This window comes from Mannheimia massilioguelmaensis (genome assembly GCF_000940515.1).
GTDB lineage: Bacteria > Pseudomonadota > Gammaproteobacteria > Enterobacterales > Pasteurellaceae > Basfia > Basfia bettyae.
Genome location: NZ_CDQL01000008.1, coordinates 173015 through 230685, shown reverse-complemented (window position 1 = coordinate 230685; position 57671 = coordinate 173015). Strand labels below are relative to the sequence as shown.

General features: G+C 34.9%; 53 protein-coding genes, 1 other RNA gene and 1 pseudogene (1 of these 55 cut by a window edge). 22 read left to right on the top strand and 33 right to left on the bottom strand.

What is annotated here, in order from left to right; all coding sequences use genetic code 11:
• The first annotated feature begins 18 nt into the window (after positions 1-18).
• A complete protein-coding gene (gene nrdA / locus BN1226_RS09430; RefSeq protein ID WP_044470983.1) occupies positions 19-2289 on the top strand; it encodes a class 1a ribonucleoside-diphosphate reductase subunit alpha in 2271 nt (756 codons plus the stop codon).
• Positions 2290-2625: 336 nt separating this feature from the next.
• Here nrdA and cspE read toward each other — a convergent pair whose 3' ends face one another.
• From cspE to BN1226_RS09410, 4 genes are all read right to left on the bottom strand, one after another.
• Positions 2626-2835: a transcription antiterminator/RNA stability regulator CspE gene (gene cspE / locus BN1226_RS09425; RefSeq protein ID WP_005759256.1), complete on the bottom strand. Its 210-nt coding sequence runs from the start codon at positions 2833-2835 to the stop codon at positions 2626-2628.
• Positions 2836-3122: 287 nt separating this feature from the next.
• Positions 3123-3902: a TIGR01619 family protein gene (locus BN1226_RS09420; protein ID WP_044470982.1), complete on the bottom strand. Its 780-nt coding sequence runs from the start codon at positions 3900-3902 to the stop codon at positions 3123-3125.
• 18 nt (positions 3903-3920) lie between these two features.
• Positions 3921-4724: an exodeoxyribonuclease III gene (gene xthA / locus BN1226_RS09415; RefSeq protein ID WP_044470981.1), complete on the bottom strand. Its 804-nt coding sequence runs from the start codon at positions 4722-4724 to the stop codon at positions 3921-3923.
• Between the two features lie 88 nt (positions 4725-4812).
• Entirely contained in the window at positions 4813-5100 is a 288-nt protein-coding gene (locus BN1226_RS09410) for a YcgL domain-containing protein (protein WP_044470980.1), read from the bottom strand.
• A gap of 79 nt (positions 5101-5179) precedes the next feature.
• Here BN1226_RS09410 and minC point away from each other — a divergent pair, with 79 nt between their 5' ends.
• Positions 5180-5851 carry a septum site-determining protein MinC gene (gene minC, locus BN1226_RS09405; RefSeq protein WP_044470979.1) on the top strand — a complete coding sequence of 224 codons (672 nt, stop codon included), beginning with the start codon at positions 5180-5182 and terminating at the stop codon, positions 5849-5851.
• A gap of 12 nt (positions 5852-5863) precedes the next feature.
• Here minC and BN1226_RS09400 read toward each other — a convergent pair whose 3' ends face one another.
• The 3 genes from BN1226_RS09400 to dapD form a co-directional block, all read right to left on the bottom strand.
• Entirely contained in the window at positions 5864-6406 is a 543-nt protein-coding gene (locus BN1226_RS09400; protein ID WP_044470978.1) for a hypothetical protein, read from the bottom strand.
• Between the two features lie 320 nt (positions 6407-6726).
• Complete coding sequence (locus BN1226_RS09395) at positions 6727-7185, bottom strand: 2-thiouracil desulfurase family protein (protein WP_044470977.1); 459 nt, start codon at positions 7183-7185, stop codon at positions 6727-6729.
• Between the two features lie 71 nt (positions 7186-7256).
• Entirely contained in the window at positions 7257-8084 is an 828-nt protein-coding gene (gene dapD, locus BN1226_RS09390; protein WP_005759189.1) for a 2,3,4,5-tetrahydropyridine-2,6-dicarboxylate N-succinyltransferase, read from the bottom strand.
• A 155-nt stretch (positions 8085-8239) separates the two neighbouring features.
• On the opposite strand from dapD, the gene BN1226_RS09385 reads away from it, so the two are divergent.
• Entirely contained in the window at positions 8240-9436 is a 1197-nt protein-coding gene (locus BN1226_RS09385; protein WP_044470976.1) for an MFS transporter, read from the top strand.
• A gap of 26 nt (positions 9437-9462) precedes the next feature.
• On the top strand, positions 9463-10110 hold the full coding sequence (locus BN1226_RS09380; RefSeq protein WP_044470975.1) for a YchE family NAAT transporter: 648 nt from the start codon (positions 9463-9465) through the stop codon (positions 10108-10110).
• 63 nt (positions 10111-10173) lie between these two features.
• Here BN1226_RS09380 and pgi read toward each other — a convergent pair whose 3' ends face one another.
• The 3 genes from pgi to BN1226_RS09365 all read right to left on the bottom strand — a co-directional run bounded on the left by pgi (position 10174) and on the right by BN1226_RS09365 (position 14446).
• Positions 10174-11823, bottom strand: coding sequence for a glucose-6-phosphate isomerase (gene pgi, locus BN1226_RS09375; RefSeq protein WP_044470974.1), 1650 nt, complete (start codon positions 11821-11823; stop codon positions 10174-10176).
• A 116-nt stretch (positions 11824-11939) separates the two neighbouring features.
• Positions 11940-13013 carry an alanine racemase gene (alr, locus tag BN1226_RS09370; protein WP_044470973.1) on the bottom strand — a complete coding sequence of 358 codons (1074 nt, stop codon included), beginning with the start codon at positions 13011-13013 and terminating at the stop codon, positions 11940-11942.
• Positions 13014-13039: 26 nt separating this feature from the next.
• Complete coding sequence (locus BN1226_RS09365; RefSeq protein WP_044470972.1) at positions 13040-14446, bottom strand: replicative DNA helicase; 1407 nt, start codon at positions 14444-14446, stop codon at positions 13040-13042.
• A 585-nt stretch (positions 14447-15031) separates the two neighbouring features.
• Here BN1226_RS09365 and BN1226_RS10630 point away from each other — a divergent pair.
• The gene (locus tag BN1226_RS10630) at positions 15032-15424 is read left to right on the top strand and encodes an opioid growth factor receptor-related protein (RefSeq protein WP_082041927.1); all 393 of its coding nucleotides are present in this window, start codon (positions 15032-15034) and stop codon (positions 15422-15424) included.
• Positions 15425-15489: 65 nt separating this feature from the next.
• On the opposite strand, the gene aroG is transcribed toward BN1226_RS10630, so the two are convergent.
• The 17 genes and pseudogenes from aroG to BN1226_RS09275 form a co-directional block, all read right to left on the bottom strand.
• Positions 15490-16578 carry a 3-deoxy-7-phosphoheptulonate synthase AroG gene (aroG, locus tag BN1226_RS09355; RefSeq protein ID WP_044470971.1) on the bottom strand — a complete coding sequence of 363 codons (1089 nt, stop codon included), beginning with the start codon at positions 16576-16578 and terminating at the stop codon, positions 15490-15492.
• Between the two features lie 113 nt (positions 16579-16691).
• Complete coding sequence (lolE, locus tag BN1226_RS09350; protein WP_044470970.1) at positions 16692-17930, bottom strand: lipoprotein-releasing ABC transporter permease subunit LolE; 1239 nt, start codon at positions 17928-17930, stop codon at positions 16692-16694.
• Positions 17931-17942: 12 nt separating this feature from the next.
• Positions 17943-18629 (bottom strand): lipoprotein-releasing ABC transporter ATP-binding protein LolD, encoded by a 687-nt coding sequence (lolD, locus tag BN1226_RS09345; protein WP_044471154.1) that lies wholly within the window; start codon positions 18627-18629, stop codon positions 17943-17945.
• Positions 18630-18697: 68 nt separating this feature from the next.
• Positions 18698-19885, bottom strand: coding sequence for a lipoprotein-releasing ABC transporter permease subunit (locus BN1226_RS09340; protein ID WP_044470969.1), 1188 nt, complete (start codon positions 19883-19885; stop codon positions 18698-18700).
• Between the two features lie 126 nt (positions 19886-20011).
• Positions 20012-20953 (bottom strand): 2-hydroxyacid dehydrogenase, encoded by a 942-nt coding sequence (locus tag BN1226_RS09335; RefSeq protein WP_044470968.1) that lies wholly within the window; start codon positions 20951-20953, stop codon positions 20012-20014.
• A 32-nt stretch (positions 20954-20985) separates the two neighbouring features.
• Positions 20986-22167, bottom strand: coding sequence for a glutathionylspermidine synthase family protein (locus BN1226_RS09330; protein ID WP_044470967.1), 1182 nt, complete (start codon positions 22165-22167; stop codon positions 20986-20988).
• Complete coding sequence (locus BN1226_RS09325) at positions 22168-22671, bottom strand: DUF1190 domain-containing protein (RefSeq protein WP_420835361.1); 504 nt, start codon at positions 22669-22671, stop codon at positions 22168-22170.
• 146 nt (positions 22672-22817) lie between these two features.
• Positions 22818-24625 (bottom strand): annotated as a pseudogene (gene hutW / locus BN1226_RS09315) (heme anaerobic degradation radical SAM methyltransferase ChuW/HutW).
• Positions 24626-24690: 65 nt separating this feature from the next.
• On the bottom strand, positions 24691-26949 hold the full coding sequence (locus tag BN1226_RS10625) for a TonB-dependent receptor domain-containing protein (protein ID WP_077065006.1): 2259 nt from the start codon (positions 26947-26949) through the stop codon (positions 24691-24693).
• A 38-nt stretch (positions 26950-26987) separates the two neighbouring features.
• Positions 26988-27815, bottom strand: coding sequence for a ChaN family lipoprotein (locus tag BN1226_RS09305; RefSeq protein ID WP_044470963.1), 828 nt, complete (start codon positions 27813-27815; stop codon positions 26988-26990).
• A gap of 119 nt (positions 27816-27934) precedes the next feature.
• Entirely contained in the window at positions 27935-28789 is an 855-nt protein-coding gene (gene kdsA, locus BN1226_RS09300; protein WP_044470962.1) for a 3-deoxy-8-phosphooctulonate synthase, read from the bottom strand.
• A 12-nt stretch (positions 28790-28801) separates the two neighbouring features.
• Positions 28802-29596, bottom strand: coding sequence for a SirB1 family protein (locus BN1226_RS09295; protein WP_044470961.1), 795 nt, complete (start codon positions 29594-29596; stop codon positions 28802-28804).
• A complete protein-coding gene (gene prmC / locus BN1226_RS09290) occupies positions 29597-30499 on the bottom strand; it encodes a peptide chain release factor N(5)-glutamine methyltransferase (protein WP_044470960.1) in 903 nt (300 codons plus the stop codon).
• The gene (locus BN1226_RS10920; RefSeq protein ID WP_275425076.1) at positions 30499-30630 is read right to left on the bottom strand and encodes a hypothetical protein; all 132 of its coding nucleotides are present in this window, start codon (positions 30628-30630) and stop codon (positions 30499-30501) included. The genes prmC and BN1226_RS10920 overlap by 1 nt, the downstream gene beginning before the upstream one ends.
• Positions 30631-30678: 48 nt before the next feature.
• Positions 30679-31761 (bottom strand): peptide chain release factor 1, encoded by a 1083-nt coding sequence (prfA, locus tag BN1226_RS09285; protein ID WP_005761646.1) that lies wholly within the window; start codon positions 31759-31761, stop codon positions 30679-30681.
• 273 nt (positions 31762-32034) lie between these two features.
• The gene (gene fabA, locus BN1226_RS09280; RefSeq protein ID WP_005761671.1) at positions 32035-32568 is read right to left on the bottom strand and encodes a 3-hydroxyacyl-[acyl-carrier-protein] dehydratase FabA; all 534 of its coding nucleotides are present in this window, start codon (positions 32566-32568) and stop codon (positions 32035-32037) included.
• Between the two features lie 216 nt (positions 32569-32784).
• Positions 32785-34557 (bottom strand): AAA family ATPase, encoded by a 1773-nt coding sequence (locus tag BN1226_RS09275; protein WP_044470959.1) that lies wholly within the window; start codon positions 34555-34557, stop codon positions 32785-32787.
• Between the two features lie 163 nt (positions 34558-34720).
• Here BN1226_RS09275 and matP point away from each other — a divergent pair, with 163 nt between their 5' ends.
• Entirely contained in the window at positions 34721-35173 is a 453-nt protein-coding gene (gene matP / locus BN1226_RS09270; RefSeq protein ID WP_044470958.1) for a macrodomain Ter protein MatP, read from the top strand.
• 56 nt (positions 35174-35229) lie between these two features.
• On the opposite strand, the gene rnpB is transcribed toward matP, so the two are convergent.
• Positions 35230-35621: RNase P RNA component class A (gene rnpB / locus BN1226_RS10470), an RNA gene on the bottom strand.
• A 97-nt stretch (positions 35622-35718) separates the two neighbouring features.
• Between rnpB and BN1226_RS09265 the strand changes: the two genes are divergently transcribed.
• The gene (locus BN1226_RS09265) at positions 35719-36654 is read left to right on the top strand and encodes a KpsF/GutQ family sugar isomerase (RefSeq protein WP_040596586.1); all 936 of its coding nucleotides are present in this window, start codon (positions 35719-35721) and stop codon (positions 36652-36654) included.
• A gap of 13 nt (positions 36655-36667) precedes the next feature.
• Positions 36668-37213: a KdsC family phosphatase gene (locus tag BN1226_RS09260; protein ID WP_044470957.1), complete on the top strand. Its 546-nt coding sequence runs from the start codon at positions 36668-36670 to the stop codon at positions 37211-37213.
• A gap of 79 nt (positions 37214-37292) precedes the next feature.
• Here the strand turns inward: BN1226_RS09260 and BN1226_RS09255 are convergent, their stop codons facing one another.
• Both BN1226_RS09255 and rsmI read right to left on the bottom strand, forming a co-directional pair.
• Positions 37293-37745, bottom strand: coding sequence for a hypothetical protein (locus tag BN1226_RS09255; protein ID WP_044470956.1), 453 nt, complete (start codon positions 37743-37745; stop codon positions 37293-37295).
• A 30-nt stretch (positions 37746-37775) separates the two neighbouring features.
• Positions 37776-38624 carry a 16S rRNA (cytidine(1402)-2'-O)-methyltransferase gene (rsmI, locus tag BN1226_RS09250; protein ID WP_044470955.1) on the bottom strand — a complete coding sequence of 283 codons (849 nt, stop codon included), beginning with the start codon at positions 38622-38624 and terminating at the stop codon, positions 37776-37778.
• 76 nt (positions 38625-38700) lie between these two features.
• On the opposite strand from rsmI, the gene BN1226_RS09245 reads away from it, so the two are divergent.
• The 4 genes from BN1226_RS09245 (at position 38701) to dolP (ending at position 42027) form a co-directional block, all read left to right on the top strand.
• Positions 38701-40425 carry a penicillin-binding protein activator gene (locus tag BN1226_RS09245; RefSeq protein WP_044470954.1) on the top strand — a complete coding sequence of 575 codons (1725 nt, stop codon included), beginning with the start codon at positions 38701-38703 and terminating at the stop codon, positions 40423-40425.
• A gap of 10 nt (positions 40426-40435) precedes the next feature.
• Positions 40436-40795 carry a YraN family protein gene (locus tag BN1226_RS09240; RefSeq protein WP_044470953.1) on the top strand — a complete coding sequence of 120 codons (360 nt, stop codon included), beginning with the start codon at positions 40436-40438 and terminating at the stop codon, positions 40793-40795.
• Position 40796: 1 nt separating this feature from the next.
• The gene (locus BN1226_RS09235) at positions 40797-41384 is read left to right on the top strand and encodes a D-sedoheptulose-7-phosphate isomerase (protein ID WP_044470952.1); all 588 of its coding nucleotides are present in this window, start codon (positions 40797-40799) and stop codon (positions 41382-41384) included.
• A 61-nt stretch (positions 41385-41445) separates the two neighbouring features.
• Positions 41446-42027 (top strand): division/outer membrane stress-associated lipid-binding lipoprotein, encoded by a 582-nt coding sequence (dolP, locus tag BN1226_RS09230; RefSeq protein ID WP_005761645.1) that lies wholly within the window; start codon positions 41446-41448, stop codon positions 42025-42027.
• Positions 42028-42092: 65 nt separating this feature from the next.
• Here dolP and BN1226_RS09225 read toward each other — a convergent pair whose 3' ends face one another.
• Entirely contained in the window at positions 42093-42623 is a 531-nt protein-coding gene (locus BN1226_RS09225) for an inorganic diphosphatase (RefSeq protein WP_005761673.1), read from the bottom strand.
• Positions 42624-42727: 104 nt separating this feature from the next.
• Positions 42728-43438 carry a hydroxyacylglutathione hydrolase gene (gene gloB / locus BN1226_RS09220; protein WP_044470951.1) on the bottom strand — a complete coding sequence of 237 codons (711 nt, stop codon included), beginning with the start codon at positions 43436-43438 and terminating at the stop codon, positions 42728-42730.
• Positions 43439-43478: 40 nt separating this feature from the next.
• On the opposite strand from gloB, the gene BN1226_RS09215 reads away from it, so the two are divergent.
• The 3 genes from BN1226_RS09215 to BN1226_RS09205 all read left to right on the top strand — a co-directional run bounded on the left by BN1226_RS09215 (position 43479) and on the right by BN1226_RS09205 (position 46955).
• Complete coding sequence (locus tag BN1226_RS09215) at positions 43479-44192, top strand: class I SAM-dependent methyltransferase (protein WP_044470950.1); 714 nt, start codon at positions 43479-43481, stop codon at positions 44190-44192.
• 65 nt (positions 44193-44257) lie between these two features.
• Entirely contained in the window at positions 44258-46018 is a 1761-nt protein-coding gene (gene ycaO, locus BN1226_RS09210; protein WP_044470949.1) for a 30S ribosomal protein S12 methylthiotransferase accessory factor YcaO, read from the top strand.
• A 64-nt stretch (positions 46019-46082) separates the two neighbouring features.
• Entirely contained in the window at positions 46083-46955 is an 873-nt protein-coding gene (locus BN1226_RS09205; protein ID WP_044470948.1) for a DUF808 domain-containing protein, read from the top strand.
• Between the two features lie 96 nt (positions 46956-47051).
• On the opposite strand, the gene prlC is transcribed toward BN1226_RS09205, so the two are convergent.
• Positions 47052-49124 carry an oligopeptidase A gene (prlC, locus tag BN1226_RS09200; protein ID WP_044470947.1) on the bottom strand — a complete coding sequence of 691 codons (2073 nt, stop codon included), beginning with the start codon at positions 49122-49124 and terminating at the stop codon, positions 47052-47054.
• Between the two features lie 134 nt (positions 49125-49258).
• On the opposite strand from prlC, the gene BN1226_RS09195 reads away from it, so the two are divergent.
• The 7 genes from BN1226_RS09195 to BN1226_RS09165 form a co-directional block, all read left to right on the top strand.
• On the top strand, positions 49259-49621 hold the full coding sequence (locus BN1226_RS09195; protein WP_005761637.1) for a YbaN family protein: 363 nt from the start codon (positions 49259-49261) through the stop codon (positions 49619-49621).
• Positions 49622-49627: 6 nt separating this feature from the next.
• Positions 49628-51376 carry an ABC transporter ATP-binding protein/permease gene (locus tag BN1226_RS09190; protein ID WP_044470946.1) on the top strand — a complete coding sequence of 583 codons (1749 nt, stop codon included), beginning with the start codon at positions 49628-49630 and terminating at the stop codon, positions 51374-51376.
• Positions 51369-53027 carry an amino acid ABC transporter ATP-binding/permease protein gene (locus BN1226_RS09185; RefSeq protein ID WP_044470945.1) on the top strand — a complete coding sequence of 553 codons (1659 nt, stop codon included), beginning with the start codon at positions 51369-51371 and terminating at the stop codon, positions 53025-53027. The genes BN1226_RS09190 and BN1226_RS09185 overlap by 8 nt, the downstream gene beginning before the upstream one ends.
• Before the next feature lie 164 nt (positions 53028-53191).
• Positions 53192-53956, top strand: coding sequence for an ABC transporter ATP-binding protein (locus tag BN1226_RS09180; protein WP_044470944.1), 765 nt, complete (start codon positions 53192-53194; stop codon positions 53954-53956).
• Between the two features lie 62 nt (positions 53957-54018).
• Complete coding sequence (locus BN1226_RS09175; protein ID WP_044470943.1) at positions 54019-54855, top strand: iron-siderophore ABC transporter substrate-binding protein; 837 nt, start codon at positions 54019-54021, stop codon at positions 54853-54855.
• Complete coding sequence (gene fhuB / locus BN1226_RS09170; protein WP_082041926.1) at positions 54849-56828, top strand: Fe(3+)-hydroxamate ABC transporter permease FhuB; 1980 nt, start codon at positions 54849-54851, stop codon at positions 56826-56828. Before BN1226_RS09175 ends, fhuB begins: the two co-directional genes overlap by 7 nt.
• 17 nt (positions 56829-56845) lie before the next feature.
• Positions 56846-57671 carry the 5' portion of a multidrug ABC transporter permease/ATP-binding protein gene (locus tag BN1226_RS09165; RefSeq protein ID WP_044470942.1) on the top strand. It continues 836 nt past the right edge of the window, so 826 of the gene's 1662 nt are visible here — the first part of the coding sequence; its start codon is at positions 56846-56848; its stop codon lies off the right edge, out of view.

The window sequence follows — 57671 nt, the reverse complement described above, 5'->3', positions numbered from 1 at the left end:
TTACAGGTTGGACTTTTTATGAATAAAGCATTAATGGTCACGAAACGTGATGGACAAATAGAGCCTCTTGATTTAGATAAAATTCACCGCGTAATTACTTGGGCGGCAGAAGGTTTAGATAACGTTTCTGTATCACAAGTAGAATTACGCTCGCATATTCAGTTTTACGAAGGTATTCGTACCTCTGATATTCATGAAACAATTATCAAAGCAGCGGCAGACTTAATCAGTAAAGACTCTCCAGATTATCAATATCTTGCTGCACGTCTTGCAATCTTTCACTTGCGTAAAAAAGCATATGGTCATTTCGAGCCTCCTCGTTTATATGAACATGTAAAAAAACTAGTTCGTTTAGGAAAATACGATAATGATCTTCTGATTGATTTCAGCCGTGAAGAATGGGATGAAATGGATAATTTCTTAGATCATAGCCGAGATATGACATTTTCATATGCCGCAGTAAAACAATTAGAAGGTAAATACCTTGTACAAAACCGTGTTACTGGTGAAATCTATGAATCGGCACAGTTTCTTTATATTCTTGTTGCAGCAAGTTTATTTTCTAAATATCCTGCTGAAACTCGTTTAGATTATATTCGTCGTTTCTATGATGCTATTTCAACATTCAAAATCTCATTACCTACACCAATTATGGCTGGTGTTCGCACACCAACTCGCCAATTCAGTTCTTGTGTATTAATTGAATGTGCCGATAGCCTTGATTCAATCAATGCGACTTCATCAGCGATTATTAAATATGTTTCTCAACGTGCAGGCATTGGAATCAATACCGGTGCTATTCGTGCATTAGGCAGCCCAATTCGTAATGGCGAAGCCTTCCATACTGGATGTATACCTTTCTATAAACACTTCCAGACAGCAGTTAAATCTTGTTCACAAGGTGGTGTTCGAGGAGGCGCTGCAACAGTTTACTTCCCTATGTGGCATTTAGAAGTTGAAAGCCTGATGGTATTAAAAAATAACCGCGGGGTGGAAGAAAACCGAGCCCGTCATATGGACTACGGTGTTCAAATTAATAAAGCAATGTATCAACGTCTAATTAAAGGTGGTGATATTAGCTTATTCAGCCCTTCTGATGTTCCAGGATTATATGAAGCATTTTTTGCGGACCAAGATAAATTTGAAGAACTTTATACGAAATACGAACAAGATCCAAATATTCGTAAACGCACTGTAAAAGCGGTCGAGCTCTTCTCATTATTGATGCAAGAACGAGCATCAACAGGCCGTATTTATATTCAAAATGTTGATCACTGCAATACACATAGTCCATTTAACCCAGCGGTTGCACCTGTACGTCAATCTAACCTATGTTTAGAAATTGCTTTACCAACCAAACCATTAAATAATATTAATGATGAAAATGGAGAGATTGCACTGTGCACACTTTCAGCATTTAATCTAGGTAAAATTGAAAATCTTGATGAATTAGACAATCTTGCCGATCTTGCAGTACGTTCATTAGATGCCCTATTAGATTATCAAGACTACCCTGTCCCAGCAGCTCGCCGCAGCTCCTTAGCACGTCGTTCATTAGGGATTGGTGTAATCAATTATGCTTATTATTTAGCTAAAAATGGTGTTCGTTATTCTGATGGCAGCGCAAATGATTTAACGCACCGCACATTTGAAGCAATCCAATACTATCTATTAAAAGCCTCAATGAACCTTGCTAAAGAACAAGGTGCATGTGAATATTTCAATGAAACCACCTATTCTCAAGGTATTTTACCTATCGATACTTATAAAAAAGATGTCGATGCATTAACTCAAGAACCATTACATTATGATTGGGAACAATTACGTAAAAATATTATGGAATTCGGTTTACGTAATTCGACCTTAACAGCATTAATGCCATCAGAAACCTCATCACAAATATCTAACGCAACAAATGGTATTGAACCGCCTCGTGGACATATCAGTGTAAAAGCATCAAAAGATGGTATTTTAAAACAAGTTGTACCTGATTACGAAAACTTAAGTGATAGCTATGAATTACTGTGGGATATGCCAAGCATGGATGGCTATTTACACCTTGTTGGTATCATGCAAAAATTCGTAGATCAATCTATTTCTGCAAATACTAACTATGATCCAACTCGTTTTGAAGATGGTAAAGTACCCATGAAAGTCTTGTTAAAAGATTTATTAACGGCTTATAAATATGGTGTAAAAACCCTTTACTATCAAAATACACGTGATGGTGCAGATGATGCCCAAGAAGACATGGACGACGGCTGTGCAGGCGGTGCTTGCAAAATTTAATACATCTAAAACGGCTAAAAGCTTAATAGTTTTTAGCCGTTTTTTATAAATAAAAGCTTCGGGGGAATAATATGCAGAATACAAAAATCCACACCTACTACGCTCATTCTGCCAAAGATCAGCCTTATTCCAAATGTATGATCTTTAAAAAGTGTCCATAAATTAATAAAATTTATATATTTCTTATGCTATTATGCTTAGTATTAGAACTTGAAATGAATAGAATTCAATTTAAATAGAAAGGACTAAGTCCGATAAAATATCGAAATTAGTCCTCGAAATAATCTGCCTTTTATGGGAAATCCTAAAGGCAATTAAGTAGAAAAACTTTACTGATTAAAGAACAACAACATCAATAGCAGATGGACCACGTTGAGAATCTTGTACATTGTATTCTACTTTGTCGCCTTCATTTAATGTTTTAAATTTGTCGCTAACGATACCAGAAAAATGGACGAATACATCTTTACCACCAGCTGTTGGAGTAATGAAACCGAAACCTTTATCTGAGTTGAACCATTTTACTGTGCCTTGTAATTTAGACATGGTATTTCCTTTTTGTAAGAACTAAATTTGTATGCTTGAAAACAAGCGGTGACGCTAAGAACGATAATTGAAATTGGTATTAAGAAAAACCTAGAAACAAATTTAAAACTTGCAATGAGGAAGAACTATAATAACGAAATTTGATTAAAACTATACGCTTTATTAGCTTGGTTGGCATTAAAGCATGGAGAACAATGTAAAGCAAACACTTTCTTAAATTACATATCTATTATGTGATATACCCCACAATTATGACATTTTTATAGCCATGTATTAATAAAAGACAATTAATTTAATTGATTTTTAGTTTGTATAAGAGCTTCACATTCCCAACCAGCATATTCACCAAAATAGGTGTTAGCAAGTTGTTCAAACTTTTCAACTAACATATAAATTTCTTTCGTATTAAGTGCCAATTCCTGTTCCATTTTAACCATATAAAGCGATTCTTCTTCATTTACTTGAATGGGTTCATCAGTATACTGCAATATATTAAATGAAATATTGTCTAAACTCGCACTTTCAAGAAATTCAAATAGATTATCTTTATGTTCAAAATAGAATGTATGTTCTACAAGGAACGTATCTTCAAGATTACGTCCATGTTGGACTAATAAATCTAAAATTTCTTCTGTTGCATTTATTTTACTTTCTAAAGGTGAAGGTAACAGAAAATCAAAGTAAATATCCCAATTAGGATCATCCTGAATATCGATTTGGTTAGCATAACCAAGATCTTTTACCACGGAACAAAAAGCTTCTGTATTATTGGTATAAAAGTACAATTTAGCTTTACTTTCACTAACAATATGCCCAGCATAAAGCGTTTCAGATAATGCATTTAATGTACTTAACGCCTGCATAATATTTCTAAATAAAATTTGATGTTCTTCTGCTTGAGGTAACCCTTCATCATCTGCTGTATAAGGAATGGTAAACTGAACCACTTTTTTAAGTGATCCAGCTTCAGAGGCATATTGCTGAAAAATAGCAAGATTCACTGAAAAAATGGCAACTTTATCATTTACCAAAGTACGATAGGTTTGCCAATTTTGTTCCAACTCCATATTATTTCCTTATAAAATTTATTCAAATATTGCCCAAATTGGTGCGTGATCTGAAGGTTTTTCCATTGCTCTAATATCTAATGCAATACCAGTATCAACACAATGTTCTGCTAATTTACTATTCACTAAAATATGGTCAATACGTAAACCTCGATTTTCATCAAAACCCTTTGAACGATAATCAAACCATGAATATTTATCACTTACTGTTGGATTTAATTTACGAAAAGTATCAACTAAGCCTGCTTCATATAAGCGATTATACCATTCACGCTCTTCAGGTAAGAAAGAACATTTACCTGTTCTTAACCAACGTTTACGGCTATCTTCACCAATACCAATATCTAAATCAGTTGGACTAATATTCATATCTCCCATAACCAAAATATTGCTTTCTGGGTTATGTTCAGTTGTCACATAATTTAAAAGATCTGCATAAAATTTTTCTTTTGCAGGAAATTTAGTTTCATGATCACGACTTTCACCTTGTGGAAAATAACCATTAATCACAGTTAGCTCACCGAATGGTGTATCAAAATCTGCCATGATAATCCGTTTTTGAGCTTCTTCAGTATCCGTAGAAAAACCTCTACGTACGGCATTAGGTTCTTGTTTGCAAAGTAATGCTACACCGTAATGGCCTTTTTGACCATGGTGATAAATATGATAACCAAGATGCTCTACTAACTCATAAGGAAATACTTCATCTGCTACTTTGATTTCTTGTAAACCGATAATATCAGGTTGATATTGATTCACAATTTGCTCCAATTGATGTGGGCGAGCACGTAATCCATTAATATTAAAAGAAATAAATTTCATATTGTTCCTATAAATTTACTTTAATGTTTGAGAGTCATTATACTGTTTTTTGGTAATTTTATAAAATTTCCCTAAAATTTACCGCACTTTACTCTTCTATTTGTTGCGCTTTCTGTGCTTTTTTAAATTGTTCGTATAAATTTTCTTCTTGAGGTGGCATTTGTAGATAAAAACCATTTTCTTGAATTTTTTTCATCACCTCTTGTTTATCTGCATGAATTAATTTTTTTTCACCTGCAAGATTAAATAACATTACAAAAATAGGGGTGCCAAAGGCAGTTCTTAATTCACTTGGCACATCATTAAAATGATCTCGATTAGCAACATACAAATACATTCCTTCTTTTTTTTTGCTTTTATAAATTGCACATAACATTGTATTTTTCCTTTTAAAACTTTATATTGGTATTGAATGATATACTCATTCAACTTATTAATTGATTAAGGTGACTTTTATGGCTAATGATATTGTTGAACTTCGTACAGGACAATTTTCTGCTGTTTTTCTTACAATCAATAGTTCCAGCTTGAGCGTCATTAAAAGAGCACTTAATAAAAAATCAAAAAACTCACCTTCATTCTTCAAAAATATTGCTGTCGTTTTACAGTTTACCCCTCAGCTTGAGAAGTTAAATCTCCATACCTTAAAAGAACTCTTGAAAGAATTTAATATTCAAGTAATTGGTGTCGCTGACTGGCAGAATACCTTACAAAAAGAAGTTATTCTAACAGCTAATTTACCAATTTTGGGTAAAACTTCACAATTAGATGAGATTTTACCTGAACCTCGAATTCAACCCACAAAAATTATCGATGGAGATGTTCATACTCAACAAGTTATTTACGCAAAAAATTCTGATTTAATTATTCACGGTGATGTCGAAGAAGGTGCCGAAGTTGCCGCTGATGGAAATATCCATATTTATGGCAAATTGTTTGGTCGAGCCATGGCTGGAGTAAATAGTGGTTCAGGAGCAATTTACGTTCAACACCTAAGTGCTGAGTTTATTGCAGTCAATCATCGTTTTCTTTATAAAGAAAAAATCCCAACCGAATTTATCAATAAATCAGTTAGGATTTTTGCTGAAAAAGATAAATTAATCTTTAAACCATTTTTATCTTTATAAACTTTTTACTAATTATTTAGTTGCTTCAGATTTTTTCATCTCATCTGCTTTTTCAGAAACAGCTTCTTTAGCCGCTTCCATTTTTTGTGATGCAGCCTCTTTCATTTCAGCTGCTTTTTCAGAAACTGCTTCTTTAGTCGCTTCCACTTTTTGTGACGCAGAGTCTTTCATTTCAGCCGTTTTTTCAGAAACGGCTTCTTTTGTTGCTTCTGCTTTTTGTGATGCAGCAGCTTTCATTTCAGCTGTTTTTTCAGAAACAGCATCTTTAGCCGCTTCCATTTTTTGTGACGCAGCATCTTTCATTTCAGCTGCTTTTTCAGAAACCGCTTCTTTAGCAGCTTCAATTTTCTGAGCCGCAGCATCTTTCATTTCAGTTGCTTTTTCAGAAACTGTATTTTTTACTTCATTGGCTTTTTCAACTGTTGTATTTTTAGCATCTTTAGCTGCTTCAGTTACTGTTGCTTTCGCTTGTGAAGCTTGTTCTTTAGCTTGGTCACATGCAGTTAATGCTAAAGTTGCACCTAATACTAATGCTGCTAATGCGGATTTTTTCATTGTTTTGCTCCTAAATGGATAAGTAATTTAATTACATAAAATAACAAGACTCATAGTCTTGTTGTGGGTGGCAAGTTTAAGACAAAAAAACAATAAACATGATCTTGAGATCACTTTTGCTTTTTCTTTCCGTCTATTTTTTAAAACATTCAAAATGCTCACTTAACTCTTTGATTACAAAGATTAAAAGAAAGTTCATTAAAAATGATCATGTTATCGAATTATTTTTTTAATAAAACTGAATAAATTTAACTTATCTAGTTGATATTATTATAAAAATATAATTAATAAAGTGCGGTATATTTTATAAAAATTTTTATTCATTTGTTTATGAATTGAGCGATAGATTGATAATTCAGTTCAGAAAAAACATGAATATGATGCTGCTGCAAAAGTTGTGTTGTCATTCCATGTCCATCAATTAGTCGCCCCGAAAAGCTACCATCATAAATTTTTTGACTACCACATGAAGGACTTTTTTCTTTCAAAATTGCAAATTGTATATAATTATCTTGCGCAATTTTTAACGTTTTTTCTGCACCTAATTGAAATGCTTTTGATACATCATTTCCAGCTTGATCCACTACCTTGCCATAAATAATTTCAGCAGGAAGTCTTGGTGTGGATAATCCTCCCAATACTTCAGGACAGACAGGAAGTAGTTCAATCTCATTTTTTTCCAAAAAGTCAACCAATATCTGTGAAAGATTATTTCCACCTGAATACTTAACATTTTCACCTAATAAACAAGCACTAATTAAAATTTTTATTTTTGGCACCGCAGTTTCATCCTTTATCAAAAACAAAAAAGCCAAATATTAATATTTGGCTTTTAGATACTTATTTATAATTATTCTTCAATAGTACGAAGCAACTCATTAAGCCCCACTTTACCTAAAGTTTTCGCATCGACTTTTTTCACGATGACAGCACAATATAAACTGTGTGAACCATCTTTAGATGGGAGGCTTCCTGAAACAACTACAGAACCGGCTGGAACTCGTCCATAATGTACTTCGCCCGTTTCACGATCATAAATTTTAGTAGATTGTCCAATAAATACGCCCATTGAAATCACGCATCCATCTTCAACAATCACACCTTCAACAATTTCTGAACGAGCGCCAATAAAGCAATTATCACCAATAATTGTTGGATTAGCTTGTAACGGTTCTAATACACCACCGATACCTACACCACCAGATAAATGAACATTTTTACCAATTTGAGCACATGAACCTACAGTTACCCATGTATCAACCATCGTACCTTCATCGACAAATGCACCGATGTTTACATAAGATGGCATTAAAACAGTGTTTTTCGCAATATAGGCACCTTTACGTACTGTCGCAGACGGCACGACACGGAAACCTTCTTGTTGGAAACGTTCTTCAGTATAATCAGCAAATTTTAATGCTACTTTATCGTAATATTTAGTTTCAGCGCCATCAATAAGTTGATTTTCATGAATGCGAAATGATAACAATACGGCTTTCTTTAACCATTGATGAGTTACCCATTCGCCCTCAATTTTTTCAGCAACGCGATACTTACCACTGTCTAGACCTGCAACAACTTCTTCAATCGCTGATTTAGTTTCTGCATCAACAGTTTTTGGAGTAATTTCAGCGCGTTTTTCAAATGCGGCTTCAATGATAGATTGTAAGTTTGACATCTTTTTTCCTATATAAAATAAAATAGTGAGTAATTGCAATATTTTTACCATATTTTCACGAAAAACTCATCTGTTTTTCCTAAAATAGTCTAAAATAAACCTACTTCAAAATATTGCTAAGCTATTCTAGCCACAACATAAATTTGGTAATGAACATGATGACACCTAATAGCTCAACACAACGTCCTGTCAATGTTGTTGCATTTGCTTTTTTATTAATGGCTTTTCTAACGGGCATCGCTTCTTCATTCCAAATACCCACATTGAGCTTATTTCTCTCCCAAGAAATTCATGTATCTCCCTTTATGGTGGGGATGTTTTATACTTCCAATGCAGTAATGGGAATCCTTTTAAGTCAGATTTTAGCTCACTATTCAGATAAACAAGATGATCGTCGTAAACTAATCATTTTTTGCTGTTTAATTGCAATGCTAGGCTGCATCACTTTCGCTTATAATCGGAATTATTATGTTCTAATGTTCTTTGCCACATTCTTACTTGCCTTAGGATCTTCCGCCAATCCCCAATCTTTTGCATTAGCTCGTGAATATGCAGAACATTCAAAGCGAGAGGCGGTGATGTTTACTACGATTATGCGTACCCAAATTTCACTTGCCTGGATTGTTGGCCCGCCACTCTCTTTTTATATTGCTCTTGAATGGGGCTTTGAATATATGTATATGGTAGCCGCCACGGCATTTCTATTTTGTGCTATGATTACTAAAATATTATTGCCTTATATTCCATCTGTAACAGTTAACTCGATATCGCAAAAACAATATGCTTCAGAAAATCATTTATCTGAATCCAATCAGAAAAGCATTGCTTTATTATTTATTAGCTGTTTTCTCATTTGGTGTTGTAATGGCATGTACTTGGTCAGCATGCCACTTTACATCATCAATGAGCTACATTTATCCCAACGTTTGGCAGGAATTTTAATGGGAACGGCCGCTGGTTTGGAAATTCCAGTCATGCTGATTGCGGGTTATTTTACTAAATTTATTCATAAAAAATTGTTAATTTTGACCGCACTTTGTATGGGATTATTGTTCTATTTTGGTCTTTGGTTTGCTAAAGAAACTTGGCAATTTCTTTGTTTACAATGCTTAAATGCCATTTTTATTGGCATCATTGCAACCATTGGGATGGTCTATTTTCAAGATCTAATGCCTAGTAAAATGGGTTCTGCCACAACATTATTTACAAATGCAGCTAAAAGTAGTTGGATTCTAGCAGGACCGTTAGTTGGCATAATTGCTCAAATTTGGAATTATGGCGCAGTATTTTATATTGCCGTCGTTTTTATTGTTATATCTTTACTTACCATGAGTAAAGTAAAATCAGTTTAACTTTTATTACTTATTAAGAGAATCATATGGATTTTGTACAGAATTTACCTATTTATGCAAAATTTTTCTTAGGTTTAGTTGCCGTTATCAACCCATTTGGGGTGCTACCTGTTTTTGTTAATATGACAGATCATCTCACTAAAGCGGAGCGTAACCACACAAATTTTGTCACCTCTTTTTCTGTAGGGATTATTCTATTAGTCAGTTTATTATTTGGAAAAATGATCTTAAGCTTATTTAGTATATCCATTAATTCATTCCGTATTGCTGGTGGAATTTTAATTATCAGCATTGCCTTAACAATGATTAGCGGTAAACTTGCTGAAGAAAAACAAAATAAAGATGAAAAAAATACTGACTTTTCTAATATGAGTAGTATTGCTGTGGTACCACTTGCTATGCCTATTCTTGCTGGACCAGGTGCAATTAGTTCTACCATTGTTTGGGCATCACAATATAATCATTGGTTTGATTGGGTTGGTTTTAGTTTTGCCATTATCATTTTTGCACTACTTTGTTATGGGCTATTCCGCTCAGGCCCTTCTGTGGTCAAGTTTTTGGGAAAAACAGGAAGCAATGTTGTCACCCGTATTATGGGGGTAATCTTGATGTCTTTGGGGATTGAAAGTATTGTAGTAGGTATTAGTAATTTATTCCCAGGACTACTACATTAATGAAAAAAGTGCGGTAGAAATTTAAAAAAATCTATCGCACTTTTAGCTAAAGATCAAAGATCATTAACGCCATGTCTTAAATTGATTAATTAAACCATTTGTTGAACTATCATGGCTAGTGACTGGTTCACTATCACCTAATTCAGGAAGAATGCGGTTAGCAAGTTGTTTACCTAACTCAACGCCCCATTGATCAAAACTGAAAATATTAAAAATTACCCCTTGAACAAAAATCTTATGCTCGTACATAGCAATTAACGCACCTAAGCTAAACGGCGTAATTTCTTTTAACAAAATTGAATTTGTTGGTTTATTACCAGTAAATACTTTAAATGGTACAACATCTTTTACATCTGCTAACGCCTTTCCAGCTTTCACAAATTCTGCTTCAACTTCTTCTTTTGTTTTACCAAACGCTAAAGCTTCAGTTTGTGCAAAGAAATTAGACAGTAATTTATTATGATGATCTGCTAACGGATTATGTGTTTTTGCGGGCGCAATAAAATCACATGGAATTAATGTTGTGCCTTGGTGGATTAATTGATAGAAAGCATGTTGACCATTTGTACCAGGTTCACCCCAAATAATTGGACCCGTTTGATAATCGCTGATAACTTTACCATCACGTCCCACATATTTACCGTTTGATTCCATATTACCTTGTTGGAAATAAGCGGCAAAACGATGTAAATATTGATCATAAGGTAAGATTGCTTCAGTTTGAGCACCTTGGAAGTTAGTATTCCACAAACCAACTAATGCTAAAGTTACAGGAATATTTTTTTCAATTGGTGTGGTGCGGAAATGTTTATCCATTTCATATGCACCCGTCAATAATGCTTCGAAGTTATCAAATCCGATTGATAATGCAATTGAAAGACCAATTGCTGACCATAATGAATAACGGCCACCAACCCAGTCCCAAAAACCAAACATATTGTCAGTATCAATACCAAATTCTGCAACATCTTTTGCATTGGTTGAAAGTGCTGCAAAGTGTTTCGCTACATGTTTTTCATCTTTTGCTGATGCTAAGAACCAATCACGAGCTGATTTTGCATTAGTCATTGTTTCTTGCGTGGTAAAAGTTTTTGATGCAACTAAAAATAAAGTAGTTTCTGGATTTACTTTTTTAAACACTTCAGCAATATGTGTACCATCTACATTTGATACAAAGTGCATTGTTAAATGATTTTTATATGGACGTAATGCTTCTGTCACCATATAAGGTCCGAGATCTGAACCGCCGATCCCAATATTCACTACATCAGTAATCGCCTTACCTGTATAGCCTTTCCATTCACCAGAAATCACACGATTACTGAATGACTTCATTTTAGCTAATACTTCGTTCACTTCAGGCATTACATCTTTTCCATCCACTAAAACAGGAGTATTTGAACGGTTACGTAGGGCTGTATGCAATACGGCTCTATTTTCTGTACGGTTAATTTTTTCACCGCTGAACATCGCTTCAATAGCTTCATTTAAACCACATTCTTTTGTCAATTGATGTAATAAATCTAGAGTTTCCTTGGTGATTTTATTTTTGGAATAATCCACTAAGATTTCATTATTAAAGGTTAATGAATAATCAGTAAAACGATCTTGTTGTTGATTAAAAAGATCTTGAATAGTGACATTTGTCAATTTTGCTTTATGTGCTTCTAAAGCTTTCCACGCCATAGTACTCGTAGGATTAATGTTTTGCATTGTTTTTCCTTTTTATTGAATAAATTAGTTAAATTTCGTTAACATCAAGTGTATGACAAATACTAACACGTTATAGATTAAAACTAATTATTGTTTTAATTATGGAATTAATAGCTTTAATCTACATACTCCGTTAACACACGAGGTGTTAATTTAGTCATTAATTCATAACTGAGCAAACCTGTAATATCTGCAACTTCTTCAATTGGTAACTCTTTTCCCCAAAGAATAGCTTCATCCCCCACTTTATCTTGGCAATCAGGTCCTAAATCCACAGTCACCATATCCATAGACACACGTCCTACAATTGGCACTCGGCGACCATTTATATGAACAGGGGTTCCAGTTGGAACATTACGAGGATAACCATCACCATAACCAATAGCAATTACGCCAATTTTAGTATCTCGCTCGCTTATCCAAGTACCACCATAACCAACAGGTTCGCCTTTTTTATGATCTCGAACGGCAATTAATGAAGAAGTTAATGTCATTACAGGAATTAAATCATATTCACTACTTGGCGTACTTGTCGGTGACACGCCATACATAATAATACCTGGACGAATATATTCTAAATGAGAATCTTCCCAAAATAAGATACCTCCAGAGGCGGCAATAGTACGATCGCCTTGTTTATCTTTGGTCGCATTTAAAAAACGTGATAATTGAATTTGGGTATAATCACAGTCTATTTCATCGGCACGGCTAAAATGACTTACAAAACCGATCTCTGAAACATTTTTGCAATTTGTTAATGCATCATAAAAATCATCTACTTGCTCAAGACTAACACCTAAACGGTGCATGCCCGTATCAATTTTTAACCACACTTTAATAGGATTATCAAGATGAGCTTGTTTTATTGCATCAAGTTGTTCTTGGTTATGAATAACCGTTTGAATATTATTTACTGACAAGATAGGCAAATCATCAATAGAAAAAAAGCCTTCAAGTAAAAGAATCGGCTTAGTCACACCGTTTGAACGCAAACTTAATGCTTCTTCTAAACGAGCTACGCCAAATCCGTCAACTAAACGCTCTACCGCAGAAGAGACAAAAAGCACACCATGTCCATAAGCATTCGCTTTAACCACAGCAATAATTTTACTATAAGGTGCTTTTTTTCTAATGGTTTGAATATTATGTTTCAGTGCAACTGAACTAATTTTTACTGTTGCTGGTTTCATATAAACTTCTTAGTTATATTTTTATACTAATAATCGTCATCATTAAATTGATGCGAACCTGCATAATTATCAAAACGGGAATACTGCCCTTGGAAAGTTAAACGTACACGGCCAATTGGACCATTACGCTGCTTACCAATAATAATCTCTGCAACATTGTGATTTTCTTCAGTGGTTTCATGATACACTTCATCACGATAGATAAACATAATCAAGTCAGCATCTTGCTCAATAGAGCCTGATTCTCTTAAATCTGAGTTAACAGGACGTTTATCGGTACGATTTTCAAGTGTTCGGTTCAACTGTGAAAGTGCAACCACAGGCACTTCTAATTCTTTTGCTAGAGCTTTTAATGAACGTGAAATTTCTGCAATCTCTAAGGTACGATTATCAAAACCTGGGGCCCGCATAAGTTGTAAGTAATCAATCATAATTAAACTTAAACCACCATTTTCACGATAAATGCGTCTTGCTCTTGAACGCAATTCTGTTGGCGTTAACCCTGCTGAATCATCAATATACATATTTGGCTTATTGGTAAGCATTCCCATAGTACTAGAAATACGTGCCCATTCATCATCTTCTGTGATTTGTCCCGTACGAATTTTTGTTTGATCCACACGAGAAAGCGACGCTAATGAACGCATCATAATTTGATCTGCTGGCATTTCTAAGCTAAAAATAAGTACAGGTTTATCACTTGATAAAGCAGCATTTTCACAAAGATTCATAGCAAAGGTTGTTTTTCCCATTGATGGGCGAGCTGCCACAATAATGAGATCTGAAGGCTGTAACCCAGCGGTTTTCTTATCAAGATCTTTAAAGCCCGTTGTGACCCCTGTTACGCCACCAGCATTTTGGTTCTTAGATAAAAATTCAATCTTATCAATAGTACGTTCAAGGATATTGAGAATATTTTCAGGTCCTTCATTTTCAGAACTACGTTTTTCTGCGATTTTAAATACTTCACGTTCAGCTTCATCAAGAATTTCTTTAACATCACGACCTTTAGGTGCATAAGCACTTTGTGCAATAACATTACCTACACCAATTAATTCACGTAAAATCGCTTTTTCACGCACAATATCTGCATAAGCGATGATATTGGCGGCACTTGGTGTATTTTTAGATAATTCTGCTAAATAAGCAAAGCCACCGACATCTTCTACCACACCTTTATTTTTTAAAGCCTGATCTAGGGTGATTAAATCAATAGGATTATTTTGACGTGCAAGCTCTTCCATTTCTTTAAAAATAAAGCGATGAGCTACTGTATAAAAGTCTTCGGCAATCACATGTTCAATCACATTTTCCCAATGTGAATTGTTCAACATAATCCCACCTAGGACTGCTTGTTCAGCTTCAATAGAATGAGGTGGAACATTAACTTGTGCGGTTTGCTTATCACTAGATTGGGAAGGGGATCGTAGCATAAATATGACTCTCGATAATGACTGAAAAAACTGTTATATCATATACCAAATCACGATGATATTTAAGGGGCAATATAAAGTGCGGTGATAAAAATCAAAAATTTATTCTATTCTAGAAATTTAAAAAAATACCATTTTGAACAGGTAAAAGAAATCTAATTACTTCCATTCATGATTTGTTTCAGAATATTCTAGAACTTCAACGATTATTATTCCTAAAGTTATGCTGAAGAAGTGATACTAAAAATAAAAGAGTCATATTTGATATTGCCCAAGTAACCTATGTTTTTTCTATGGCAAGCTTTCAAAGCCAGTAAGTTTCACATTTAAATCGACTATGCTAATGCTTTTCGAATATTATTAGTGAAGGTTTTCCCTTTAAAGGTTCTATAAAGCTTAATACCGCTAATATGTGGAATTTTGGTTGTCAGACTTTATTCATTGTAGGAGGAATTTTTATTTATAGGTGAATATGATGAAAAACCTTAGCCCTTTACTAAATTTTTACCTGGTTCAAATTCCTGATACTCACGGGCGTTTTATTAGCGATATTTGGCAGTTTAGTATATTTAGGTTAGAAGTTATATTCAGTGGATTTTTCCGCTAGAAACCCCTTCTAGGTTTCATCCAGCCCCGACTTTAACCAAACAGGATTGCTTAGATTTGAGCAATTCTGAATTGCTCAAAGCCAATATGCAGAAATCTCTTGATGTAATGCTAAACTTTTGGGAATTAACTCGTGATGGGCTGGAAATCACAGCACAAAAATCACTCACTCAACATGAATATCCATGGCTCAAGCCAAGTAATCACAACCAATTACGCATTACCCGAACCATTCATTCCCTTGCAATTTTTCGGCAGATAGAGCTGGCGAAAGCCATGCAGCAAGCGGTAACTGTGGTTGCGAAAGAGTATGGCGATGTATCAGAAAATACGATTTCATTTTGGCAAAATGCCACTGAAGTGTTGGCGTAAGACAGTTTATATAAAACCGCACTTTAGTTGTCCAAAGTGCGGTCTATATTTTTAAAATTTTATCTTTATTTCTTTAGTTGACGACGAGCTTCTACGGCATCAGAAAGTTGTTGTAAGACAATTTCTGTATCATCCCAGCCAATACAAGCATCTGTGATACTTTGCCCATAAGTCAAAGCTTGACCAGCCACAAGATCTTGACGTCCTTCCACTAGATGACTTTCCACCATGGCCCCGAAGATTTGTGTTGAGCCACTAGCAACTTGTTTACAGACGTCAGTACATACGTCCATTTGTTTTTTAAATTGTTTACTGCTGTTAGCATGGCTAAAATCAACCATAACATGTGGAATACGTCCAGACTTTTCAATACTTTCACAAACTTTTGCGACACTCTCAATATCATAATTAGTCGCTTTATCACCACCACGTAAAATGATATGGCAATCAGGATTACCTTTAGTTGAAACAATCGCAGAATGACCAAATTTTGTAACTGATAAAAAATGATGAGAAGATTCCGCAGACCCCATCGCATCTAAAGCAATTTTAACACCGCCATTTGTTCCATTTTTAAAACCTACCGCACAAGATAAACCAGAGGCTAATTCACGATGCACCTGTGATTCAGTAGTACGGGCACCAATTGCCCCCCAACTCATAAAATCAGCAAGATACTGAGGAGTAATCATATCTAAAAACTCACCAGCGGTAGGTAAACCTAAATCATTAATATCTGACAATAATTTACGAGCCATCCGTAGGCCATCATTTAATGCATAAGTATCATTTAGATAAGGATCATTAATTAGCCCTTTCCAACCGACTGTAGTTCGTGGTTTTTCAAAATACACTCGCATAATAATTTCTAATGTTGCTTTGTATTTTTCACGCATTATTGCCATACGCTGAGCATATTCCATAGCAGCTTTAGGATCATGAATTGAACAAGGACCAATGATAATTAATAAACGATCATCTTCACCATGAATAATTTCATGAGCTTTTTTACGTGCATTTTTTACTGTTTTTATTGCAATATCACTTGCTGGATATTTTTCTAATAACGCAATAGGAGGAAGCAACTGTTCAATATTTGCAATTCTGGTATCGTCATTTGCAACATGAATGTCATTTTTATTTTTACTCGCCACTATAATCTACTCTCTGTATATAATATTTATTAAACTAAAAAACTTATAATGAATTATGTTTACTTACTCTAACATTAAATTTTGCATTGGTAAACTAGTACATTTATATTTTATTAATGACTACTTAAAACTTGTGCAGGTTGTAGTTTTGCAGCTCGATTAGCTGGGTATAAACTAGCAATTAAGCTAAGAATTAATGCAGCAACCAGCACTAATAGTACATCTTGCCAATGCAATTCGCTAGGTAAGAAATCTACAAAATAAATCCCATCAGACAAGAGTTTTTTTCCTATTAAAGATTCAATGCTTTTAATAATTGAAGTTAAATTTAAGGAAAGAACGACGCCTAACACAATCCCAATTAAGCAACCTTTCATGCCAGCTTGTAATCCATACCAAATAAAAATACGCTTAATAAAGCTGTTATTGGCACCAAGTGTACGCATGATAGCAATATCACCAGCTTTATCTTTCACTGCCATAATCAATGTCGACACAATATTAAAACAAGCTACGCCAATCACCAAGACCATAGCAATATACATAACCGTACGAATCAGCTGAATATCTCGATACATATAGCCAAATTTATTAATCCAAGTCTGTAAGTTAAGCATTTGTGGATAATCATTGAGGCTAGAAAAATTAATCGACTGAACCTTGAATGGATCGGCCACTTTCATTTCCACACCCGTCACTTCATCTTTGTTAAAGCTCATAAATTCTTGTGCTTGTGTAAGCGGCATTAATGCATAACTATGATCGAGCTGACCATCTAAACGTAAAATACCTGTCACTTGAAGGCGTTCACGTGTAGGTTGTGCCAATTGCTCACTGGAATTTGCTTCAGAAATTAATAAGGTCACCCAGTCTCCAGCCTTTACATCAAGCTCTTTGGCAATGCCTGAACCAAGCACTAATCCACCTTGTGAAGCAAATTGTTGCCATCCATCCTCAAGCACAAATTTTCCTAATGAACTCACTTGATCTTGTGACTTCTGTTCAACGCCATGTACTTGCACAACTTTTAATTTAGCACCATTTTCAACTAACGCGGTAAAACTCACATAAGGAGAAACTGCTTGAATATCAGGATTACTCATTAAACGCTTTTCTAAATTTTGCCAATGAGTAATACTAGAATGACTACCTGTAATATCAGCATGAGGTACAACGGCTAAAATACGATTATTCAATTCTCGTTCAAAGCCATTCATCGCACTTAAACCAAGGATCAAAACAGCCACTCCAAGGGCGATACCAATACTTGAGAATAAGGCTATCAGTGATACTAAATGATTTTTCTGCTTGGCTCGTTGATAGCGCCAGCTAATAAAAAATGGCGTATTCATACTCTTCCACCTTTATTCTTCTGGACGTAACACACCATCTTGCATCACATAACGACGAGATAATTTCTGTGCTAAATTCAAATCATGGGTGACTAACAAAAACGCGATGCCTTGTTCTTGATTCAATTGTTGAATCAATTCAAAAATACTTTCCGTGGTTTTATGATCAAGATTCCCCGTAGGCTCATCAGCTAATACTAAAGCAGGATTATTCACTAATGCACGGGCAATGGCGACACGTTGACGCTCCCCCCCTGAAAGTGCGGAAGGTTTATGAGAAATTCGATGAGATAAACCAACTGCATTTAACATTTTTTCTGCACGATGTTGAGCCTCAGTTTTATTTTGATGCCCAATCAACATAGGCATTAATACATTCTCTAACGCCGTAAAATCAGCCATTAAATGATGAAATTGATATACAAAGCCTAAATAACTATTACGTAATTTGGCTAACTCATCTGGAGAAGCTTTCTGCAAAGATTTTCCTTTAATAAACACTTCACCAGAAGTGGGTTGGTCAAGCCCACCTAAGGTATGTAACAATGTACTCTTCCCTGAGCCAGAGCTTCCTACTATTGCCACAAGCTCTTTATCATTTAATGAAAAAGTGACATCTTTGAGCACTTGAGTTTGTACTGAACCTTCAGTGTAATACTTGCTGATATTCTGACAATTTAATAAAATTTCGTTATTCATATTCATTTTGTTCTGTTAAGCAGGTAAGTTGACTTGCTAATAAAATTTTTTATTTTTCCACCGCACTTTTATTCATATCTTAAGGCTTCAGCTGGCTCTATTTTGGCTGCACGATATGCAGGATAAATGGTAGATAATAGCGATAATAATAATGATAATGTGATAATCGTAATAATCTGCACGGCGCTAATAGAAGTAGGTAGAAAAATGCCTCGTTGCCCGAGCAGTTGTACGATAGTCTCTAAATTCAAAGTGACTAAAATACCTAATATAGTGCCAATAATGGTGCCCACTAATCCTACTAAACAGCCTTGTAAAATAAAAATATGACGAACTTGGCGTTTGGTCAAACCTTGAGTTTGTAAAATGGCAATTTCTCCTTGTTTATCCACCACCATTAAACTAAGTGATGTGACAATATTAGAAATCGCCACAATAATAATTAAGCTAATCAATAATCCCATCATATTTTTTTCCATTCGTACTGCTTGGAAAAATTCCCCTTTTTGACTACGCCAATCAATAATTTGGTAGTTTTCTGAAAAATGCTTCGGTAATTCAGTAATTAAAAAAGGATCATTAAGGAATAACCGATAACCTTGTGCCTCACCTGGTTTGATTCTCATTAAACGACCAATATCGGCTAAATTAGAAAAAACTTCATAACCAGAAATATCATTATTATCAAAAAAATAAATCTCACTGACTGTAAATATACGTTGAGTTGGAACTCGACCAAAAGGTGTATATTGACTATTTTCAGTAATCATTAACCGCACTTTATCGCCAATATTTAAATTCAGATTTTGTGCAAGTTGCGAACCAATGATTAATTTAAATTGCCCTGGAGGCAAAAGACTATTAAATTGATTTTCATCTAAATAGCTAAGCAGAGAATCATCCTGAGGTGACTGAACGCCGATTACTTGGCCTGCACTAACACCTTTTGCCGTTTGGAAAATAACATTGGTGGTATTAATCGCAACAGCTTTTTGTACAAACGCAGGTAAGGGGGATAATGGCTGTTTGCTGTTTACATGCTGCTCAGCGACTAGTACTGCATGAGGTATATGAGCAAGCACTTGTTGCTTTTGATGCTTTTCTAAACCATTCATTACAGAAAGTACGATGATCAAGGCCATCACCCCTAGCACAATACCTGCACTGGCTAAATTAGTGACTAATCGACCAAAACGATCGGCACTTTTCGCTCGCCAATAACGAAGTGCAACATAAAAAGAAACAGGAAAATTCATATTACCTTGTGTCTAGCTTTAGCTAATTAAATAATGTTTAATAAAAAATAATGGAAGTCAAAGCCACAGCATTAGATAAATTCTAATCACTCGCACCTTATCCACAAATTAGCGCCGATTATACGTTTATTTGCCTGTTGCGACAAATTCTTCAATATTATCCCGCACTTTACTGATTAATGTTTGAATAGCGCTATCAGATGCCCAAGCAACATGTGGGGTAATAATTAAATTAGGCATTGTTTTCGCAGCTAAAACAAGTGGATTATCTTTTTCTGGTGGTTCTTTTTCTAATACATCTAATGCAGCACCTGCGAGTTGACCTGATTTTAAGGCATCTAATAATGCCTGTTCATCCACTAAAGGTCCTCGGCCTGTATTAATTAAAAAAGCTTCTTTTTTAAAGAGTGACAGGGTTTCTTTATTAATTATATTTTTTGTATTTTCAGTCAATGGGCAATGTAATGTGACAATATCTGCTTGTCTAAGAACCTCTTCAAATGGTGTATAACCTGCTCGACAAGTTGTAGCACCACGATGTTCAGCATAAAGCACTTTCATACCAACAGCTTCTGCTAAACGACCAACCTCAGAACCAATACAACCTTTACCTAAAATTCCCATAATAGAATTTTTAATATCTCGCATTGGATAATCAAAATAGCAGAATTGTTTGCTTTGCATCCATTTTCCTGCTAATTGATCTTTATACCATCCCATCAAACTATGCATAAAAGAAAAACTCAAACCAATAACATGTTCAGGAACTGTTGTCGCTGAATACCCTGTCACATTTTTAACTACGACACCTAACTCTTTTGCAGCATCTAAATCTATGTTATTTGTTCCTGTGGCTGTTACAGCAATCAATTTTAAATTAGGTAACTTTTCTAATACTTGACGAGAGAAAATAACTTTACTGGTTACCACAATGTCAGCATCTTTAGCTCGCTCAATAGTTTGGTCTGCTGAAGTATAAGGATAATCAACCCACTCATGCTCAAAACTTGGTCGAGGAATAGGATGATGAGGAGGAAGTGCGGTGCTATCTAAAAAAACAATTTTCATAGAATCTCCTTTGCGTAAGAATATGAATTTAATTATTCAACAAAATAGTGAGGGACAAAATGGCTATCATTACCAGTGACTGGAGTAAAATCTTCTCGTAACCCCATGCCACAAGCTTCATCTCCAACTATCCACGAACCTATCATTGGATACATTCCATCAAATGATGGCATATTAAATTTTTCTTGGTAGATATAGCCATGACGATTATAAAATTCTGAATGTTCGCTACCCTTTGCAGCAAATTCTAATTTATTTTCTAATTCACAATAAGAAATATTCGCCCCTTCTCTCCCAAGAATAGGCTTCTTCACCAGTATACGATGTGGCCTTGGATTATCTTCTGGTTTGAAATAGGCTGGCAATAATAAATCATGACGTTTATGTTTTTGCCATAATTTAGCTAATAAGATTTTATTGCTAAGTAATAATTTCCACATAGGTTCAAAAAATTTCGTATGGGAATGAGGAATATATTGAGCAAATTCGACATTAGTAAACCATTCTAAAGGGCAAAGTTTGAAAATCAACTCAATATTACGATTATTTAAATCAACAAACTCTTTATATTGTTCATCATAACCAATATCTTCTATTGCAAGCTGGTGAATATTCCAACCAGCTAAATAAGCCACATCACATAAATAGTCAATATTTCCCCAATCTTCACGTCCGGCTTCTTGCATACCTGAAAAATGAAAACTCGATTTCCCAGTGATTTGTTTAACATCCTGAAAACGTTTAACTAAAGCCTCATGAATCCAGTTAAATTGATCTCGATGTTGTAAATTCTCGACTTGCTCTAACCATTTCCACTGCACTACTGAAGCTTCTAATAATGAAGTCGGCGTATCCGCATTATATTCAAACATTTTAAGGCTTGAACCATCATAGCCAAAATCAAACCGCCCATAGAGTGACAAATCTTTGCGACTCCAAGATTGTTCAATAAGCTGTTTTTGTAAATCAGTGAATTGATAATGTTGATAATCACCTTTCATCACCTCATCAGCAACAAAATCCAAACACATAGCATGCAATTCATTAGTAGCATCTTCAATTCGATCTATTTCAGCCAAAGTAAACTCATAAGCCACATTATCTGACCAATAATTTGAACCATCTGTTGAAGGTAAATTATAGTAGTCAAACCCAACTTCTAATAATTGGGCTTGCATATCTACTCGCTGTGGAAAAGTTGCAATACGTTTCATCTAGCCACCAAAACTACTTGATTTACTTGCACTAGAATTACTTGAACTAAATCCACCACGTTTTACAGGACGGCTAAATGAATCTGCAACACTACCTTTCATCACAATGGGTTTTGCCGCAGAATGATTAGCTTGTGGACGAATGGTTTGTCCATTATTTGTTTGTACTGCGCGATTACCTTGAAAATAACTTGGGCCCATAAATGATGACATCATACGAGCTGCCATATAGCCTGCAACAAAGCCTGAACCTGAATGACTAGATTCACCATGATTAGCTGATTCATTGAATATGCTTTGAGGAGTTTCATTTCCCTTATTCAAGTCAGCCAGTGCTTTTGTATCTTGCTCACATAATTCTGGCGTTCCCCAGTCTGCGACACAATCTTCGAGTGATTTATATACATCACGTTGCACGTTTTCTTCTGAACAACCGCCTAATAAACCTACAATAGACAACGTCACTAAAGCTTTATTTTTCTTATTCAATATTATTTCCTTCATTTAAAATGAATTTTATAATCAATTTAGTTTATTAATACTAAAAGATTTCCCCCTAACAAGCGAGCTTTTTTATAAAAAAAGTGCGGTCAAAATTTCTAAAATTTCAACCGCACTTTCATTCGTAATTTAGCTGAATTAAAAAGCTATTAAGCTGTAAATAACGCTTTCATTTTATCTACTAATGATGCCTTTAATTCACCATTTTCTTCACGGCTAGCAAAGATCTTAAACATGGCATCGCCCTGTTTATTAATAAAATTAATTGCCACAGTACGTTTATTCATAAAATGGCGATCAACTAAATAAATCGTTTTACAATTTACATATCGATAATGTCCGTGCAATCCACCATTTTCATGATGTTCCATATTGTAATAACCTCTCGCAATTTCACCATGAGGCAATTTTCCAGTGACTTCAATCACTGCATCAGGCGTATGTGCAATAAACACAACCGCTTCATCCCAACTTGCAATTGTCTGCATAATTTCTACAAAACGTTCACCATCCATAGGTATTGCCATATTTTGCGGTAAACAGGATAAAATATCCTCATAAGAACAATCATATTTATGTGCTAGCATTTCTAATACATGATCATTTTTATTCGCTAATATAGAAGTTAATTCTGTTCGTTGTTGTTCTGTTAATGACATAAAAATCCTTATTGTGAGTCCGTTAATGAAAGCATTAAAGTGCGAATAATAGTCGGAGACCAATATTTCCCACTTGTTGTTAAATGAGCGATCCCTTGTGGATCAATAGAAAGCAAAGATTGATTTTGCCAGTTTTCTAAGAGTTTCGCTATCACTTGATTATTTGGAAATAATTTTGTATCAAGCCAACCAATTTCAGTAGAAAATTGTAGCTGACTAAATAAATCTTTTTTAGCACTATGATAACCTAAATAAGAAATATTTTTGTGATCTTTAGACGTTGCTAAATAGCTTTGTAAATCACCTTGAACTTGATAATTAAAGCCTGCAAAGCTTCCACCTGCACCAGAACCAAATGCTAGACAAGGCATATTAGATTTTACTTTACTATTATAATAATTACGTTCTCCTCGGTTAGGAAAAGCAAAGTGATTATTACTCACCTGTTTCCAACCTCGTTGCTGTAATTCTGTAACCGCATAAGCATAATGATAAGCTTGCATTTCTAATCCAACGGGAGGTGCAATGGTACCATGTTTAATCAATTTATTAATCGGTAAAAATGGATAGCAATTAAATGCATAAGTATCTAATCCCGATAGCGGCAAACTTGTGGCAATTTCAATATCCTTCTCCCAAATTTCATCAGTTTGCTCAGGCAAACCAAAAATTAAGTCGGCAACCACCGTGGCATCTAATTGGCATAATTGAGTTAAATATTCATAGGCTTGCTCACCACTATGACGACGCCCTAAACGTTTACGAATTGGTGAATTGAATGTTTGAATACCAATAGAAATACGATTAACACCAGCTTCAATACTTGCCTGTGCTTTTTCTAAATCAAAGTGGCTAATTCGTCCCTCTAAAGTAAACTCACAATCATCAGCTAAAGGCAAATATTGGTAACAAGCACGAATTAATCTCGTAAGATTAGCAGTATCTAAAGCTGTTGGTGTGCCACCACCAAAATAAACCGCTTTGATTTTTCCTTTATCTTGTCTAATCTCTGCCTCATAAGCTAATTCTTGAATCACTTTATCTACATATCTAGTCCCTTGATCTTCTTTCCACGCATTTCGGTAAAAACCACAAAATACACAATGGCTAATACAAAAAGGAATATGCACATAAGCTAATCCGTCTTGATTTAATGAATCAACAACAGCCTCTCGCCAAATGCTTTCCCATTGTTCTTCTGGTGCATCAATCCCACCCCAAATAGGCATTAATGCAGAACGTTGAGGAAAAGCAGAAGGTGCGACTAAATTTGCTCCCCACACTTTATTATGAATCATATAAAATTATCCTTTACAACAAAATGGAAACGAAAAAGTCGTTTCCAATAATATTTATCGTTTTCTTAGAAACGAATTTCTGCACCCACAGTATAAGTACGACCTCTAGCACTATTAGTGAAACGATAGGTGTCTGTTTCCGTATCATAATCTTCAGATGTTGAAGAATTATAAGCATTTAATGCATCTAAATAATTACGATTCATTAAATTTTGAATACCTGCTTTTAAGGTAATATTTTTATTAATTTTATAATTCGCATAAAGATCAATAATAACTGGGATATTTGGTAAATCATCAAACATTAAATTACCATCGTCATCCATATCAAGGCCTAAACGTTTTGCTTTTCCAGTATATTTAAAGATACTAGATAAGGTTAATTTTTTATCTAATAAATGTGTACCTAATTCTACGGTTGCATAATCTTTTGGTAATTGTGTATAAGACTCAGAACCAAAGCCATAATAAATCATAGCTGCTTTTGATGTTGGTGCGGTGCTTGCACTTCTAGTATAAGTCATATTACTAAAGAAATAATCTGACTCATAAGACATTTCCACTTCCCAGCCTTTATCTTTCACCATATTTGGTGAATTTAAATAAATTTGGGCATGAACACTATCCACGGAATCATTTACATTAGTACAAACTGAGCTACCACAGCCATAATAAGACATATTAAAAATATAATCTTTAATATGAGAATTGAAGTACACCACTTTCATACCAAATAAATCATTATCTAATAACAAATTATCTTTATTAATATTGAAACCAATTTCGTAAGTTTTCGCTGTTTCTGGTTTTAAATATGGGTTAACAGATAAACCATTACGGCTAGTATTAAACATTTCCTGAACATTAGGCGCACGAGCAGTTTCGCTATAACTTACGAAAGGTTGTAGCCAATCGGTCACTTGTAAAGATAATGTTACGGAAGGATTTACTTTAGTATATTTACGATCAACATTCATTGCTCCAGCAGGCATACAATACACTGCATCATCTGAATCACAAGCAGGCTTATAACCTTTTAAATTATAACGCGAGTAAGTAAGCCCAGCATTTAAGGTCAAGATGTCATAGTTAAATTCAGAATCTAAATATAATGAATTAATGTTTTGTTTACCCGCTGGTCCAAAAGCGGCATTAGCAATCGCACCAGAGTCATTATTTTTTTCAGGAATGCCCCGTTCATATTTATTACGATAGATATTACCACCATAGGTAACTGAACCATTAAAATCACCTAATTCAAAACGGCTTGTATTTTTTAAATCAAAGGTAACAAACTTATTTTGTGTAGTGGCATCTTCTAAGGTCCATAACTTAGCATTATCGGTATACACTTGTTCTGTCACTGTTTTAGCCGCTAAAAAAGACAAATCTACCCATTTTGAATCTGGGTTATATTTTGCTTCAAATGAATGAGTTTTACTATCAATATCTCGACCAACAATACTGTTGTTATAGCGACGACTAGAGAGCTTAAATTCTGTATCTTTATTAGGTTTGACTGCTAATTTTGCTAAATAAGATTCAGGATGTTGCTTTAATCCTTGCATATATCCAGAATCTGAAGCATGGCTACCATCACCTCGGCGATAATTTTGATCTAAAGAACTTTTACTACCAGCAACTAAAGCACTTATAGAACCCGATTCAAGTAAACCTGTTTTGCCAGCTAAAGCAATCATCCCATTTTTACCTAAATCGTTATTGCCATAATTTAAACGAGTTAATACGCCTACCTTATTAACATCTAAAATGACATCTTCCGCATCAATTGTTTTGAAATCAGCACTTCCCATTAATGAATTAATGCCAGCAGAACCATTGCCATGTCCTTTTGAAATATCTACTCGAGTAAGGAAGTTTTGATCAATTAATGCAGAAAATTGACTCATTGGCCCATTGCCTTCGCTATGGAATTTTCCACCACCATTAGCAGATGTTCCTAATTGTGTTTGCGGAACACCATCAATCATCGTATTTACCCTGCCAAGCCCTGTCATACTACGAATATTGACACTTACACCGCCTTGACCTGGATCCATTTGAGTATAGGCACCTGATGTTGAACGAACAATACTATCCAAATTTTGCATTGCATTCACATTAATTGCACGTGAAGTGACTGCTGAAGGTTTTGTATAAGAGTTAAAATTAGGATTTTTGCCACCTTCATCAGAGACAACAATAGTATCTAATTGTGTTGTGTTGTGTTGTGTTGTATTACTATCATCAGCTTGTGAATGAAGTGAAATCCCTGTCAATAACATGCCTAGTAATGTCTTTGTAATAAGATTGAGCTTAGTCATATATATCCTTAAGTTAATGCAAAATGACAATCAAAAAATTACTTGATCAGCCAAATATAATCGGCTTCAGTAGAGGTAATATTCTCTTGTTGACTCATAATCATTAACACTGAAATATTGTTGTTAATGCCATAATCAGCAAGGTGAATAGGAACGCCAATATCCTTTCTTACATGATGGTTACCAGCGATAAGTGCGGTTGGTTTTTGAGAAGTTTTAAACAATTTTTCAGCCATTCTGCGATCACGAAATTGCTGAACCATGATCATTTTATTAATATCAGAAAGGTTAGCATGGCTGACTGAATGCATTAATTGTGCAATTTTATCTTGCACCTCTTGTGAAATAGAGCGATTTCCCTTTAATGGTTCTGCACCATTTAATATGGTATTCACTTCAGATTGCGTTAAATTAGCAGCAATGACTTTGTTAGGTGACTTTAATCGATTAATAATTAAATCCTTATACATATTCCAATCCCATTTAGTCCATTGAATGGACTGTTTAATCTCTGATTCTGAAATAGATTTAGCATTTTTTAATTGGGATTGTGTTTGTGTAATGGATTGCTGCTGTGAAACATTTAACATTTCAAAAACAACTGAGTCTAACGGACGAGCATGATCTATTTGTTCTAAAATATATTGCTCTAATTGATGATGTACTTTTTGATCATGTTCTTCGCCAATCAAAATATAATCTTGGTGAGATAAACGAGAAATTAACTCAGACACACTAATTTCTTGATTATTTTTCAAATCAATAATTGTACCCAGTTGAGTAATTTTTTGTGAATCTAATAGTGGAGTTGAACAAGCTGCCAAGAAAAAAGAAAAAATAAAAACAAATAATTTATTAGAATACATAACTTATAATTAAAATTGATAATAATTTTTATTGCTGATTATATGCTTTATTAAGTATAAAGCAATAAAAAACGGCAAATTATTGCTAACTTGCCGTTTTCTTAATTGATGATGTTTTATTAAATGGAGGTATCTAATACAGGAAAAGATTTAACTAAATCATCTAATGCTTTCATTTGACTTACAAAACCTTCTAATACCGATAATGGCAATGCTGAAGGTCCATCACATTTTGCATGATTTGGATCGGGATGAGCCTCTAAGAATAAACCTGCGAGACCCACCGCTAAACCTGAACGTGCTAATTCCGTTACTTGATCACGACGACCACCAGAAGCTGCACCAAATGGATCACGGCATTGCAACGAATGAGTTACATCAAAAATAACAGGGCTTCCTTTGGATACTTTTTTCATAATACCAAAACCGAGCATATCCACGACTAAATTATCATAACCAAAGTTTGAACCTCGATCACATAAAATCACCTTGTCATTACCACATTCAGCAATTTTTTCCATGATATTACCCATTTGACCAGGGCTTAAGAATTGTGGTTTTTTCACATTAATCACCGCACCTGTACGTGCCATCGCTTCTACTAAATCCGTTTGACGTGCTAAAAAGGCTGGCAATTGAATGATATCAGCCACTTCGGCGACAGGTTTACATTGATAAATTTCATGTACATCAGTAATGACTTTTACACCAAACGTTGTTTTTAATTCTTGGAAGATTTTTAAACCTTCCTCCATACCTGGTCCTCGATAAGAATGAATTGAAGATCGGTTGGCTTTATCAAAGGAGGCTTTAAAAACATAAGGCACACCTAATTTATTTGTTACTTCAACATATTTTTCACAAACTTGCATCGCTAAATCACGACTTTCAAGTACATTCATACCGCCAAATAACACGAATGGTTTGTCATTTGCAATTTCAATATCACCTAGACGAATCATTTTATTTTGCATAGTTAAATTCCTTTAATGGATTTCATGATAATTTTGCTTTAATTCCGCCATTTGTGCAGTAAGCAAAAGTGTTGTGGGATCTTGTGGGCATTGATCAATAAAATATTGCAAATCCTCTGATGCTGCGTGATAACACCCCATTTGAGCAAGCACTAAACCACGATCTCGAATTTCATAAGGATCCTCTGGATTGTAACGTAACAACACATCGATAAATTTATAAGCTTGATCATTATGATTTTCACGAATCAGGGCATTTTTAGCTAACTGTCTAAAGCGATTTAGTAACTCTCTTGTTTCTGCTGGCGCCAATTCCTCTGCGCTTAATTCATAACCAAAGCCAAAGGCACCTTCATATAGTTTCTGTAAAAAGTCTTGTGATACATAATGTCCATTCCAAGGATCAATAAAAGCAACTTCATCACCGACTTCAGCTCTCAAAATCAGTTGAGTAGGAAAATTCACGGGATACAAAGGCAAATTTAAACTGTCTGCAAGGTAAAGCAAAATTGCTCCTAAACTAACAGGCATCCCTTTACGAGTTTCTAATACATCTAAAAGGTATAAATTGTCTGATTCGAAATAATGCTCAGGATCGCAATAAAATCCCCAATCGCCATAAAATAGCTGTAACAACTGATGAATACGAACTTTATCATCTCCTTCAGGTGAAATAGTCCGTCTTGCTTTACGTACTAAGCTCCCCATTAGTGAACGAATTCGACCTAATTCTTCCCCGTCATCATCAGAAGTAATTAGATAAAAAGAGGTCATTTCATCATATAAAGCTTTTTGATAATACTTCATTTATTTATTCCAACAAGCAATTGTTATTCTTTCATTGTCGCCATAATCTTTTATCGTTGCAATTGATTCCCAAGAGTTTTGTGACAATTCTGTAAAAATTGACCGCACTTTTTCACCCTGTTGCCAACCATGCTCCAGCATTAACCACCCTTGTGGTTTTAAATAAAGTGGTGCATTTTCAATAATATGACGTAAATCTGCATAGCCTTCTTGCTCCGCAACCAAAGCTGTCAGAGGTTCAAAACGCACATCCCCATTTTGTAAATGTTTATCTTGAGGAGCAATATAAGGCGGATTACTTACTATGATGTCAAATTGCTGATTTTCAAGTTGTTGAAACCAATTACTTTGTAAAAAATTGACATGAGCAATATGATTACGTTGTGCATTCCGTTGTGCTAATGCCACAGCATTCGCCATAATATCTGTACCAATAACCTCTAAGGCTAATTGATATTGTTCAACAATAGGAGTTAATTCCTTTGCTAATGCTAAAGCAATAGCTCCTGTCCCCGTTCCTAGATCTAGCACACGAAAATTTTTTAAACTTTTACCGCACTTTTGAATTTTTAACATAGCTAATTCAAAAGCTTTTTCCACTAAGATTTCGGTATCAGGGCGAGGGATTAAAGTATCCTCTGAAACCCATAATGGCATAGACCAAAATTCTTTTTCACCAAGAATATAAGCGATAGGTTCACCTTTCAGACGACGCTCTAAAAGTGCGGTCAGTTTTTCTAAAATTTCATCAGATAATATGGTTTCACCAAATGCCATAATGCTAGCTTTTGAGCGTTTTGTCACAAACTGCAATAACACTAAAGCATCAAGCTTTACATTTTCGGTAAGATTATACTGTTTTAATTGTTTCTGTGCGAAGCTTAACCATTGTTCATAATTCATTAGTTTATTTTCACCACAATCGTCTTCATAACAATATCAATTAATGAACAGCTTTTTTTATTGACAACAGCAAGTTGAGTATTTTGACTCAGAAGATTCTGATTATTTTTATTAGGATTTTCAACTAACATTCTATTTCCTTAAAAATTAGGACGCCATCAGGCGTCCATCTCTTTATATTAATTTTGTTCAGACAATGCTGCCAATTGATCTGCTTGATATTCAGTAATAATAGGTTGAATTAATTCATCAATTTTCCCATTCATCACTTCGTCTAAGCGATAAACGGTTAAATTAATACGATGATCCGTCACTCGACCTTGCGGATAATTATAGGTACGAATTTTATCTGAACGATCACCTGAACCTAATAAATTACGGCGTGTAGTTGCTTGCTCTGCTGCTAATTTATCTTGCTCTGCTTGTACTAAACGGGAAGCTAATACAGCCATTGCTTTCGCTTTATTCTTATGCTGTGAACGCTCATCCTGACATTCTACTACCATGCCTGTCGGAATATGGGTAATACGTACCGCTGAGTCAGTTTTATTGATATGCTGACCACCTGCACCTGATGCACGATAAGTATCAATACGTAAATCTGCTGGATTAATTTCGGGCATTTCGCTTTCTGGTAATTCAGGCATCACCGCAACAGTACAGGCTGAAGTATGAATACGACCTTGTGATTCGGTTTTAGGTACACGTTGTACTCGATGACCACCAGATTCAAATTTAAGTTGTCCATAAACTGTATCACCCGTGACTAAGGCAATAATTTCTTTATAGCCACCTTGTTCACTTTCATTTTCGCTTAATACTTCAACACGCCATCCTTTCATTTCTGCATAACGGCTGTACATACGAAATAAATCACCTGCAAAAATACCAGCCTCATCACCGCCTGTGCCTGCACGGATTTCTAAATAAGCATTGTATTCATCATTCGGATCACGAGGTAATAATAAGATTTGTAAATGTTGATCCACTTCTTCTAATTCAGTTTTTGACTCTTCAATTTCCATTTGAGCCATTTCTTTCATTTCAGGATCATCAAGCAGTAATTCAGCCTCTTCAATATTTGAATTTAATTGTTTCCAACGTGCAAAAGTTTTCACCACTTCTTCTAATTGAGAGTATTCTTTTGAGTATGCACGGAATTTATCTTGATCACTAATCGTTGCAGGATCACCTAATAATGCCTCTAATTCTTCATAGCGTTCATTTAAACTATCTAATTTTGTAATAATGCTGGGTTTCATTGATTAACCTTAAAAAATAAGCAATAAAAAATTGTTATATTTTAGCATAAAAAATTACAATTTGGGTGAAGTTTAGATGTTTTTAGCATCAATTGATAAAATTAGATTAATGAAGTATTAGCGCTGAAAAGTGCGGTAGAATTTGGAAAAATTTTATTACTATGTTCCAACTTCCTATTATTAAAAAATAGTGAATTTAGAACATAAAAATTGCCTATTAGATAACTCTAATAGGCGTAAATTTTAATGATAGATAATAAATAAGCGCTTAAATTAAAAGGCTGAGGTATCTTGGAATAATCCAACTTTTAAATCAGTAGCAGTGTAAATAACTCGTCCATCCACTTCGACTTCACCATCTGCTAATCCCATTACTAATTTACGATTGATGATTCGTTTAAAGTGAATACGATAAATCACTTTACTGGCTGTTGGTAAAATTTGTCCTGTAAATTTCACTTCACCTACACCAAGTGCACGACCTTTACCCTCACCACCAAGCCAGCCTAAATAAAAGCCAACTAACTGCCACATTGCATCTAAACCTAAGCAACCAGGCATCACAGGATCATTAATAAAGTGACAATCGAAGAAGAATAAATCAGGTTTAATATCCAATTCCGCTTCTATATAACCTTTATCAAAATTACCACCCGTTTCCTTTACTTCAACAATACGATTCATCATTAACATACTTGGTGCAGGGAGCTGAGGACCTTTCGGACCAAATAATTCACCACGGCCTGAAGCTAATAAATCCTCATAGCTATATGAATGTTTTTTAATTGGAGTACATGTGTTAGTCATTCAAAACTTCCTTTGATTACCGATTAATTTAAATAAGCCATATTAAGCTTATATTTTGGGAAATTATATCAATAGTAAAGAAACTTTAAAATAGCTAACAAGTGTTCGCTATACCTGGTTAAACCAGTTGATTTTTGAATGTTTAAAATGAACTTTTTAATACTAAAAAAGGCAAACAAGCATAATGCTCATTTGCCTTTGTGATCAATAAATTAGTTATTTTCGACCGAGTAAAAAACTTAATAATCCTCGGCTATGATGCTCTGCTCGCTGTTCAATACGTTGAGCAATTAAGCGTGATATAGGTAGATTTTGTTGGGTATAATTTTTATCTTCTTCTATTAAATCTCGATTAAATAAAATTTCACAAGCTTGATAAACATCTTCTACTACCCAAATAAAAAATTGTTTATTTTTAACAGCCGTCACAACCTCTTGTGAAAGGCTTAATTGATGTATCACTGCGGTAGGAATAATAACGCCTTGTTCTCCCGTTAACCCCCGCTTCTCACAGATAGCAAAGAAGCCTTCAATTTTATCATTAACACCACCTACTGCATGCACCAAACCAAGTTGGTCAATAGTCCCTGTAACCGCAATAGACTGAGGAAGTGGTAAATTAGATAATGCACTAGTTAATGCACAAAATGCTGCAAGTGATGCACTATCACCATCAATTTCCGAATAAGATTGCTCAAATACTAAGGAAGCTGAAAATGGTAATTGCGATGGAAGTTCTAAAATATTAGCTAAACAGCTTTCAACAATCATCATACCTTTGCCATGAATATTGCCAGCTAATTCACTTTTACGATCCACATCAATAATTTCACCATCACCATATTGCACAATACAACTAATACGAGAAGGCTCACCAAATGATGTCGGGGTGCCTTGATATTCTATGACAGAAAGCCCATTAATTTGCCCAACAGCTTCGCCATCTGTTGGAATATATACTTGCTCATGCCAAATATCATCGTAAGTTCTCTCACGTAAGAAACTTTGCTGCATTTGTTTTTGCTGGAAAATTTCTTCAAATTCCACCGCACTTAATGTCTCTGATTGTCGAAATAAAGTGGCTTGAGCTAATAATGTTTTGAGTTTTAGAGGAGAAATATTAATTAATGTTCGATCTTCACTGTCCCGCACTAAAAGCTGGTATAAGCGATTAAGCCCTTGTTCACTCAATAATGGGAAACCAGCTTGTTTAGCCATAGAATTAACATATTGAGCCCATTGAATCTGTTGGCTTTTCTCTTCCAGTGAAAAATAACTTTCTAACTCAGAATAATCAGATAATGAAAAAAGCTCTTCATCTAATTCTGAAAATGCCGCTAACTCATCACGAGAACCAAGTAATATCACTTTCAGATCAAGTGGATAACTTGGAATATCACAAGGCAAAGGTTTAAATGGATGGGTTGAATACCAATCAAAACGATGGCTAGTAAGAATTTGTTTTAAGCGTGGCCACAACTCAAATTGAGCTAATAACCCTCCTACTGATAAAATCAACACACCGCCATTTACTTGATGGATAAGCCCTTTATTCAACTGAATATCTTTTGAAATAGCATGAACTTGCAGAGAACCGAATAATTTATTTTCATCAAAATAAAGTGCTGAGGCTACTGCTTGTGTCGCCGCAAAATTATCATTAATAGACTGAGCTGGCTCCACAGAGATCCGTGCAAAAGAAAAGCTATCTGCTTGTTCAATAATATAATTAGCACCTATCACCTGTTCTCTTGCTGGCAATATACTTTCTATATATTGTGTCAGTAGCGGAGCATACTCTGACTGATCATCTGCCTTCAAAACTAATAAACTGCAGTATGAATTTTGTAAAAATTGTTGAATCGCAGTTTTGGCACGACATTGCAAATCAAAAAATGATACAGGTTGAGTAGTTAAATCGGTGAGATCTAATGTAGGGATTAAATCTTTCCAGTTTAAAATTTGTTCAGATGATAAAGATAAATTCACTGGTTCTCTCTTGCTTTCGTTATTAACGGATCGCCATTATTACATAATGGCAAAAATTTATCTTCATCAACTTTATTTTTTACAGAAATTTCGCTAGAAAAATCACTTTAAAACTCGTATATTATATTTCAGTTACATCGTCACTTATAAATGAGAAAATCCAATGAAATATCAAAAACTCGAAAATCAAGAAACCCATTGGAAATGGTTATATTTGACCAAGAAAAATCGTGAAGGGGAAAATATTACACGTTACGAAGAGCGAAGCTTACAAGAAAGCAAAGCATTAGATCTCGTTAATAGCCGAAATCATCCAGAGAAAATTGAAGAATGGATCGCAAATCATATGGCTCAATCGCTTATAATTAAACTAGATCAAGCGATTCGAGCAAGACGTAAACGTTTCTTCAATGCGGAAAAACAATCCACTAAGAAAAAATCTATTGATTTAGAATATGCGGTATGGTTGCGTTTATCTAAATATTCCAAAAAAATGAAAATGACATTATCCGAAACCATCACATATATGATTGACGAAAGAGAAAGTAAAGCCTCTTATGAATCTCAAATGTCAGCAATGAAAGCTGGCTTAAAAGATTTATTAGGGCATAAATAAGCCATTCTAATAAGATAAAAGTCGCCATATTTTACTCAATAAGGCGACTTTTTAATATGTTGAGTTAGTCGATAAGCCGAGTTCTGTCGTGGACAATCATTCCTCTAGACGTACATTCGCATGCACGTTCAAGCAACCTACCCGAACTCTGAGCGGGCACACCCATTGAGTTCCTATTTGGTCTTGCTACGAGTGGAGTTTACCATGCCGTGAAATGTTACCACTCACGCGGTGTGCTCTTACCACACCCTTTCACCCTTACCAACCTAAGCTGGCGGTCTGCTCTCTGTTGCACTAGTCGTAGACTCACGTCTCCCAGACGTTATCTGGCACTCTGCCCTATGTAGCTCGGACTTTCCTCTCGTTCACTTGTCCCACTTATCACCTTTTTAGGCATACCTTGCGGTCTTAAGGGCTTCAATAAACCAGCGATTGTCTAACTAACTCACCAGTAATTATACCTTAATTTACATAAATAATATAGAGATAAATATGAAGTTAGGCTACAATTGCCAGCAAAGTTAAACCGAAAAGGAAAAGATATGATGGATTATTTACAAGATGCTAGAAATACGCTGGAAACAGAAGAAAAGGCATTATCTGAGCTTAGACTTAGACTTGATAAATCATTCAATGATGTTGTTGACCTTATTTTAAATTGTGAAGGTCGTCTTGTTATTGGTGGTATCGGTAAGTCAGGGTTAATTGGTCGTAAAATGGTAGCAACCTTTGCTTCCACTGGTACTCCCAGCTTTTTCCTTCATCCCACAGAAGCCTTTCATGGTGATCTCGGGATGCTAAAGCCCATTGATATTGTGATGCTTATCTCTTATAGTGGAGAAAGCGATGATGTCAATAAATTAATCCCAAGCCTTAAAAACTTTGGTAATAAAATCATTGCATTAACAGGTAACCGCAATTCTACTTTAGCCAAACATGCTGATTACCTATTAGATATTTCAGTAAAACGTGAAGCTTGCCCAAATAACCTTGCCCCAACCACATCTACACTGGTAACCTTAGCTTTAGGTGATGCATTAGCAGTTGCCTTAATCAATGCTCGTCACTTCCAAGCAACTGATTTTGCTAAATTCCATCCGGGTGGTAGCCTTGGTCGTCGATTACTAACGAGAGTAAAAGATCAAATGCAAACTAAGCTCCCTATTATTGCGCCTAACACATCATTTACAGAATGTTTGACTGTGATGAATGAAGGTCGTATGGGGGTTGCATTAGTGATGGAAAATGAAACCTTAAAAGGTATTATTACTGATGGTGATATTCGTCGAGCATTAACCGCCAATGGTACAGAAACGTTAAATAAATCAGCTCAACAGTTAATGACTCTGAATCCAAAAACTATCAATGAAAATACATTTATTGGTCAAGCAGAAGACTTTATGAAACAAAATCGTATTCATTCATTAGTCGTATTAAACGACGATAATAAAGTCGTTGGTATAGTAGAATTCTCAAGTTAATTAAACAATACATATGAAAGAAAACTTTAAAAAGATCAAATTTGTTATTACGGATGTTGATGGTGTATTAACCGATGGTTTAATGCACTATGATGCAAATGGTGAAGCCATTAAAAGTTTTCATGTCCGAGATGGTCTAGGGATAAAAATGCTGATGGAAAATGGTATTAATGTAGCTGTTTTATCTGGTAGAGATTCTCCTATTTTACGTAAACGGATTTCAGATCTTGGTATTAAACTAGCCATTTTAGGTAAACTCGAAAAAGAAACAGCCTGCTATGAATTAATTAAACAAGCCGGTGTAACCGCCGAAGAAACGGCTTATATTGGTGATGATACCGTTGACCTACCTGCTTTTGCAATTTGTGGTCTATCATTTGCTGTTGGCGATGCAGAAAACTATATCAAAGATTGTGCGGATATAGTATTAACACATAACGGCGGGAAAGGGGCATTTCGTGAAGTTTCTGATATGATCCTAGCTGCACAAGGAAAATCAGAAGTTTTTAATTCTGCTCAAGGCTTTTTAAAAATAGTTTCAGATAAAATGAGCCAATAACACCTCCCTCTTAATAAAAAAATGCCAGATATCTTATATAAAGAGCTGGCATTTTATCTATGATAATTTCTAATAAAAACTAAATTTCATTACATTCTAACCAAGGAATTGTATTTTTATAATAAATTGAGCTACGTTCACCCGCACTTAAATTTACATAACCACCTTGGATTTGATGATAAGAGCGATAACGGACTTCAAATCGATTTCCTTCTGGATTCAAGGTAATATTTTCAAGATGATCGAAAGGCTCTACTTTGCCTCCATCCAATTGGAAATAAAAACCAAAATTATCTTTCATACGACTTTCCCTTGATAGTGGGAAATAAGTGATTAAAGAAGATGTTGAAGCTGTTTCAAAATTCTTACAAACATAATTATATCTTTTATAATTAGTTATATTGTTTAACTCTGCCTGGCTAATATTATCTTTCAAATATCCAACTTTTCCTGATTGATTATTTTGAGAACCAGTACAAGAAAATAATCCCACTAATGCCGATGTTAATAAAATAAGTTTAAGTTTGTTCATAATATAAAGTTCCAATTCTATTTGTTCTGTTTAATTAAAATTATCTAACCCATATTGGTATAACGTATTTTTTTTATAACCATATAGTTCAGAAACAATAGCAGCTGCTCTTTTAAGCGGTAATTCTTTAGAGATCAGTTCTAACGCTTTAATAGCTAAAGGCTCAATGTTATTTTGCTCTTCTATTTTAGCTTTACCTTCAATAATCAACACCATCTCACCTTTCGTTCTGTTAGCATCTTCAGATAACCATTGACGTAGATTAGTGACATTGCCCCCTGTAATTGTTTCCCAAGTTTTAGTAATTTCTCTAGCAAGCACAATATAACGCTCTTTCCCTAGCACCTTTTCAATATCTGCTAAGGTCTCTAAGATGCGGTGAGTACTTTCATAAAAAATCAAAGTCCTTTCTTCTTCTGCAATACTCTGTAGTTTATCTTTACGAGCTTTAGTTTTAGCAGGTAAAAAACCTTCAAAACAAAAACGATCTGAAGCAATTCCTGAAGCACAAAGTGCAGTAATCGCGGCACAGGCTCCTGGTAAAGGAACCACTTTAATTCCAGCTTGACGAGCATTACGCACCACATGAAATCCTGGATCACTAATTAAAGGCGTTCCTGCATCAGAAATTAAAGCAATATTCATACCTTGTTTCAATTTTTCAACTAATGCGTCAGCTTTTTGTTGTTCATTGTGATCATGTAAAGCATAAAATGGCTTTTTTATGCCATAATGGCTCAATAATAACCCACTATGACGAGTATCTTCAGCAGCAATTAAATCTACTTGAGCAAAAATCTCTAAGGCTCGTTGAGTAATATCTTGTAAATTACCAATTGGCGTGGCAACAATGTATAAAATTCCAGATAAATTATTCATTTTGTTTATTCTTTTATTTGATTTTAATGTTTGAGAGAAGTAAGATCGCTCGTATTCTTTTAGAAACGGAGTAACTATGACTATTCTATTACAACGCACCAAATTTAAAAAACGTTTAATGCCATTTTTATTTCCAGTATTACTTGCTGGATGTACAAATTTATTTGGCAGTAACTTTCAAGATGTTTTAAAAAATGATGCGAATGCTAGTTCTGATTTTTATATGAATAAAATAGAACAAACTCAAGATGTTTCAGATAAACAAACTTATAAACTTCTTGCCGCACGTGTTCTGGTGACAGAAAACAAACTCGCACAAGCAGAAGCTCTATTATCTGAATTAGCTGAGCTTACCCCAGAACAACAATTAGATAAATCTATTCTTGATGCTCTAATTTCAGCAGTAAAACGTGATAATGATAAAGCCACAGCCCAATTGTCGCCAATTCAAATTTCACTATTAAGCCAATCTCAAAAGGCTCGTTATTATGAAGTTAAAGCACGTATCGCTGAGAATAAAGTAGAAATTATTGAAGCTGTAAAAGCTCGTATCCAAATGGATGCTGCGTTAACTGATGTTCAACGTAAACAAGAGAATATTGATAAAACTTGGGCTTTATTACGCAGTGCTAATAAAACACTAATTAACTCAACTCCAGCTGAAGGTAATGTTGCTTTAGCAGGATGGTTAGATTTAGCTAAAGCCTATAATAATAATTTAAGTCAACCTACTCAATTAGCTCAAGCATTACAAACATGGAAAACAACTTATCCGAATCATAGTGCAGCATATTTATTCCCTACTGAATTAAAAAGCCTTTCTAATTTTACTCAAACAAAAGTAAATAAAATGGCGTTGTTACTACCATTAAGTGGTAATGCTTCTATCTTAGGAACTACCATTAAATCAGGTTTTGATAGTGCCCGTGGTTCAGACTCCTCATTACAAGTTGAGGTTATTGATACCATGGCTAAACCTGTCGTTGATGCTGTTGCTCAAGCGAAACAAAATGGTAGCAATGTTATCGTCGGTCCACTACTCAAAGATAACTTGGATATGATTTTAAATAATCCTTCATCAATTCAAGGTATGAGTGTTTTAGCATTAAATTCAACAGCTAACTCACGAGCAGTAGATAAAATGTGTTATTACGGTTTAGCTCCTGAAGATGAAGCCGAAGCAGCAGCAACAAGAATGTGGAATGATGGTATTCGCAAACCGATTGTCGTAGTCCCCCAAAGCGACCTAGGTCAAAGAACAGCTTCTGCATTTAATATTCGCTGGCAACAACTAGCTTCAACGGATGCAGATATTCGTTACTATAACCAAGCTGACGATGCTTCCTATAGCTTAACAGCGGATCCTGCCAAGAATGAAGCTATTTATATTGTAGTAACAAACAGTGAAAATTTAATGACTATTAAATCTGCACTTGATAATGCTAGTTCAAAAGCAAAAATTTATACAAATTCTCGCAGTAACTCATCTAATAATGCTTCAGAATTTCGTTTAGCTATGGAAAATGTTATCTTTAGTGATATTCCATTCTTTAAAGAACTTGATAGCCCTCAATATAAAAAAATTGAAGCTGCAACAGGCGGCGATTATTCATTAATGCGTTTATATGCTATGGGAGCTGACTCTTGGCTATTAATCAATTCATTTAATGAATTACGACAAGTGCCTGGATTCTCAGTAAGTGGGTTAACAGGTAAATTAAGTGCTGGTCCGAATTGTAATATTGAACGTGATTTAACTTGGTATTCTTACCAAGGTGGTAATATCGTTCCTTTAAATTGATACTTGATTAATGTTTTCCTTAAAACGCCAAAAAGGGGCGAGCTTTGAGCAACAAGCTCGTCTTTTTTTAGAATCTCAGGGCCTAAAATTTATTGCGGCTAACCAAAATTTCAAATGTGGAGAACTCGATCTTGTTATGTTGGAGGATGAAACAATCGTATTTGTTGAAGTTCGCCAGAGAAAAAATGATATTTATGGTTCTGCCATTGAAAGTGTTGATTACTACAAACAGCAAAAATGGGTTGATGCCGCAAGTCTATGGCTGGCTCGCCAAAATAAAAGTTTAGAAGATACGAATTGTCGCTTTGATTTAGTCGCTTTTGGTTCAACAGCAACTGATATTCAATGGCTAAAAAATTTTATTGAATAATATGTTAGAAAAAATTAAAGATCTTTATACTGAAAATATCCAAACACAAATTTCAGCTTCGCGCTTATTACCCGAACATATCGTTAATGCAGCCAATAAATTAGTGAATTGTTTATTACGAGGTAATAAAATCATTGTCTGTGGGCATGGACGTGCTTATGCTAATGCTCAATTTCTAGTCGCTAATCTATTAAATAGATATGATTTAGAACGTCCAAGTTTTCCATCTGTGTTACTTAATATAGATGGAGCTGTAGGCTCTGCAATTGTTGCAGATAATCATGTAAATACTCTCTATCAACGTCAGTTTAATGCTATTGCACAACAAGGCGATATACTTGTCGTCATGTCTCCTACCGCTGGTGATGCTTCTATTATCAATATATTAAATTGTGCGGTTAACAAAGATGTTTCAATTATTGCTTTTTCTGGCACAAACAATGATCATCTACAAGGTCTACTTACTGAAAATGATCTTGAACTACAAGCTCCAGCTGTGAAAGAAAGTCGAATTTTAGAGAGTCATTTATTTATCATCAATGCAATATGTGAATTAATTGACTATAAATTGTTCACACAAAATAGTTGACAAAAAAAACCAGGCACACCACACTACTTATTGTATTTTCGGTTCTAGGAGATTTATACATATGCATATTCGTCAATTAAAAAAACTCGTATTAATTTTAGGTTCTGCTCTATTGCTACAAGGTTGTGTTGCGGCACTTATCGGTGGTGGTGCAGCTGCGACAAAAGTAGGAACCGACCCTCGTACAACAGGTACACAAGTAGATGATGAAACCTTAAAAATTCAAGTATATGATGCAGTAATTAAAGATGAACAAATTAAAGATGAAGGTCGTGTTGCCGTTTCATCATACAGTGGACGAGTCTTACTTATTGGTCAAGTTCCTAACGAAAGTTTAAAAGACATCGCAACAAGCTTAGCCAAAGGGGTTGAAGGTGTTGGTGAAGTTTATAATGAAATGCGAGTGGGTAAACCGATTACTGTAGAACAGAAAGCCAAAGATAGTTGGATTACCACAAAAATTAAATCAGATATGCTCGTCAACTCTTCAGTTAAAACCACCGATATTAAAGTGATTACTGAAAATAATGAAGTATTCTTAATGGGTAATGTGACTCAAGATCAAGGAAATGCGGCTGCAGAAGTTGCTCGTAATATTAGTGGTGTTGAAAAAGTTGTGAAAGTATTTAAATACTTAAATTAAAACATTACATAAAAGGCAGATCATATTGATCTGCCTTTTAATAATCTTATGCTCAATAGTAAAAATTAACGCTCATTCCAACGCTTAATTGATTCACGAATTACTTCTTTTGCTTCTTCTACATCGCCCCAGTGAGTCACTTTAGTAGAACCTGGTTTTTTCAGTGCTTTGTAATTATTGAAGTGAAATTCAATTTGTTTGATTAATTGTGCTGGTAAGTCAGCTAATGTGTTGTAAGCGTTACCTGTATCACGATCATCTGCTGGAACACAAACAATTTTATCATCAACTTCACCATCATCAACAAATTTCATGACGCCAATTACTTTTGCTTCAAGGAACACACCTGTTGCTAATGGTTGACGAGTGATTAATAATACGTCTAATTCATCACCATCTTCATCTAAAGTTTGTGGAATGAAGCCATAGTTAGTTGGTTTTGCAAAAATTGCTGGCTCAACGCGATCTAATTGGAATGCTGCAACTTTACGATTCCATTCGATTTTGTGGCAACTACCTTCTGGAATTTCATTTACTACATTGATGATACCTGCGTCAACATCGCCTGGAGTTAAGATTTGGTTAAAATCTGCCATTATATTTCCTTTTTAAATATTAGTTGAAAACTTTGTGATTATATCAGTTTTTATGGGAAAATTAACGTGCAAAGCATAAAAAGTGCGGTTAATTTCCATTTAATTTAAAAATTATCTTTTGCCTTACGTAATTCCGTAAATTCCTCTAAAGTTTTAGCCTTCAAAAATAAATTAATCGTTTTTTCTAATTTCATTGTGGTTGGTAAACTAGGCTTATTTTCAGCACGTAATTGCTCTACTAAAATTTTCTGATTTTTGACCGCAGTTTTTAGTTCCAAATCGTTCGCCACTGCTTCAGCAAATAGCAAATTAGCCCAAGTATATTCATGTGCAGGGCAAACAATAGTTTCATCTGGCAGTAGTTTTAAACGCTGTAAAGCCTCAAACATTTTTGCATAATCTCCTGTGAATACTCTTCCACAACCTGCTGAAAAAATTGTATCACCACAAAATAAATGCCCATCAACTAAATAGCTTACGTGATGCGCTGTATGTCCCGCCGTAGGAATGACTTCTATTTGATAGTGTTCAGTTTTAATCTGTCCCTTATTAATAATCTGAGTTGCGCCTTTATCGGCTGTTTCAGAGGGTCCATAAACCTCTAAATGAGGATAATGAGCCTTAAGTTCAGCCACACCCGCCGTATGATCATCATGATAATGGGTTAATAAAATTGCTTCTAATTGCAAATGATGCTGTTGCAAATAGGGTAATAATTTTTTTGTTTCTGCGACATCAATAACAATTACAGGTAAATTTTCTCGCCCATAAAGCCAAATATAGTTATCATTAAGTGCTGGTATTGGAGTTAACATAAACATTCCTATTCTTTTAAGAGGTAATCAGATTAATCAAATGATGTGGCATGCTAAACATTCAAAACCAATGGATTTGCCTACTAGCTGGCAACAACTTCCAAATGGTCAAGATTATTGTAACGCACTTAGCCAATATTTTGCGAATTGGCTTCCAAATATTTTAGGTTATCAAGTACTCAAGATAGGTGGGTTAAGTGGGGAAATTCTCCTTGATCTGCCCATGCGTCACCAATTGATCATTAGCCCCAAAATTTCTAACAATCTGACCGCACTTTGTGATCAATCCGATATATCTATGGTGCAAAGCAAAATTACCGAACTACCACTTATTGAAAAATCAATTGATGCTTGCTTTTTAATCAATACGCTAAATTTTACTGAAGATCCTCACCAAGTATTACGTGAAATTAATCGTGTAATCACTGACAGTGGGTTGTTATTTATTTCTCTATTCAATCCTATCAATCCATTATATAAGCCTATCTTTGCTTATAGTTCACCGTATAAATTCAAATTGCGTCGATATCTCACTTGTCGTGTTATTGACTGGTTAGAATTACTTAATTTTGAGATTTTGGGCTGTGAAAAATTATCTATTTCATCTCATCGGAAGGCGACATGGTTTGCACCACTTATTGTGATCGTCGCACAAAAAAGAACTTGTCCTCTGACATTACAACCTGCAAAAATTCATTTCAAACAAACGGGAATGTTCACGCCAGAAGCCGCCTTTAAAGAGATTAACCAATAAATACTTGCTCCTTTCAGCTTTCTTCTCTATTATGCTCGAACATTTTTTAATTAGTTGAGAGACATATGACAGAACAAACCTTTATTCCTGGTAAAGATGCTGCCCTTGAAGACAGTATCTCAAAATTTCAACAAAAGCTATTAACATTAGGTTTTAAAATTGAAGAAGCATCTTGGTTAAACCCAGTACCAAATGTTTGGTCTGTGCATATTCGTGATACAGAATGTCCTCAATGTTTTACTAATGGCAAAGGAGCGAGTAAAAAAGCAGCATTAGCTTCTGCTCTTGGCGAATATTTTGAACGTCTTTCTACCAATTATTTCTTCTCTGACTATTATTTAGGTCAAGAAATTGCAAACAGCGAATTTGTTCATTATCCATCAGAAAAATGGTTTCCAATCGAAGATCCCGATGTTTTACCAGAAGGTATTTTAGACGACTTCTTATTAAACTATTTTGATCCAAACCAAGAGCTAACGCCTGAATTATTAGTTGATTTACAATCAGGTAATTATGATCGAGGAATTGTAGCCATGCCTTATGTACGTCAATCTGATCAACAAACCGTATATATTCCGCAAAGTATCATTGCCAATCTTTACGCATCAAATGGAATGTCGGCAGGCAATACTAAATATGAAGCTCGTGTTCAAGGATTATCAGAAGTATTTGAACGCTATGTTAAAAACCGTATTCTAAAAGAAGCCATTAGCTTACCGCTAATTCCCCAAGAGGTCATTGCACAATATCCAACTATTGAGGCATCAATCAAAAAATTAGAACAAGAAGGTTTTCCTATTCTTGCCTATGATGCTTCATTAGGCGGTAAATATCCTGTTATTTGTGTCATTTTATTAAACCCTAATAATGGCACTTGTTTTGCCTCATTTGGTGCTCACCCTAATTTCCAAGTGGCATTTGAACGTACGGTAACGGAATTATTACAAGGTCGCAGCTTAAAAGATTTAGACGTGTTCTCTCCACCTTCATTTAACAATGATGATGTGTCAGACTTAGCCAACCTTGAAACTCATTTTATTGATTCAAGTGGTTTGATTTCTTGGGATCTATTTAAGCAAGATGCAGATTATGAGTTTGTACATTGGGATTTTTCAGGCAGTTCACATGAAGAATATGACAATCTGATGTCAATCTTCAATTCAGAAGGCAAAGAAGTCTATATCATGGATTACAATCATTTAGATGTATATGCTTGTCGTAGTATCGTGCCTGGCATGTCGGATATTTATCCTAGCGATGATCTTATCTATGCTAACAACAACATGGGCATGGAATGGCGTGAAATTTTATTAGATTTACCGCACTTTCATCATGATGCTGAAACCTACCAAGAACTTTTAGCAGAGCTTGATGACCAAGCTATCGATGATGCAACACGTGTACGAGAGTTTATTGGATTAGTACCGCCGCCAAAATCAGGTTGGGTAACTTTACGTATCGGTGAATTAAAATCAATGCTTTACCTGGCGTTAGGTGATTTAGAATTAGCCTTAGACTGGGCAAACTGGGCTTACAACATGAACAGTTCAGTGTTTACTCCAGAACGTGCTAACTATTATCGTTGCTTAATTAATAGCATTGAATTATTCCTTGATGAAAATCGTGAACCCTCACAATATCGCATGATATTTGAAAAAATGTACGGTCAAAGTGCGGTTGATTTTGCATGGAAAGCTATTCAAGGCGGTAATCCATTCTATGATTTATTAGCAGATGATGAAAACTTAGAAAAATTCCAAGCACATCAAAATCTATTAAAAGCATATGAAAAATTGCAAAAAGCAAAACGTAGCAATTGGAAATAATACCGAGCCCTTTGATTCTAACCATTAAACGTACATTTCAATGTACATATTTAGGATAATATTTATGGCGTTTAGCTCTCTATTTACTCTACTTGATGATATCGCAAGCGTACTTGATGACGTTTCCTTAATGACCAAAGCTGCAGCTAAAAAAACCGTTGGTGTGATTAGCGATGATCTTGCTCTAAACGCAAACCAAGTCAGCGGTAAAGATATTCTTGCAGAACGAGAATTACCCATTGTGTGGTCAGTTGCTCGGGGTTCATTAATTAATAAGGCAATCTTGATTCCCTTAGCTTTACTGCTTTCGATCTACTTTCCGGCGGCAATCAATGTGTTATTAATGATTGGTGGTGCTTATTTATGTTTTGAAGGTGTAGAAAAACTTTTGCATACATTCTTACATAAAAAAGAAAACCATTCAGCTGAACCTGCTGAAAGCTCAAAGGAAAGCGATAAAATTAAAGGCGCGATACGTACTGACTTCATTCTTTCTGCTGAGATTATCATTATTGCATTAGGTAGTGTACAAGATGCAGATACGCTGACTAAAGTTTTAAGCCTCTGTGCCGTTGGTTTGGGTATCACATTTTTCGTTTATGGATTAGTGGGCTTAATTGTAAAACTGGATGATATTGGCTTTTGGATGATGCAAAAACGAAGCTCATTACCACGTCAAATCGGACGTTTTTTACTCTTTATTATGCCATGGATTATGAAATCCTTATCAGTAATTGGTACTATCGCTATGTTTTTAGTGGGGGGAGGAATTTTTGTCCATTATCTGCCCGCAATTCACCATATTGTAGAAAATTTTTCGCTTTATCATCATGCCGCATGGTTAGTAGAAGGGTTAATCGGTGTTATCATCGGAGGAATCCTATGTGCCATTGTGCTTCCTATGATGAAACTATTTTCTCAGCAAACTAGCAATTAATGATTTAAATAAAAAGCAGATCAAAGATCTGCTTTTTTCGTAGTACGGAAGAATTTTTTATAAATCCACCGCACTTTTTATAATAGAAAAATAAAATTAAGATTTAGGAATGCATTCTACGTGTTTTGCATTGGCTAAAATGCCTTTATGACGTAACAATGCATCTAAGCTTGGTTTACGTCCACGGAAGCGTTCAAATAAAACCATAGGCTCTTCTAAACCACCTCGAGTCAAAATTTCATCTAAATAAGATTTACCTGTCACTGGGTTAAAAATACCTTCTTCTTCAAAACGAGAAAAGGCATCTGAAGAAAGTACTTCTGCCCATAAATAGCTGTAATACCCTGCCGCATAGCCACCACCAAAAATATGACTAAAGCTATTGGCTGTACGTTGCCATTCTACAGATTTAATCACAGAAACTTGCTCTTTTACTTGTTTTGATATGTCTAATACACGAGCTCCTTTTGTCGGATCATATTCATAATGCAAACGGAAATCAAACAGTCCAAATTCAAGCTGACGTAACATAAACATAGCAGATTGGAAATTTTTTGCTTTAATTAATTGATTCAATTTTTCTTTTGGTAAAGGTTCATGGGTTTGATAATGCCCTGAAATAAAAGCGAGTGCTTCTTCTTCCCAACACCAGTTTTCCATAAATTGACTTGGTAATTCTACCGCATCCCATGGCACACCATTAATACCAGATACATCACCCACATCAATTTGAGTCAGCATATGATGAATGCCATGTCCAAATTCATGGAATAAGGTAGTTACTTCATCATGGGTAAACAACGCTGGTTTATCCCCTATTGGTTTATTGAAATTACAAGTTAAATACGCCACAGGTATTTGAATTTGACCATCGGCTTTTAATTTACGACCAATACAGTCATCCATCCAAGCCCCACCACGTTTATGTTCACGGGCATAAAGATCGAGATAGAAACGGCCTCTTACTTGATCTTTTTCATCAACCAAATCAAAGAAACGTACATCTGGATGCCACGTATCTATCCCTTGACGTTCTACTGCACGAATATTAAATACTCGTTTAACAACTTCAAATAACCCAGAAATCACTCGTTGCTCAGGGAAATAAGGACGTAATTCCTCATCATTAATGGCAAATAATGATTGTTTTTGCTTTTCACTATAAAATGAAATATCCCAAGGTTCAAAATAGGTTACACCATAGTTGTCGTAAGCAAAGTTTTTTAATTCACATAATTCATTTTTGCCTTGTTCTTTAGCACCTTTGGCAAGATTATTGAGAAAATCCAACACTTGTTCTGGACTTTCTGCCATTTTAGTTGCTAAGGAAAGATCTGCATAAGTTTCAAATCCTAATAATTTTGCTAATTCATACCGCAGTTTTAGGATTTCTTCGATAATAGATGTGTTATCCCATTTCCCTGCATTAGGGCCTTGTTCTGAGGCTCGAGTAACAAATGCACGATACATTTCTTCACGTAATTCACGGTTTTCACAATAAGTTAATACAGGAATGTAACTTGGATATTCCAAAGTAAAACGATAACCTTCTAGCCCTTTGCTTTCCGCTGATAATTTTGCTGCTTGTAATGCACTCTCAGGTAAGCCTTTTAATTGGTTTTCATCTGTTACAATTTTTTCCCAGCCCATCGTTGCATCCAACACGTTATTACTAAATTGCGAACTTAATTCAGATAAGCGACTAACAATTTCTCCATAGCGTTTTTGTTGTTCTTCAGGTAATGAAATACCCGATAATTGGAAATCACGTAGGCTGTTTTCCACCGCTTTCTTTTGAGCAACCGAATAGTTAACAAATTCAGGGCTGTTTTTTAATTGTAAATAAGCTTCATATAAGCCTTTATGTTGCCCGACCCAAGTGCCATATTCTGATAATAATGGCAAACAAGTTTGATAAGCCTCTCGCAATTCATTACTATTTTTTACTGCATTTAAATGACTTACGGGTGACCATGCTTTACCTAGGCGATCATTGACTTCAGATAATGGCTGACAAAAGTTTTCCCAAGTGAAGTGTGACTGTTTTAAAACCTTTTCAGTCGTATCACGACATTCTTGAATTAATTGTTCAATAGCAGGTTGAATATGTTCTGGCTTAATTTTTGAGAATTGAGGTAACACTGAATTTTCTAATAATGGGTTTGACATAAAGTCTCCTTATAATAAATTCCTAAAATTTAGGCGTTTAAATTAAATTGGGGTTTATTTTATAAAATCAAGTTTGAAAATGCTAAGAAATCATGGATAATTGAGAATTATTTTTCTTACGCTAAGGATTATGCATGAAATTAATTTTTGCACTATTAGGTTTTATTTTCCTTGGACTTGGCATCGCAGGGATTATTCTGCCATTAATGCCTGGGACACCTTTCTTACTTTTAGCCTTATTTTTCTTTGCAAGAAGTTCTGATCGCTTACATCAATGGTTTTTACAAACCGAAATTTATAATAAACATTTAAAAAGTTTGAATGAACAACGAGCGTTAACGAAAAAATCAAAATTTTGGATTCTCTTCATTGTGACTATTATGCTCGCTATTGGCTTCTATTTCACGCCTTCTGTCGTAGGTCGTACGATTATTGCAAGTATCTTAATGATCAAATATTTCGTCTTTTTCTTTTATATTAAAACCATTGAGGAATAATCTGTCATGATGATTGACAAACGCCTAATTAATACTGTGCCGGACAGTAAAAAATGGATTAAAATTACCGTGCTATGGAATTGGCTCACGTTAGTGGGAGGTATCATCAGTGCCGTAGTATTTGCTTATGTATTACAACAAGCATTTACACAAGAACTTTCGCTGGTAAGTGCGGTTGTTTTTTTTATTATTTTAGTTGGAGCATTGTACTTACGTTCTTTTGCAAGTAAAAAATCCGTGAATGCGTCTTATTTTGCAAGTACACAAGTGAAACACCATCTACGTACATTAATTTATCAAAAGCTCTCTTCAATGCCTTTAAATCAGGTAAACCAACAATCTACTTCATCAGTTATTCAAATTGCTTCGGAAGGCGTAGAACAAATTGAAATTTATTTCGGCCGTTATTTACCGCAGTTATTTTATAGTCTACTTGCGCCACTTACATTATTTATCTTTTTGGTCTTTTTTAATGCTCCAACAGCCTTGGTATTATTAGTCTGTGTACCTCTTATTCCCATGTCAATTATCGCTGTTAATAAAATTGCCAAAAAATTATTAGCCAAATATTGGGGAATTTATGTAGGATTAGGTAGTAGTTTTCTTGATAACTTACAGGGGTTAATTACTTTAAAAACCTATCAAGATGATGAATATAAAGCACGACAAATGAATGTTGAAGCAGAACATTTCCGTAAAATCACCATGAAAGTCTTAACTATGCAGTTAAATTCTGTATCACTGATGGACTTATTAGCTTATGGTGGTGCCGCGATTGGAATTATCATGGCTTTATTAGAATATCAAGAAGGTGATATTAGCATCTTTGGTGTGATTCTTTTCATCTTACTTTCATCCGAATTTTTTATTCCATTACGCTTATTAGGCTCATTTTTCCATGTAGCAATGAATGGTAAAGCTGCTTCAGATAAGATTTTTGCTTTATTAGATACCGCTGTAGAAGAAAATACTGATGCGGAAACATTCGAAAAACAAGAGCAAGTTAAAGTGCAAATTAATGATTTACACTTTGCTTATAACGCTGAAAAAACTGCCATTAATGGACTAACTCTGACGATAGAACCAAAACAATTAACGGTATTTGTGGGCAAAAGTGGCTGCGGAAAATCCACCTTAGTTTCGCTACTGATGGGATTCTACAAACCTCAACAAGGTGAAATTTTATTTAACCAACAAAATTCTGCCAAAATTGACCGCACTTCGCTCTATCAACATATTTGCTTAGTAAGCCATAGTAGCTATGTGTTCAAAGGTAGCTTACGTGAAAATATGTTGATGGCTAATTTACAAGCGACTGATGAACAAATCTATCATGCGCTTGAACAAGTCAATCTGGCTAATTTTGTGCATGAAAATGGCCGATTAGATATGCCATTATTAAGCCGTGGTACAAATTTATCTGGTGGACAAATTCAACGTCTAGCACTTGCTCGTGCTTTATTACATGATGCAGATCTTTATATTTTTGACGAAGCTACTAGTAATATTGATATAGAAAGTGAAGAAATTATTCTGCAATTTATTCAGCGTTTAAAACAACAAAAAACGATAGTGATGATTTCTCACCGACTTGCCAATGCTGTACATGCAGATCATATTTATGTGCTACAGGCTGGGCAATTAGCGGAACAAGGGACACATACAGAATTAATACATAATAATGGACTCTACACAGAAATGTTCACACAACAACAAGATTTAGAAAATGTCAGAAAGGAGGCAAAACATGCGTAAAAATGGATTTGTTGTAATGTGGCATTTACTTAAATTAGTCACACCATTAGCTCATGTAATGTCCTTTACCATTATTATGGGAACCCTTGGCTTCCTTGCTGCAATTTTCATTATGGTGCTGGGAGCAATGGGATTATCAAATCTCCTTGGCTTTAATACGCATTTAGGAATTTCTGGAATTCTGACCGCACTTATTGTTCTCGCCGTAGCACGAGGTATCTTACGTTATCTCGAACAGGCTTCAGGTCACTATATTGCTTTCAAACTTCTCGCATTATTACGAGATAAAGTCTTTAGTGCTTTACGTAAATTAGCTTTTGTTAAATTACAAGATAAACAAGCAGGTCAATTACTTTCATTAGTGACCAATGATATTGAATTATTAGAAGTATTCTATGCTCATACCATCGCCCCTATTGTGATTGCTTTTCTGACTTCAGCAATTTTACTATGTGTATTTGGTCATATTTCAGGTTGGTTTGTATTAATAGCACTGCTCGCTTATCTTACTATTGGCGTGATCTTACCCATTATTACCACTCAAATGGCGCGTGAAGATGGTCGCCGTTATCGGGAATTAGTGGGCGAAATGAATGACTATTTCCTTGATAGCATTCGAGGTATGAAAGAAATTCAATTATTTGGAAATGAAGATGCACGCTTAAAAGAAATTAATCAACGTAGCCAAGCTATTGATAAAGCCTTCTTACTAATTAAAAACCAAGAAGGAAAAGTACGTGCTTACACAGAAATTGCGGTTTCAGCATTTAATATTTTAATTTTATTTACAGGCTTAATTCTATTCTATTATCAACAAATTAATTTTGCTGGTTTACTCATTGCTGTTATTTTATTAATGTCAAGCTATGGCCCTGTAATCGCTTTAAGTAATCTTTCTAATAATATGCTGCAAACTCTCGCTAGTGGTGAACGTGTTTTAGGCTTATTAGCAGAACAGCCTAATATTCAAGATGTTACTACAGGTGTAGACTTAGTAGATATTCAACAAATTCGAGTGGAAGATCTAAACTTTGCTTATGATAATGAACAAATTCTGCAAAATATCAACCTTAGTGTGAATAAAGCTCAAATTGTAGGAATTCATGGTCGTAGTGGCAGTGGTAAAAGTACCTTATTAAAATTAATTATGCGTTTCTTTGATCCTCAACAGGGAAAAATTTCCATTAATCAGACCGCACTTCCATCAATAAATACTACAAGTTTGCGTGATAATATTGCTTATATTACCCAACAAACTTATATTTTTAATGAATCAATCTATGAAAATATCCTGATGGCAAAACGTCAAGCGACAAAAGAACAAGTCATTGAAGCAGCTAAAAAAGCCAGTATTCATGACTTTATTATGAGTTTGCCCGAAGGCTATGAAAGCAAAATGACAGAAATGGGCAATAATTTATCCGACGGTGAAAAACAACGCATTGGTATTGCTCGAGCCTTCCTGTGTGATGCTCCAATCATTTTATTGGATGAACCAACCAGTAATTTGGATAGTTTGAATGAAGCGATGATTTTACAATCTTTACTCAAAGTAAAATCTGAAAAACTGATTTTATTAGTGAGTCATCGTAAATCTACTATGGCAATTTGTGATCACGTCATTACTATCGAAAATGGTCGATTATCTTAAACCCAATCAAGGTGAGTGAATAACTCACCTTTTCTTTTCCTAAAAATTTTTATTTTTAATACCGCACTTATTCATAATTTGTTTAAATAACACTCAATACACATTGAACAGCTTAATCTTTTCAGTTAAAATTCACCGTCTTTTCCTAATAATGAGAATAAATTTTGTTTCAATTAAATCAAGTCTCCTTTTCAATCTCCAATAGGACATTATTAGAGCCTATCACTTTAAATTTTGAACTAGGCAAAGTCTATGGATTGATTGGTCATAATGGTTCAGGAAAATCCACATTAATTAAATTGATTGCTAAACAAAATTCTTGTTCATCAGGCTCTATACTTTTTGAAAATAAAGATATTAATCATTGGTCGAGTCGTGAATTTGCTAAACGTGTTGCTTATCTTCCCCAACACCTTCCCCAAGCCACCAACTTAACCGCCAGAGAGCTTATTACTATGGGTCGCTATGCTTGGAATGGTCTATTTGGAAGTAATAAGAAAGAAGATAATGCAGCTATTGATCATGCATTAGTATTAACGCAAACAGAAAAATTTGAACATCAATTAGTTGATGTCCTATCAGGTGGAGAACGCTCGCGCATTTGGCTAGCTATGCTGTTGGCACAACAAAGCCAATTCTTGTTACTGGATGAACCTTTAGCAGCACTAGATATTGCCCATCAAGTAGAAGTCATGCAATTAATTCAAAAATTGGCTCACCAACTTAATCTTGGAATTATTATTGTTATCCATGATATTAATCTTGCCTCACGTTTTTGTGATCATTTAATTGCCTTACATAGTGGTAGATTACTTGCTCAAGGTAATGCTCATGAAATTGTCAGTCGTGATAAATTAAAAGAGATCTATGGTATTGATCTTAATGTGATTTCACATCCTTATATTGATCGCCCTGTTAGTTTTTATTGATAAATTTTATGAAAACTCTCCGCACTTTTATCCTTTCAATATGTTGCTTATGTACTAGCCTAATGGCTCAGGCAACTAAGCCTGAACCCGCTTTTGCCACACTAGATTGGACGGTGGCAGAAACCATGATAGCTTTAGGAGAAGAGCCTATAGCCATTGGCGATGTAAATAGTTATAAGAAATGGGTTGTAGAACCTGAACTTTCTTCATCAGTTCAAGATCTCGGTATTCGTTTACAACCTAATCCTGAGCAATTATCACATCTTTCACATCGTCTTACTTCACAGTCACTACAATTTATTAATACCAGTTTTTATAGTTCTGTAACGCCTGTGCTAAACAAATTTTCAGAAAAAGTACATATTGTCGATTTTTATGCCGAAGGCGATGCTTGGCAAAATATTTTATCCGCTACCCGAAAAGTTGCTCAATTCATTGAAAAACCCAATACTTTCGAACAATTGCTACAACACTACAACAATAAAATTAACGAGCTAAAACCAATTGTCCAAAGTTACATTAATAGACCTGTAGTTTTAGTACAATTTATTGATACTAGACATTTGCGTATCTATGCTGAAAATAGTCCTTTTGGTGCAGTTCTGCGACAACTAGGATTTGAAAACGCTTGGAAAGGTTCTTATAACAATTGGGGTTTTCAAACTATCGAAGTGACTCAACTTAGCAAACTACCCCAAAATTGCCGTTTTGTAGTTATTAAACCCTATCCATCTAATATCAATGCCAGCTTAAAATACAATATTATTTGGCAACATTTAGATATGGCAAAGGATCCTTTAATTCTGCCTGCTATTTGGACTTTTGGTGGTATTCCTTCTGCACAACGTTTTGCTGAAATTTTCGCAAATGCATTGATTAAAGGAGGAGAACCTTGGTAGACAAAATCACTTTACGTTCTCTCATTTGGAGTACGCTACTTGTCGCAATTTTTTTCGGATTTCTGACCGCACTTCTACAGCTACAATTGCCTGAAGATAGCAATTTTTTTACTTTATTTAAAGCTACAGAAAACTTAGATGTACTATTAGTGCAAAGTTACACATTACCACGTATTTTAATGGCATTATTAGCAGGAGGGATTTTAGGTTTCGCCAGTTTATTACTACAACAAGTAATGGCAAACCCTCTTGCATCAGATAATACTTTAGGTATCAGTAGCGGTTCACAATTTTCATTATTTATTACCGCAATTTTTCTACCTGATTGGTTAGAGAACGGTTCTACTTTTATTGCCCTTATCGGTGCAGCCATTAGCTTAATGTTAGTTTTGAGTTTAGCTATACGTAAAACCATGTCACCATTATTACTTATTTTGGCAGGATTAGTGGTTAATTTATACTTTGGTTCATTCTCTGCCTTCATGATGTTGTTCTATCCTGAAGAATCTCGTGGTTTAGCACAATGGGGCGCGGGTTCTTTAGTACAAGAAAGTTGGCGAGACTCCTTATGGTTATTTGCTCAAGCTATTCCAGCCTTAGTAATTATCGGTTTATTAATTCGCCCTCTCAGTATTCTTGCTCTTAATGACGCTAATGCCCAAAGCCTTGGCGTTCCTGTAGGTAAATTACGTTTTATTGGAGTATTGGTCGCTTCATTTCTGATTGCTGCTGTAGTTTCTGCCGTAGGTATACTCGGATTTATAGGCTTAGCTTCTGCCACGATTATTCGCCAATTCGGCATAAGAACCTTAAAAGCTCAATTAATTGGGGCTTTTATAATAGGAGCCATGTTACTTTCCATTACTGATCTTTGTTTACAATTATTAGCTCATTTTAAAGGAATCAAGCTGCCTACAGGCGCAGTTACTGCATTATTGGGAACACCTTTATTATTATGGCTAATGTTCCGCTCACTTGCTCATTCAGGCCGTGTTCAAAATCAACCACTAAAAACTTCCCGTCAGTCATATAAATACTTAGGTATGCTAGTATTAACTGGGTTAATTATATCGATAATATTTAGCCTTTATGTAGGGCAAAATTCCTCTAATTTGAATATCGCTGATGCTATTTATAATGGAAATATGGGATTATTAGAAATTCGTTATCCTCGTGTCTTAGCTGCCTTATCGGTGGGAATTCTACTTTCTATTGCAGGGGTCATTTTGCAACGTCTTACCTTAAATCCGATGGCAAGCCCTGAACTGCTAGGAGTTTCTTCTGGCACATCAATGGGCATTTTAGTCGTATTATTTTTATTCTCTACACAACAGTCTGAATATTTCTGGATAGCTGGCATTTTAGGTGCATTCATTGCGTTAATGCTACTAATGCTAATTAATCAGAAAAATGGAATGTTACCTGAAAAACTATTACTCACAGGAATCAGTTTATCTGCCTTATTTGATAGTTTACAGCGTATTGCTATTGCCAGTGGAGATCCTCGAGCTAATCAACTGATTGCTTGGACGTCAGGCTCAACACAATCCGTTGATGCTAATTTTGCAGTATCAGTCCTTATCATTAGTATTTTCTTATTAGTAATTAGCTTGCTTTTTAGTCGCTGGCTCGAATTACTAGCGTTACAAGCCCCTATGGCAAAAGCCTTAGGTCTTAATTTAAAACAAACTCGACTTATTTTGATTTTATTTAGTGCATTTTTAACCGCACTTGCTACGCTAATTATTGGACCATTAAGCTTTATCGGACTATTAGTACCACAAATTATACAAACGCTTGGTGTACAAAAAGCAAAAGGACAACTTTTAATTTCTGCCTGTTTAGGAGGATTAATTATGGTTCTCGCAGATTGGTTTGGACGACAAATTTTATTCCCTTATGAAGTACCCGCTGGATTAGTTGCTACTCTATTAGGGGGAACTTATTTCTTATTAATGATAAGAAAAATATAATTTATTTTAGGAACCAAATGAATATTTTTATTTCAACTATGAAACAATACCGCTGGCATTTTGTTGGGGTATTTATTCTTACACTTTTATTTAGTGGACTTGGCGTTGCTGTACTTGCCTTTATAAATGATAAGTTGATGAAAGCTACTGAATCTAAAGATTTATTACTTTGGGCCTTCATTGGCTTATTAATTTTATTCTTAATCACGTCTATTGTAGCCCAAATTAGTTTAACAACTTTAGGTCATAAATTTGTTTACTTAATGCGTAAACAACTCGTGAAACAATTATTAGATACTCATACTGAACGTTTAAATCAAATTGGTACAGCACGTTTATTAGCCAGCCTTTCTGGTGATATTCGTAATTGTACATTTGCATTTGTACGTTTACCTGAATTAGTACAAGGAACAATTTTAGTTATCTGTGCCAGTATCTATCTATTTTATCTTTCACGTCCATTATTCTTAGTCACTGCATTATGGCTAGGCGTGACAGTATGGATAAGTAATATGGCAGTATCTCGTGTTTATGGTCATTTAAAACAAGTTCGTGAAGCAGAGGATAAACTCTATAAACATTATCAAGCGGCTATTGATGGACATAAAGAATTAAGCCTAAATCGAGATCGTGCACAATTTTACTTTGAACAAGAATTAGATATTAGTGCTATCCAACAGCGTAATAATTCTATCCGAGCTGATAGCTATCATAGTTTCGCCAATAACTGGACAAATGTAATGGTATTAGGGGCTGTTGGTATTGTTTTCTATTTATCCTTAGCAAAAAGCTGGGCAAATTTAGAAACCGCAACTACCATTGCATTAACTATTTTATTCTTAC

What these genes read in the sequence shown, in the direction of transcription:
- BN1226_RS09335 (WP_044470968.1), bottom strand. Translation starts at nt 20,953, where the DNA reads ATGAAAATTGTTTTTTTAGATAGCACCGCACTTCCTCCTCATCATCCT.
- dapD (WP_005759189.1), bottom strand. Translation starts at nt 8,084, where the DNA reads ATGTCAAACTTACAATCTATCATTGAAGCCGCATTTGAAAAACGCGCT.
- BN1226_RS09380 (WP_044470975.1), top strand. Translation starts at nt 9,463, where the DNA reads ATGGATTTTGTACAGAATTTACCTATTTATGCAAAATTTTTCTTAGGT.
- BN1226_RS09340 (WP_044470969.1), bottom strand. Translation starts at nt 19,885, where the DNA reads ATGAATTTTCCTGTTTCTTTTTATGTTGCACTTCGTTATTGGCGAGCG.
- xthA (WP_044470981.1), bottom strand. Translation starts at nt 4,724, where the DNA reads ATGAAATTTATTTCTTTTAATATTAATGGATTACGTGCTCGCCCACAT.
- BN1226_RS09245 (WP_044470954.1), top strand. Translation starts at nt 38,701, where the DNA reads ATGACTATTCTATTACAACGCACCAAATTTAAAAAACGTTTAATGCCA.
- BN1226_RS09365 (WP_044470972.1), bottom strand. Translation starts at nt 14,446, where the DNA reads ATGCTACGATCCCCTTCCCAATCTAGTGATAAGCAAACCGCACAAGTT.
- rsmI (WP_044470955.1), bottom strand. Translation starts at nt 38,624, where the DNA reads ATGAATAATTTATCTGGAATTTTATACATTGTTGCCACGCCAATTGGT.
- BN1226_RS09265 (WP_040596586.1), top strand. Translation starts at nt 35,719, where the DNA reads ATGGATTATTTACAAGATGCTAGAAATACGCTGGAAACAGAAGAAAAG.
- BN1226_RS09385 (WP_044470976.1), top strand. Translation starts at nt 8,240, where the DNA reads ATGATGACACCTAATAGCTCAACACAACGTCCTGTCAATGTTGTTGCA.
- fabA (WP_005761671.1), bottom strand. Translation starts at nt 32,568, where the DNA reads ATGACTAACACATGTACTCCAATTAAAAAACATTCATATAGCTATGAG.
- nrdA (WP_044470983.1), top strand. Translation starts at nt 19, where the DNA reads ATGAATAAAGCATTAATGGTCACGAAACGTGATGGACAAATAGAGCCT.
- BN1226_RS09190 (WP_044470946.1), top strand. Translation starts at nt 49,628, where the DNA reads ATGATGATTGACAAACGCCTAATTAATACTGTGCCGGACAGTAAAAAA.
- BN1226_RS09410 (WP_044470980.1), bottom strand. Translation starts at nt 5,100, where the DNA reads ATGTTATGTGCAATTTATAAAAGCAAAAAAAAAGAAGGAATGTATTTG.
- cspE (WP_005759256.1), bottom strand. Translation starts at nt 2,835, where the DNA reads ATGTCTAAATTACAAGGCACAGTAAAATGGTTCAACTCAGATAAAGGT.
- BN1226_RS09325 (WP_420835361.1), bottom strand. Translation starts at nt 22,671, where the DNA reads ATGAAGGAAATAATATTGAATAAGAAAAATAAAGCTTTAGTGACGTTG.
- BN1226_RS09215 (WP_044470950.1), top strand. Translation starts at nt 43,479, where the DNA reads ATGATGTGGCATGCTAAACATTCAAAACCAATGGATTTGCCTACTAGC.
- BN1226_RS10625 (WP_077065006.1), bottom strand. Translation starts at nt 26,949, where the DNA reads ATGACTAAGCTCAATCTTATTACAAAGACATTACTAGGCATGTTATTG.
- BN1226_RS09240 (WP_044470953.1), top strand. Translation starts at nt 40,436, where the DNA reads ATGTTTTCCTTAAAACGCCAAAAAGGGGCGAGCTTTGAGCAACAAGCT.
- BN1226_RS09205 (WP_044470948.1), top strand. Translation starts at nt 46,083, where the DNA reads ATGGCGTTTAGCTCTCTATTTACTCTACTTGATGATATCGCAAGCGTA.
- BN1226_RS10920 (WP_275425076.1), bottom strand. Translation starts at nt 30,630, where the DNA reads ATGTTAGTTGAAAATCCTAATAAAAATAATCAGAATCTTCTGAGTCAA.
- dolP (WP_005761645.1), top strand. Translation starts at nt 41,446, where the DNA reads ATGCATATTCGTCAATTAAAAAAACTCGTATTAATTTTAGGTTCTGCT.
- alr (WP_044470973.1), bottom strand. Translation starts at nt 13,013, where the DNA reads ATGAAACCAGCAACAGTAAAAATTAGTTCAGTTGCACTGAAACATAAT.
- lolD (WP_044471154.1), bottom strand. Translation starts at nt 18,629, where the DNA reads ATGAATAACGAAATTTTATTAAATTGTCAGAATATCAGCAAGTATTAC.
- matP (WP_044470958.1), top strand. Translation starts at nt 34,721, where the DNA reads ATGAAATATCAAAAACTCGAAAATCAAGAAACCCATTGGAAATGGTTA.
- BN1226_RS09195 (WP_005761637.1), top strand. Translation starts at nt 49,259, where the DNA reads ATGAAATTAATTTTTGCACTATTAGGTTTTATTTTCCTTGGACTTGGC.
- gloB (WP_044470951.1), bottom strand. Translation starts at nt 43,438, where the DNA reads ATGTTAACTCCAATACCAGCACTTAATGATAACTATATTTGGCTTTAT.
- BN1226_RS09175 (WP_044470943.1), top strand. Translation starts at nt 54,019, where the DNA reads ATGGCTCAGGCAACTAAGCCTGAACCCGCTTTTGCCACACTAGATTGG.
- prfA (WP_005761646.1), bottom strand. Translation starts at nt 31,761, where the DNA reads ATGAAACCCAGCATTATTACAAAATTAGATAGTTTAAATGAACGCTAT.
- BN1226_RS09295 (WP_044470961.1), bottom strand. Translation starts at nt 29,596, where the DNA reads ATGAAGTATTATCAAAAAGCTTTATATGATGAAATGACCTCTTTTTAT.
- prlC (WP_044470947.1), bottom strand. Translation starts at nt 49,124, where the DNA reads ATGTCAAACCCATTATTAGAAAATTCAGTGTTACCTCAATTCTCAAAA.
- BN1226_RS09185 (WP_044470945.1), top strand. Translation starts at nt 51,369, where the DNA reads ATGCGTAAAAATGGATTTGTTGTAATGTGGCATTTACTTAAATTAGTC.
- BN1226_RS09235 (WP_044470952.1), top strand. Translation starts at nt 40,797, where the DNA reads ATGTTAGAAAAAATTAAAGATCTTTATACTGAAAATATCCAAACACAA.
- BN1226_RS09420 (WP_044470982.1), bottom strand. Translation starts at nt 3,902, where the DNA reads ATGGAGTTGGAACAAAATTGGCAAACCTATCGTACTTTGGTAAATGAT.
- minC (WP_044470979.1), top strand. Translation starts at nt 5,180, where the DNA reads ATGGCTAATGATATTGTTGAACTTCGTACAGGACAATTTTCTGCTGTT.
- BN1226_RS09260 (WP_044470957.1), top strand. Translation starts at nt 36,668, where the DNA reads ATGAAAGAAAACTTTAAAAAGATCAAATTTGTTATTACGGATGTTGAT.
- ycaO (WP_044470949.1), top strand. Translation starts at nt 44,258, where the DNA reads ATGACAGAACAAACCTTTATTCCTGGTAAAGATGCTGCCCTTGAAGAC.
- pgi (WP_044470974.1), bottom strand. Translation starts at nt 11,823, where the DNA reads ATGCAAAACATTAATCCTACGAGTACTATGGCGTGGAAAGCTTTAGAA.
- BN1226_RS09305 (WP_044470963.1), bottom strand. Translation starts at nt 27,815, where the DNA reads ATGTATTCTAATAAATTATTTGTTTTTATTTTTTCTTTTTTCTTGGCA.
- BN1226_RS09255 (WP_044470956.1), bottom strand. Translation starts at nt 37,745, where the DNA reads ATGAACAAACTTAAACTTATTTTATTAACATCGGCATTAGTGGGATTA.
- kdsA (WP_044470962.1), bottom strand. Translation starts at nt 28,789, where the DNA reads ATGCAAAATAAAATGATTCGTCTAGGTGATATTGAAATTGCAAATGAC.
- prmC (WP_044470960.1), bottom strand. Translation starts at nt 30,499, where the DNA reads ATGAATTATGAACAATGGTTAAGCTTCGCACAGAAACAATTAAAACAG.
- BN1226_RS09330 (WP_044470967.1), bottom strand. Translation starts at nt 22,167, where the DNA reads ATGAAACGTATTGCAACTTTTCCACAGCGAGTAGATATGCAAGCCCAA.
- BN1226_RS09400 (WP_044470978.1), bottom strand. Translation starts at nt 6,406, where the DNA reads ATGAAAAAATCCGCATTAGCAGCATTAGTATTAGGTGCAACTTTAGCA.
- lolE (WP_044470970.1), bottom strand. Translation starts at nt 17,930, where the DNA reads ATGAATACGCCATTTTTTATTAGCTGGCGCTATCAACGAGCCAAGCAG.
- BN1226_RS09225 (WP_005761673.1), bottom strand. Translation starts at nt 42,623, where the DNA reads ATGGCAGATTTTAACCAAATCTTAACTCCAGGCGATGTTGACGCAGGT.